Raw genomic sequence first — 55,550 nt, 5'->3', positions numbered from 1 at the left:
ACTTTCGCTCGCCTTCCTTGTATCTGAATTATATTGTACCGGCTATATATTCATAAAGGTTCAAAAAACATTACACTCGTTTCCGTAGGCGCATAAGGTTTATGGTTACTGTTCTTAGGAATAACGACAACTTCACCAGCGTTCACCTCTACGGTTTTGTCTTCTAATATAATAAATAGCTGTCCTGACAATACGTGAAATAACTTATCTTCATATTCGTGATTATGCCATTCATATTCACCTTTCAATTTAGCCAGTTTTACGGTTAATTGATTAAACTGAGCAATATCAGTAGGCTTCCAAAACTGTTCAATATCATCAAGCTCTTTTTTTATATTCACTATCAGCAGACTCATGCTTACTCCTTTTTGGTATGCGAATACCATTGAATTATATTTAATTGATAATCATTAACATTAAGATGATTGTTTATTACTAATAATGCTATTATTGCTTCGAGACTGGAGAACTGGCTATTTATACGTGTAAAGCTATTTTTAGCTGGATATAACATAAACACACATACCAAAACATCTTGATTGTATTTATATGGCAAACTTACATGCATTTTACGACCACTATCAGACCGAATACTGGTCTTTCGATCATCCTGATTCTGACTATTTGATTAAACGTCCAACTTATGATGGCAGCTCTGGTTATGGTGACTTACTGAGCTTGCATAATGGTATCGTGCTCGGTCGAAACAGCATTGCTAGCAGCCAATCTTTGGTGGAACCCGCCGCACCATTTTCTTGTGATGTAGGGATGCATTTAATTGTAGATGCGAACTATACCTTACATGCTAGTAATTTACGGACTGATACAAGTATTCATTCGCAGCAAATTTGGCGACGATCAGGAGATTTTGGTGATATCAACTCTATAGTTGATACTGAATATTTGCAGAATTCCCCTATAAATAGCCATATCGTAACAATCGATTTTAATCAAACATTGTTGTCGCGCTGGGCAGAAAGCTTCGCTGTTCCAACATGGCTATTACCTTCTAATAATCAAGATCCTGAAATGGTTCAAGTCAGCTTATCCAACCAGCCGCGTCTACTTGCTCGTGCAGCTTATATCCTCTCTTTACCTTGCTGTACTTTGAGTGATCGATTAGCTTTGGAGAGTCAAGCATTGCTGCTTTGCCAAGATATTTTAGGCATTCAAGATATATCAGGCCGATTAGCAAACCAAAAAAGCCAAATTGATCAGGCCGTTGATATTATTCGCCAAGAGTACAGTAATAAATTAACAATTTCCTTGTTGGCTCAACGAGTGGGTATAAACGAATGCTATCTCAAGCAAAAGTTCAAACAACAAACGGGTAAAACAATCGGCAGCTTTATCCGTGAACTGCGTATGCAGGAAGCAATGCGTTTGTTGCTAGATGAATATAAAAGCGTCCAAGAGACTGCATGGTATGTTGGCTATCGTGATCCTAGCAATTTCAGTAAAGCTTTTGCCAAATTTTATGGCGTTACACCCACACAACTTATCTAGCCAACCAATAGATGTCAAGCTGCCACAATCTTCTGAAATCAGCTAAATAAGCATTGCTGATATACGACTTATTTATGCCAAACCTATGTTGCGCCTGAGTTAATTCAATCTTTAAACCTTGGTAAATGCTGAGGTATCGTTCCGAATAAGTTCCCTTATTCACGGTATAACTTCCCAATTTCACCTTATATTCAACTTACCTATTCAAACAAGCATAGTATGATTGATTCTCATTTATGCTTTAATGAAAAATCCTAGCAATGAGTTTTATAGACTGTTGGTGGTATGTTTCAGCGTAGTAAAAAGTCATTCGTAATAAGTAAGAAGAACTTCAATAATGCGCTCACTATCTTTGTTACTCATTTTACTCTGTGCCGTTTCTCTTATGCTGGGCTCAAAACAGACCTCACTTATAGCTCTCTTTAATTTCTCCAACGATGCATGGTTGACCTTAACGGCGAGCCGTATACCACGGCTGATTGCGCTGGTACTGACAGGAGTGGGTTTGTCTGTTAGCGGCGTGATTTTACAGCACATCGTCCGTAACAAGTTTGTTGAGCCCGCAACTTCAGGGGGTTTGGATGCTGCCAAACTTGGCATTTTGGTCTCGCTCACCATGCTTCCTAATGCCAGTACGAGTAGTAAAATGATCTTTGCGCTGGTTTTTTGCTTTGCCGCAAGCTTACTTTTTATTCTCATTATCAGTCGTATTAAGTTTAAGAGCGCTGTGCTTATTCCTGTTCTTGGGTTGATGTATGGCAGTGTGCTGAGATCAATTGCGGAGTTTTATGCGTATCGCCATAATATTTTACAAAGTATGCAAGGGTGGTTATTGGGAGATTTTTCAAGGGTTATACAAGGTCATTACGAGCTGATTTATATTATTTTGCCCATCATTGTATTAGCCTATATTTATGCCCATCGCTTTACGGTACTGGGTATGGGCGAGGACATGGCCGCCAGTCTAGGACTCGGCTATGCGGCGACAGCTGCCTTAGGGCTTATGCTAGTCTCAGTAACGGTGGCCGCTTCAGTCATCACCATCGGCGCCATACCTTTTGTGGGGCTGGTTATTCCAAATCTAGTCGCTCTAAAGTACGGGGAAAACCTGTCGCGGACACTGCCAGTAGTCGCCTTAGGCGGTGCTTGTTTGCTGCTGATTTGTGATATTTTTGGGCGGCTCGTCATTTATCCTTTTGAGGTTCCCATTGGCCTTACCGCAGGCGGGGTAGGCGGTGTAATATTCCTTGTGTTAATCATGAAGGGGGTGAGATGAGTGCTGCGGCAAAGGTTTGGGCGACCGTGATACTGATTATATTGCTGGCGCTTATCTTCTTATTGATAGGCTCTGATTTAGATTTTGATTACTTAATTCCTAAGCGTTTGATGCGTCTAGCGACTATTGTTCTCGGTAGTATATGCTTAGCTTTTTCATCTATAATCTTTCAAACTATTGTTGGCAATCGTATTTTGGCGCCTTCTATCATGGGCTATGAGGCTGTTTATTTATTGTGGCAAGTGCTGCTGCTCTTTGTGATGGGTACAAATGGACTGATGCTGCTAGGTGTCAGTGGTAATTTTATCGTATCAATCGTATTGATGCTGGCATATTCTTGGGCACTTCATCACTGGCTTTTCCCTCGATGTAAAAATGATGTCTATACCTTGTTGTTATTTGGCTTGGTGTTGACGATGGTCATCGGTACGGTTACGCAGTTTATTCAGCTGCGTATTAGCCCTGGCGAGTTTTCGGTTTTTCAGGGGTTAAGCTACACCTCGTTTAATCGATCTCAGCCAGAGACTCTGTTTTATGGAGCGCTTGCGGTAGCCACCGTACTATGGGTTAGTCGTAAGACACTGCCTGTCTTAGATGTGATGGCGCTTGGCCGTGAGCAGTCGCTGTCTCTTGGTGTAAACCATCCTAGATATGTTAAGTTATATCTGGCTTTAATTGCCATTTTGGTGGCTGTGTCAACGAGCTTGATTGGTCCTACGGTATTTATGGGTGTGTTCATTGCCAACATCGCTTATGCGCTTGCAGGGAGTAACCAACACAAAGTCACCTTACCCATCGCTTGTGCCATTACTATCGCCATATTTTTAGTCGCTCAAATATTTGTTGAGCATGTCTTTAATTATAAAACCAGTGTCAGTATTCTCGTCAACCTTGTGGGTGGCATCTATTTTCTTGCGCTGACCGTCCGTACTAGAGGGTTCACATGATTACCATCAACCATGTCCATAAAAACTATGGCAAAAAATCTGTGCTATCAGATATCAGCCTAGAATTTCAGGCTGGCAGTGTTACCTCTTTAATTGGTCCTAATGGTGCTGGAAAATCCACCTTGTTGATGATGATGGCAAGGCTATTGGAAACAAGTAGCGGTGAGATATCATTCAATGATCGCAACATCCGTGAGATTGGTACTTCTGAATACGCGCATCATGTTGCGACACTGCGGCAGTCTCCAGGGTTTAATCTACGATTAACCGTGGAGGAGCTGATCTCCTTTGGACGCTTTCCGTATAGCCGTGGTGCGCTAACCACAGAAGATCGACGCATCATTGATGAGGCCATTGATTTTTTGGCATTAGAGCCTCTACGTCATTCTTATCTGGATGAATTAAGTGGTGGACAGCGGCAAATGGCTTTTTTGGCGATGACCATCGCGCAACAGACAGATGTGTTGTTATTGGATGAGCCACTAAACAATCTTGACATGAAGCATGCAGTGCAAATCATGCAAGCCTTACGCCGTCTATGTGATGAGCGGGGGCGCACGGTGATTTTGGTGATTCATGATATCAATTTTGCAGCCAACTATTCTGACCATATTGTGGCTTTAAAAAATGGCACGCTTAGCTTTAGCGGACTGTCCGAGCAGGTCGTGACAGAAACCAATTTAAGTGAGTTATACGATCTTGATTTTGAGATCATTCGTAGTGAACGTGGTTGCCTGTGCAACTACTTCAATTTATCAGGGGATGCAGTATGAATTTGAGTAAGAGAGATTGGGTTTGGATACTGGTCATGTCGGCCGCCGTATCATTACAAGGATGCGAAAAAAAATCTACTGAGCTGACAAATGAGCCAGCACACGCGTCACAAAAACTTGAGACGCCCATCACGATCAAGCATGAGCTTGGTACTACTGTCATCAATACTCGACCGCAACGCGTCGCGGTACTGGATATGAATGAAGCTGATTTTTTGGATCAGCTCGATGTTCCGATTGCAGGAATGGTCAAAGACTATATTCCGCACTTTCTTTCGCAGTACAAAGCGGATGCCGCAGTAGAGGACTTGGGCGCTATTGTTCAGCCAAATATGGAACGTATCCATGCGCTACATCCTGATCTGATTTTAATGACCCCGCTTCACGCCGCTAACTATCAAGAGCTGTCAGAGATTGCACCGACTCTGCATTTCGATGTGAATTTTAATAACAGTCAGCAGCATATAGCCAGTGTTAAAAGCCACTTATTAACTCTAGGTCGTATTTTTGATAAAGAGGCATTGGCAGAACAAAAAGCCACGCAGTTAGATGCAAGAGTCAAAGAGGTTCAGGACTTCACAAAAAACCGCTCAGAAAAAGCACTGGTTGTCTTACACAATAATGGGGCTTTTAGCAATTTTGGGCTGCAATCACGCTATGGTTTTATCTTTAATGACTTGGGTGTCAAGCCTGCGAGTACGATTGTAGAGACCAGCCTACATGGACAGCCGATTTCTAGTGAGTTTATACAGCAGGCAGATCCAGACATTCTTTATATTGTAGACCGTACCGCTGTCATGGAGCATCGCGCTATTATCAATCCTGATGATGTGAGCAACCCTTTACTTCGTCAAACAACAGCATGGAAAAATGGTCGTGTTGTTTTTGTTGATGCAGATGCGTGGTATATAGCAGCCGCTAGCCCAACCTCATTAAACATCATAATGGACGATGTCCTCAAAGGCTATCAGCCAACGTCCTAGAGACACTCTAGGAACCTTCTAAGACGAACGATGTTTTTTAACGTAGGACTAGGACACGCTCTAGTGAATAATTAAGTGAGAAAGAGAGGGCTCTTTTTATCCTAAATTGTTAATGATTATCATTTGTGTTTTTATTCGCATTATTATTTTCCATCAAAACAAGAGGACGTTTCCATGCACCAACTTCAACACTTAGATCATAAAAATAGGGTCAAACAGCGGGCGACACTGACCAAACCTTCTTTCGCGCTCAATTATATCGTATCAGCAAGACTTGCCATGTCTTTGAGCCTAGTCGCTGGGACGGTATTCATCTGTATGCCATCAGCGTATGCACAGACAAATAGTAATGTGACACATAGTGAGCAAACCACTGAGTCTGGCAATGGAGCGCAAAACCCACCGTTAGAGGAGGATAACAACGTTCCTACAGTGACCTTGCCTGCGATAACAGTAGTGGCAGAACGCAACGACAATCCTATCTACTCAGGTGGGCAGGTGACCTATACCAATCACGCTGGATTCTTGGGAAATAAGGATTTTTTAGAGACGCCGTTTAGTGCCATCAGCTATACCGATAAATTTATTGAAGATCAGCAAGCCACCGATATTACGGCTGTCATCGCTGCTACTGATCCTGCCGTCTTTAGCAGTGGGGTTGGTGGCCAGAATCTTGAAAGTTATTCTATCCGTGGATTCTCTTCAGACGTTGGTGATGTTACGGTAGACGGGCTATTCGGTATGGCACCTTATTATCGTAGCTCACCTGAGATGTTTGAGCGTATCGAAGTACTCAAAGGGCCCTCAGCTTTATTGAATGGTATGCCGCCCAAAGGCTCAGTAGGCGGTGCAGTCAACCTAGTGCCTAAACGAGCAGGCGATGAGCCGTTGACGCGAGTGACGGCAAGATATTTATCAGACTCACAACTTGGTGGGCATGTGGATGTAGGACGTCGTTTTGGTGAAGACAAGCAGTTTGGTGTTCGGATTAATGGTGCTTATAGAGAGGGTGATAGTGCAGTAAATGATCAAAAAAAACAAGCGCAACTGGCTTCTGTTGCACTGGACTGGAAAGGAGAGCGTGCTCGATTATCGACAGATCTTTATCATAGTAAAGATCGTGTCGATGGACCGACTCGCGGTCTCACCCTAGCACCAGGATTGTCGATTCCTAAGCCGCCCAAACCAGAGACGCTACTGAACCCAAGCTGGGCATTTAATGATAGTGAAGATAAGGGGCTAATGATACGTGGTGAATATGATGTGACTGACGATTTAATGATTTATGGTGCGGGCGGAAATAGTAAAACAAAATTTAAGTCGCAGAGTGCCTCTGTCGCGCAGATTATCAATGCCGCAGGAGATTATCGGACTAACCTTGGAGAAGTTGATGATGAAGTCGAAAGACAGTCTGCTGAGATAGGGTTAAAAAGTAAATTCCAAACAGGACGAGTTAATCATCAATTGGCATTTAACATCGTTGACTATCAGGAAGATTATGATTTAAGTGCTAGAAGGGGTTTATTAGCTGAAGACTGGGTCACGAACATATATAAACCAGTATGGGAGTCGCGTAATATTCCCTTCAATTCTCCTGCGCTACTGAACACAAAAACGAATTTGACCAGCTATGGTCTTGCAGACACACTGTCTTTTGCTGAGGATAAATATCAGCTGACTTTAGGACTGCGACATCAACAGGTAGAAAGTAAACAAGCAGGTATGCTGGCATCAGCAAAGGATTACAACGAAAGTGCGACTACGCCATCAATAGCGCTACTAAGTAAAGTAAACGATCAAGTTTCTTTGTATGCTAACTATATAGAAGGTTTGAGCCAAGGTTCTACTGCACCGATAGATGCAGAAAATGCTGGTGAAATGTTTGCCCCTTATAAGACGCAACAAAAAGAAGTTGGCGTAAAGCTTGATCTTGGTGAGTTCTCACATACCCTAAGTGTTTATGAAATAGAGAAACCTAATAGCTATTTAGACCCTGTTAGTAATATCTTTTCTTATGCTGGCGAACAGCGTAACCGAGGTGTTGAATGGGGGTTTTTTGGCTCACCCATTGAAGATATACGCCTAATGGGTGGGGTTTCATATATTGATGCGAAGCTAACCAAGACGCTTGGTGGCGTTAATGAGGGTAATAGAGCTACAGGTGTCCCACAATGGCAGTCTAAGCTTGGTGTTGAATGGGATCTACCTTTTATTCAAGACTTGACATTGACAGCTAATGCAAACTCGATATCTAAGCAATATCTTGACGCAGGCAACTCACTGTCATTACCAGGTCGCACTGTATATGATTTAGGTGCACGTTATGCCACCTCTATTGATAAAAAGCCGCTGACATTAAGAACGAGTGTTGCTAACGTAACTAATAAAGCTTATTGGGCAAAGCCGCATTATACCAGTCTTGGCTTGGGTGAGCCGCGTACATTTATGCTGTCAGCCACAATGGATTTTTGATTTGAGTTAAGGCGTGTTTGTAATATCATTATAGATTAGTGAATTATAGTGCTAAAGATTTGCCGCACCCAAATAGGAAATTTATTAGCATATAATTCACTCTTCTGTGAGTTCAAGGCTCAAAAAGTAGATGAGACGTAGACTTAGCGATATCAATAATTACTCGTTATTCTACTGGCAAGTTGTTACCTAAAGCATAAATAGAATGGTGCTCATTGAAAGCTTGTTATAGGCTTACTGAATTATATTTAAACACATCATATTAACGCACCCGATTAATTCTTAAGATGAAAAGTAGATTTAGCGGTGCCTATTGGAGTGCTTTTTATGGCACTTAAAATGAAGGAGTGAGCCACAGCTCCATGATCATGCCTAGCAGAACGAAAGTGACACCTACTGAACACCCAGTATTTATCTCTCTTGCCGGCAAATTCATAAGACCGTATTGGTCTAATATTAATGAAATGAGCAGTAGCGTACTACCACGGCGAGCCACTTCTGGTAATTGTTGTTCTAAATCCATAGTACATCGACGTCGCCAGCAGCTTCCACCGCTCGTCCCAAGATCACAATCACCTTAGCTTGAGCATCCAGCTCATGACTACTACGCCAATCGTTGTCGAAATTAAGCAAACTAACAAAGCCACTGAAATAAAAATAGCAATGAGTTTGCCTTTTGAGAGGACGGCAATATAGTCAGTTCAATCTCATTTGGCGTTCTGGTACGTTTGGCATCTTCTATCGTACCAAGGCCATCATATGCTCTAAGAAGCCTTGTTCAGGCGCTTGGGTGATATGAATAATATATCAGTGTTGAGCCATATAGAGAGCTATTAATTGAATTATGGATACCGCTTAGATATCGAATCTTGAGTGACGCTGGAGCAGTATTTTTTGGGAGCAATAAGGGTTTTCGATATTGTAAATAATTATAGAAACAACAATGATTATCATTTACAATATTGTTCACAAAGTTAGTACACACAGCATTATTAGCTAAATATAACTTTTACCACTCTTTGATCCTCCAATTAAGTGAAGTGAATATGAAACGCCACCATCAAGTTGCTCTATCCTTTCTTACCTTTTGTATCAGCCAGCAACTATATGCACAAAACAATGTCAGTGCTATGGACATCGCTTCAAATACGATGCTTTCAGAAGACTTAGCTGTCAACGCCGCCTCAAGTGAGTTACCAAACGTGACTTTAGATACCATTACGGTCACTGCTAAAGCAAGGACAGGAACGGCTTTGGCACAAAAAATTAGTGAGATGCCTGCCGTCACGCAGGTAATTACCGAAAATGAGCTGCAGATGCAGGCGACAGGCAATCGTACTACTGGAGATATATTGGCTCAGCTGATTCCAAGTTTGGGGGCAAGTAGTGGCTCAACCAGTAACTACGGCACGACCATGCATGGCCGTCCCGTGCAGTTTTTGCTGAATGGTGTGCCATTGAGTGGCTCACGCAGCCTGTCACGCGAGCTAAACAGTATCGACCCTTCGCAGCTTGAGCGGGTAGAGGTGCTCTCTGGTGCGACCAGTATTTATGGGGCTGGCGCGGCTGGTGGTCTGATTAATCTCGTCACAAAATCTATGGTGGGGTATGGCTCTATCAGGCAAACCAGAGTCGGCGTCAGTAGCAGTCGTAATTTTGACTCAGATTCAGTGGGTTATCATGTGGGGCAGACATTAGGCTATGGCGGTGAGCGAGTTTATGGTCGCCTAGATGTGGATTATAAAACGAAAGGCGGCAAGTTCGATAGTCATGATAATCGCATCAGCCCAGACGTTAACCAAACTGACCAACAAGATACTGAGTCGCTAAGTATTAACGGTAGCTTGGGTATAGAGCTCACTGACAGTCAGCGTCTCGATTTGGCAGTGACTTACTACAAAGATGAGCAGGATACGGACTACGGTCCAGATTATGGTAAAAATTTACAAGTATTATTAAAACCGAAAAAATTACCACCATCTTTAAAAGCGATTGATGGTGCTGACGTAGCAAACGAGCCTTATACCACCAAAACATCAGTGAACCTTAACTATAATAATGATGATATTGCGGGCTCAAATTTGAGCGTCACAGGGTACTATCGAGACGAAAAAGGCCGTTTTTATCCTTCTGGTAAAGTTTTCCCTGCACAAGCGGGCGAAGTCTGGGTGGCTAATGGCCTTACCGATGAGAGTACGCTAAAAGAATTACTGGGCGGGGCAGTCGTCGTCACTCAATCAGAAGCTGACATTGAGGTGATGGGTCTACGCGCCGCCATGCAAACAGATAGTGAAATTGGTGGTAAAAAAACGCTGTTTAGCTATGGGGCTGATTTTGAACGCGAAAAAAGCGAGCAAACTTATGAAGGTCAAGACTTAGATAAATTTAAAACCAGTAACGGTCTAAGTGCTCAGCCAAATGGTCTTAGCTATAATGGTGGACCAGATACCACCATTGATAAATGGGGCGCTTTTGTCAATGCGGATATAGATATCACTGATAAATGGCATACCAGTGCTGGCGTGCGCTATCAAAAACTCAAAGCAGAAACGGCTACTTTCACGCCCATTTATGAGCAATTGCTCGAAGAGTATTTTAATGATCCTCTCATCAACGGTGTCAGTGATGCTTATGGCATTGACTATCAGGCTGGTCAAGTGGAAAAGGGCCATACAGACCACGATAAAACCCTATTTAATATCGGTACCAGCTATCAATTAACCCCAAATGACCAAGTATTTGCCAATTTTTCACAAGGCTTTACCACTGCTGACATTCAGCGTGCGCTACGTGATGTACGAGCAGGCTTTGTCGTCAACTCAGACAACGTACAGCCTATTGCGATCGACAATTACGAGTTGGGCTGGCAAGGTAAGCATGGCAGTACTGCTGCACGATTGAGCGGTTTTTACAATGAATCAGATAAAACGGTACGCTTTACCAATGACTATACGGTAGAAGTCGTCGATACCGATGAGCGCGTCTACGGCGTAGAAGGCTCGCTCAGCCATGATATTGATGATCAATGGCAAGTGGGTGGCAGTGTCGCCTATACTCGTGGCCAGTATGATAAAGATGGTGATTGGTTGGAGCTGGATGCCGTACGCTTGACACCACTTAAAGGCACCGCATTTGCACAATACAACTTCGATGAAGGCAGTAATATACGTCTACAAGCATTGGCAATTGGCGGTGATGATAAAGCCTTTAAGGATCAACAAAAAGACCCTGATTCTAGCGCATTGCCAGTCACAGGTTATATGACACTTGATGTATTAGGACAAGTCAAAATGCCGGTAGGTCGAGTAGACTATGGGATTTATAACTTACTCAATAAGGACTATCTAACGGTCTATCATCAAACAACCTATGGCGATTTGAATCGTTTGCCTGCCTCGGGTACAACTTACGGCTTGAGCTACACTGTGGATTATTAAAAATAATATCAGAAAACCTTTTACGCTAATTATTGGATAGCGTAAAAGGTTTTTACATTTTTCAAAATCAATGCCATTTCTTATAATAGTAAGCCTATAGCATTATCATATAGACTGTATTTAAACAGGCATTCAGTGACTAAGTTCATGAACTTCGAATATGATTAAAAATCTAATTTATCTATAAAAAATTCTTCACCATTTCTTTAATTTTAAGACCGCTTTATTAGTTTTTTTATACACATCAAAAACAGGCTTATGACTTAGCAGTAGTAAGCCTGTTTTTGATGTAATGAGTCTCGTAAATGTGCAACGAGCAGTTTTAACTTTTGATCCGGTTGTCTGGCCTTAGGATAAACCGCATATAGCCCCAGCTTCTTGCTGGTAAAACATTGTAAAATCTGCGTGAGTGTATTTTTCTGTATCTCCTCATAGATCAACACTTGTGGTAAAAAAGCGATACCTAAATCACTAAGCGCGGCTTGTTTAATTGCACTCAGATGATTGCTATGAAACCGACCATGGACAGACATTAATTGCTCTTTGCCGTCTATATATAGCGGCCATGTACTGTTAGCCGTATTATCAAACTTATAAACCAAGCACTCATGATTCTGTAACTGTTCAGGAGTTTGAGGCGTACCATGTTGCTTTAAATAGGCTGGAGTCGCGCATATAATCCACTGGCTATCTATAAGGCGCCTTGCAATGAGTGAAGAATCTTCAAGCACAGCGGTCCTTAGTGCCAAATCAAATCCTTCCTCTATCAAGTCAACCAATCGATTGGTAATTTGTAACTCTACTGATACTTCAGGGTGTTGTTTACAGAATTCGGCAATAGATTCGCTAAATATGAAATTCGCAGAGACCACAGGCATGGTTATACGTATATGGCCTTTCATATCTTCGCCGTAACCCGTGACAGCATTTTCAGCTTCTTGAAAGGCGGATTTAGCAATTTTAGCTTTGTTATAAAGCGCCCTGCCTGCATCGGTTAAGCTCAACTTTCTAGTGGTTCTATAAAGCAGTTGTGTATTTAAGTTCTCTTCTAATCTCGCAATGCGCTTGCTCACTACCGAGTTCGTCAATGATAATTTTTCAGCGACTCTAGAAAATGACCCTTCTTCGACAACTTGGACGAATAAAATCATGTCGTCAGCTTTGGTCACACTTGTTCTCCAATTGTAGTAATGCGGATTAGATTATAGCAAAAAAGGAAAATAACATTGTCCATTGATGCAATATATCAATGAATTAACAAGGCGTAGACTATTCCAGGGCGTTTTTGACATTGGGACATAAACTGTCGCAAGTCGTGCTCGGCTTTGTCTACAAGACAGCTTTAGTAAATAAGCAGTCCCTATTTGTGAATATTTAATACAACTTAGTCATCATGGGTTCGTCAAAATAAAGGCTTCGATGACTTGGTTCAGGGAAGATCACACAATCAAAAGGATGTAATTTTGAATCAAACAATATATGGGCTTTTGGCATTACTGCCAATCGTTCTCTGTGGTATTTTTCTGATAGGTTTGCAATGGTCAGCTAAAAAAACAATGCCTATCATTTTAGTGGTTACCGCAGCGCTTGCCATTTTTATATGGGATATGACGCTTAACCGAGTGTCATCATCTATTATTCAGGGTTTGGTCATTACGGTTTCGGTATTGTGGATAGTCTTTGGTGCTATTTTTTTGTTGAATACATTGAAACACACTGGTGCAATCGCCGTTATCCGTGCTGGGTTTACCAATGTGTCGCCAGATAGGCGTGTGCAAGCCATTATTATTGCATGGTGCTTTGGCTGCTTTCTTGAGGGTGCCTCTGGTTTTGGTACAGCTGCCGCTATTGCAGCGCCTTTGCTGGTGGCAGTAGGATTTCCGGCGCTGGGTGCGGTGTTGATGGGAATGATGATACAAAGTACACCTGTATCATTTGGTGCGGTCGGTACGCCTATTGTGATAGGGGTAAATGATGGGTTAGATAAAGCTGCCATTAGTGCTCAACTGGCACAAGAAGGAGTACAGTGGGGCGAATTTTTACAACTGATTACCAGTCAAGTCGCCATCATTCACGGTGTCATTGGTACGTTTATGCCACTTTTTATGGTGATGATGCTCACTCGCTTCTTTGGTAAAAACAAAAGCTGGCGGGAAGGCTTTGCGATTTGGCCGTTTGCAATTTTTGCAGGCTTGGCATTTACAATCCCTTATATGATAACTGGTGTTTTGTTAGGGCCAGAGTTTCCGTCACTGGTCGGTGGCTTGGTCAGTATTACTATTGTTGTTAATGCTGCTAAAAGAGGGTTTTTGGTGCCAAAAACCACATGGGATTTTGAACCGCAAAAAAACTGGCCGAGTGAATGGCTTGGTAAGTTAGTGGTCAGTAAAGAAGATATTACGCTGACCTTGAGTGATAAGAAAATGTCCACCCTTATGGCGTGGTTTCCTTATTTACTGGTGGCCCTTTTACTGGTGTTTTCAAGAGTATTTACAGGCTTTCAGTCTTTACTTAACAGTGTGGCAGTAGACCTAACCTCGATTTTAGGTGAGACAGATATCAGTGCCAGTTTTAGTCCTTTATACTTACCAGGTGGCTTGTTACTAATTAGTGCTTTGGTTGCCGCCGCTTGTCAAACTAGAAAGCCCGTCAGCGCCCTAAACAGTGCCTTTAAAGAATCAGGTAAGACTGTGTTAGGGGCAGGTTTTGTACTTATATTTACGATTCCAATGGTTAGAATTTTTATTAATTCAGGCATAAACTTATCAGATGTGGCAAGTATGCCAGTCGCCAGTGCAGAGTTGTTTTCAGGTACTTTTGGTAATGTTTTTCCATTGATTAGTGCAACCATTGGTGCTTTAGGTGCATTTATCGCCGGCTCTAATACCGTATCTAATATGATGTTCAGTCAATTTCAATATGAAGCCGCCATGAGCTTACATATTTCACCTTCTCTAATCATCGCGGCGCAAGCGGTTGGTGCCGCAGCCGGTAATATGGTTGCCATACATAACGTGGTGGCTGCATCAGCAACGGTGGGTTTACTTGGTATGGAGGGCGCCACACTTAGGCGTACTATTTTACCCACCATATACTATGTGTTGTTCTGTGGCATCATCGTCATGGCCGCCATTTACATTTTTGGTTTTCAAGGTCCCTTGGCATGATGAATGACACACCATTACAAGATAAGGAGCGTCATATGTCTTCGTCAAATCACGATTCTCAAGGCATGCTTAGTCCTGATCAGGTGTTAGATAAACTAACCAACTTGCTAGGCGCGAGTAATGTACAGGCTGATCCAGAGAAAAATGAGCACTATAGAATGGGGTGGCGCTCTGGTGGCGGCAGTGCCTTAGCGGTTTTGTTTCCGCAAACATTGCTGGACATTTGGCGTAGCTTAGAAGTGTGCGTTGAAGGCGACTGTATTATCATTATGCAAGCGGCAAAAACAGGCCTGACTGAAGGCTCAACACCAAGCGGTAATGACTACGATAGACCCGTTGTGGTGATTAATACGCTTGCCATAAACCAGTTGTATTTGGTGAATGATGGCGAGCAAGTGATTAGCTTGTCTGGGGCGACATTGCATCAGTTGCAAAGTCAGCTTAATGCTGTCAATAGAGCGCCTCACTCTGTCATCGGTTCCTCGACGTTAGGTGCGTCTATTATTGGTGGTATATCTAATAACTCTGGTGGAGCTCTGGTTAAAAGAGGGCCTGCTTACACCGAGCTTGCATTGTTTGCCCAAATAAATGAACACGGTCAACTGGTGCTAGTCAATCATCTAGACGTCAAGTTGGGTGATACTCCTGAAGAAATATTAACGAATTTGCAAAACGGTCATTTTGATAGAAGAGAATTACCTGACACTGGTAAGCTCGCATCTGACAGAGAGTACATCGCCCGAGTAAAAGATGTTGATGCAAGCACGCCCAGTCGCTTTAATGCGGACAAGCGCAGACTGTATGAAGCAAGCGGCTGTGCTGGCAAGCTTGCCGTATTTGCAGTACGTCTTGACACTTATCCAATAGCGGCAAAAGAGCAAACTTTCTACATAGGCACCAACAGTGTGAGTGAGCTTGCACAGCTCAGAAGACAGATACTATCCCGCTTCGACAATATCCCTGAAGTGGGCGAGTATATGCATCGTGATATATTTGATGTCTCCGCTAAATACGGTAAAGACACGTTCTTGAGTATCAAGCATCTCGGTACAAATGCTTTACCTAGACTGTTCTCTATCAAAGGCGCTATGGATGCAAAATTTCATAAGTGGTCATGGATGCCAAAGCATTTCACTGACAAAGTCATGCAGTTTATCGCTACTCTATTTCCAAAGCATTTGCCCAAGCGCATGATGGAGTACCGTAATCAATACGAGCATCACCTCATCATAAAAATGAGTGATGAAGGTATAGCAGAGGCTCAAGATTTTCTGAAGACGTTTTTTGATGCGTCGGACACGGGTAACTATTTTGAATGTAGTCAGGAAGAATCAGAAAGCGCGCTTTTAAATCGTTTTGCCGCAGCCGGTGCCGCATTACGCTATGAAGTTATACATGAAAAAGAGGTCGGTGAGATATTAGCGCTGGATATTGCCATACCACGTAACGAGCTAGAGTGGCTTGAAAGCTTGCCTGAAGACATTGAAAAACACTTAGAAAAGAAGCTGTATTACGGACATTTCTTTTGTTATGTGTTTCATCAAGACTATATATTAAAGAAGGGCAGTGATGCCAAGCTTGTTAAAAAGATGATGTTAGAGCTATTGAGCGCACGCGGAGCCAAATATCCTGCTGAGCATAATGTCGGTCATCTATACGAAGCAGAGCCTGATTTGCAGAATTTCTATAAAAGTCTAGACCCAACCAATAGCTTTAATCCCGGCATCGGTAAAATGTCAAAAACCAAACGTAACTGCTCGTGCTGTTTGTAATAGGCAGTTTGGGCTAAGCTTGCTGCTTCAAAAACAAGCCAATTGCATCCATCGTTTAGCACTAATCAATAAATAATTAGAGATTCAAAAATATTACATAGATATCTAACAGAATAAGGGCAAGCGTATGATTATTTCATCTCCAAACGACTACAGGGCTGCTGCCAAGCGCCGACTGCCACCATTTCTATTTCATTATATAGATGGCGGTGCTTATGAGGAATATACCTTAAAACATAATGTTGAAGATTTATCAAAAATTGCCCTTAGACAACGTGTACTGAATGATATGTCACAGCTTAGTCTCGAGACGCAGTTATTTAATGAAACTCTGTCTATGCCTGTCGCGTTGTCACCCGTAGGTCTGACAGGTATGTATGCCCGCCGCGGAGAAGTGCAGGCCGCTATGGCAGCCGATCAAAAAGGCATTCCGTTTACCATGTCGACAGTTTCGGTTTGTCCGATTGAGGAAGTAGTGCCTAAAATTAACCGTCCAATGTGGTTTCAGCTTTACGTATTAAAGGACCGAGGTTTTATGAAAAATGCCTTGGAGCGTGCCAAAGCGGCGGGGTGTTCGACCTTGGTTTTCACGGTGGATATGCCGGTACCAGGGGCACGCTACCGAGATATGCACTCTGGTATGAGCGGTAAAAATGCCGCTATGCGCCGTTACTTCCAGTCTGTGATGCATCCGCAATGGGCATGGGATGTAGGACTGAATGGCCGTCCGCACGATCTGGGTAATATCTCTACTTATTTAGGCAAGACAACAGGATTGGAAGACTATATAGGCTGGCTAGGTAATAACTTTGACCCCTCTATTTCTTGGAAAGATTTAGATTGGATTCGCGAGTACTGGGATGGGCCTATGGTCATCAAAGGTATTTTGGACCCAGAAGATGCCAAAGATGCGGTGCGTTTTGGGGCAGACGGCATAGTCGTATCCAATCATGGTGGGCGACAACTGGACGGTGTTTTATCCAGTGCACGGGCGCTGCCTCCTATTGCCGATGCGGTTAAAGGAGAGATTAAAATTTTAGCCGACTCTGGCATACGTAATGGCTTAGATATTGTGCGTATGTTGGCTTTGGGCGCTGATATTTGCATGCTAGGGCGCGCTTTTATTTATGCTTTAGCAGCGGATGGCGGTGCAGGGGTAAGCAATTTGTTAGAACTGCTAGATAAAGAAATACGCGTCGCAATGACCTTGACTGGTGCCAAAACGATTGCTGATATTAATTCTGACTGTTTGGTAAAACTGGATAATTAAACTGAGGCTATAGAGTTTGTCAGTACATGAAGTGAGCTCATGCAGATAAGATACCGGAGATTAGAAGCCGTCAGATTGGTCGTTGATCACAAGCGCGAGGTTGCAGAAATTCCAATATCTAGGCTACCAACAATAGAATGTTAGGGTGTTTTGGTTGTTATGTGATGACTGGGAATGAGATGCTATGCAAAGGGCTTATTGTGCATTGTGAATGCTAATAGGTATATTATTAACGTAAAGTAAGTATTACGTTGAACCCCGGAGCTTATCTATATAATCAGCCCAATCTTGCATCATCAGTATTCGAGTATCAATTTCATCTAATCGGTTATAAGCGCCGCCATGCGTATCCTTTATTCGATGTCCTAATTGCAGCTCGGTCACGATATCTGAATAACGCAACTCAGGTTGCTCCATAAGTAAGGTTTTAGCTGATGCTCGAAATCCATGAGCGCATTGCACATCTTTGTAGCCAAGCCTATGAAATATTTGTACTAGTGTTGCTTTGCTAATATAAGGATTGCTTGAGACACGTATCGATGCAAATACATGTTCTTTGTGACCTGTGATTGCTTGTATTTTTCGTAAGCGCTCAATTACTTGAGTGGCTAGTGGTACAACTAAATGAGATACCATGTCATCACGACCTTCGCCTTTAGTAGGAGAAAACTCCCATAGCTTATTATCCCAATCTATATCTTGCCAACGCATAGACCGCAAATCGATACTACGCACAAAGACATACGGTAGTAAATTCATCGCTTCTAATGTGGTTTTACTTGCACCTTTGAAATGGGACATATCGTTCAGGAGGGTAGCAAACTGATCAGGCTTGGTAATGGCTGGTAAGTGGTTGCCTGAACTGGCAGGTGCGAGCTCGCCACGTGTATCAATAGCTACATTTCTATCGCATAATCCTCTTGCAACAGCAAATGAGAAGACTTTTTCGGTATAAAGCCTAGTGCTTGCACCAACGAAGGTTGCTTGATTTTCATTGTTTTGAATCGCCTCACATACACTCAATATCATCTCGCTTGTGATATCGTTCATTCTTAAGTCGCCAATCTCACGACACATATATCCTAGACATAAATCCCAAAATTTAAGGGTTGAGTCACTAAACGCGCGCTTTCTAGATTTACTATGGTGACGACTTGACGTTTTGTGATCTCGCCACGCTTGTGTGATTTCAGAAAATGTGGCGTTCTTTAGATGAGCATACTTATTGACTTGTTCTTTTTTATGAATGGCTTTAGGGTCGGAGCCTTGTGCGACCGTGCTAAGTATAGTTTCTGCTTTATACTTAGCTTCATATAGACTGACATCTTCGACCTTACCTAACATCATTCTAGGGCGCTTACCATCGATATGCGGATGAGCGTACCGTAAGTAGTATTCCTTTTTACCATTTGGATAAGTACGAATACTTAAACCCGCGATACCTGAGACACTGACCGAGTAATCTTTATCTCGGCATTCAAGTTTATTGATATCATTTAAATTATCGACAGTCATGATGTACATCCGTCAGTTTTATAAGCTAGGTAAATTGTGAATGTTAATCTATTAACTCTATACTTAGATTTAGAGCAATCTTTGCGCACGTTTTATAAATCTTGAAAAGCGTCTTCTGAGAAATACAGATAGCTATTGGACACTAACATGGACACTGTTATTCATTAGTTATTTTGCAAAACCCTTTAAATGAAAGGTTTTAAAGTATAATCATCCCCAAACTTCACTTGGGGATGATTATAGTATAACTACTGAAGGAGGAGTAGGCTATGCGTTTATTGAGCTGTAGGTTATTATTACTGGTTATTTTGGTCAAATAATTGGAGTTAATATAAGATGGATGCTTTGCCTAGCATTTGATTGAGCATATTTTTGAAAAAACCCATGCTCCTGTACGTGCACAGAATATAAAAATTATGGGCATAGTACTGTTCTGTGCAAATTTGGCGGTTGTCAAATTAGTGCTTTAGATGAAATTATATTACGAATAGTGAGGGGTTTTTGATAACTTAAAACAAAAAGTATTACAGCTTAGTTGGTCATGATATTCGCCACTATAAGGTAGTTCCAAACCAGACTTGCAGACAGGCTAAGTAGGAGCATTGTAAGATCATACCTGCGCTATTAGAATTGATATGAAGTAACAGATATCAAAAAGATTTATGATTTTTGAGCTAAGCTAATAATCTATAGGTAGTGATATCTTTATATGCCTAACGTATTGCAAGAGCATTCATACCAAAGAGCCAGATGATTAGAACACTAACAATTGAATGATAGTGAATTTTTCTGTTGGGTGATGATTAGGAATGAGGAATTGGATAAAGTGCTGATTGGCTATTCTTGCAAATGTAGCCAGTATGATGGTGACACATAGAACGAACTCATCAAACAGTTTAGCTTTAAAGCTTCGATGAGCGATAAAGAAGATTTAGTTAAGGTTTATCATAGTGATGATTGCAATACATTTGAAACGGTTATTAACTAAACTAACTAGTTGTTTATGATACATAACATAACCCCATGAATTTGCTATCAGGCACTACTTATTTAACATAATATACATTATGCGAAAACAAACCAATCGCTTTAGAAGTTAGGCTCATAGTCTTATACAGTGCCATTTATAAGCTCTCATGATTGGCACTGTGATTTTTATTCAGGGTTTATAGCTTTTTATATTTAGGTATTAATGAAAATAATGCTCAACATTTACTAGCGACAGGTTTCTAGTAAATGCTTGCGTAAAGACTTTCCATCTTCATCTAAAATCACATCGGCCACTCGGCAATCAGCATCGTCATCGGTACCATTACATGACAACTCATAATAAACATTGCTGCCATGTGCCAAACTCACTTGCACCAATCCTTGGTCAGTCATTGAAAACTGTTTGTCTTGGGCATAATCAGGATCTTGCGAATCCCACAATACATCATAATCAACATGACAAGATATTTTCTCTCTATCAAAATAGTCTTGCTCAATCTGCATCGCGGCTTGTAGATCTGGGTCGGCATACTGTTGCAATACGACCGGATTATCCATGCCTTGATTGCTGACGTCTTGCTGATACATGTTGCTAATGGTCGCTATTTTTATGGCTGCATAAGTCTGAGTTGACTCTGCTATATCAGCTATAGCAGAATTAGTTGCTATCAGTCCCATAGCTAGCAGCGTCAGTGAATAATGTGTTGGCATGGCGTTCTCTACGAGCTTCAATGATATAAGTATTATAAACCATTACATCATAACCATATTATGACTCTGCTGTATTATCGTATCATTCCGGTTTATCTACTAAAAACAATCTATTACTTAGGGTGCGTCCTCAATTCAATCGATTATTAACTAAATGGACTAAAAATGGCTAAATTTTGCCAAATATCTTTAAATAGCTTATGAATATCTTGATATTATTTGCGCTACTTTCCTTGTTTGACAGCAATTTATCTCATTTTCATCACCGTTTTTAGAATAAGGACACACCCTAGTAACTTTTAAATAACAACTTTTTGCTCAGTAATCTTGTGAAATTTGCCCAATTATATTCACAGTAACGTATATTTCGATAACCACTGCGATAAGGATGCCTTATGACCCTATTATCTACTTTTAAAGACCATTCATCTAAATTAACCGTTGGCGGCGCATTGGCTTTGGCGCTAGCAGCAACTGGCTGTCAATCTTCTGCTGAATCCAATATAGCCACTCCAAATCAATCTAACGGCCATTCATCAACGCCTGTTGTCTCCGATATCAGTCAGCAAACCCTTAAGCAGCAAGCCTTACGTATTCAGCGCGCGCTTGCAAATAAAGACTTCGCTCGCATCACCAATGATATTCATCCAACCCGTGGCGTCCGTTTTTCGATGTATGCCTATGTGCGTCCTGAGACAGACAAAGTCTTTAGCCGTGAACAATTCGCCCAATATTTGCAACAGTCCAAAATTCGTTTCACTTGGGGTGAAAAAGACGGTACGGGCGATCTACTCGTCACGCCACTACCTACATATTTAGACACGTGGATTGATGCTAGCAAATTTAACAATGCCAGTATCAGTATTAATGAGTTCCAACACAGTGGGAATATGATTAATAACCTGAAGAAAATTTATCCCAATTCAGAGGTTGTCGAGTTTTATCATAAAGGCTCGGAGGAATACGCTGGTATGGATTGGCGCATCATGCGTTTAGTGTTTGAAGAGTATCAAGGTAAACGCTATTTGGTCGCTATTGTGAATGAGCAATGGACAACTTAAATAGTTTTTATCTATAAAAATATAGACTTAAAGAAAAAATAAGCCAAAAAAAAGGCAGTGTCATGAAACCCATGCACTGCCCTTTTTTATTGCTTCTTCATGTCTATATATTCATTATCGAACATTAATAGTGACTATTAATGATTTTGATTAAAGTGGTGTTTGGTGAAAAAACTTCACCATTATGTCGTAAATATCAGGGTAAGCATCGACCAGCTTTTGCGGCGTCTCAAAAAATACCTCACTGAGCACTGCAAAAAACTCCGCTGGATTGGTCGCGCCATAACGATCAAGACCTGATTTATGATGGCTTTGAAAATCCTCAAAATCTCGTGTCATAATTTCAGTCCAGCGCGCAGGATCCATATCCGCTTGCAGTGGTGGAAAGCCGTTGGCACGACCATTTAACATATCAAGCTTATGCACAAACTCATGAATGACCACGTTATGACCATCGCGCTCCCCTGAATGTTTGGCATCCTTCCACGACAGAATAACGGGGCCACGCAGCCATGCTTCGCCGCTACGGTGCTGACTACCCTCATGGACAATGCCCAGCTCATCGACAGTGGTAGTTTCACTCTTATAGGAACCAGGATAAATGATAATGGCTGACCAGCCAGCATACCATTCAAGGCTAAGGTTTAAGATAGGCAAGCAAGCTTGCAAGGCGATGGATTGCTTAACCGCATTGGTAATCTCGAAACCCTGCGCGCCAGTAATCGACTTATCCGCCAAAAACAGCGTCGCCAGCTCAAACAAGCGTGTTAGCTCGTCCTCATTTAACCGATCAAGTATCACAATACGCTGAGCCGCTTGCAGCCAGTCAGCATGAGTAAATTCGCTATTGTCCAGTATGCGCTGCTCGCGCCAGTCTTTTATCATGCTAAACATATTGAATTTCCTTTAATTTTGTTGTTAGACTGTGCTTTTTATTATTAGCGTTATGAGTATTACGTGCCACGGATGATAAACCTATTTATTAACTCTCTAAAGACAGCATATTCATAATCAACTTAATCAAGGTTTCTTTTTGGTTGGGGTCAGATTCAGCGACCAACAAGGTTAATGCGGCAAGCCCCGTGTTATTGATAACCATGTCACCTTTATCATTAAGCAGTCGATTATTACGATGCAAAAAATCCACGAACAAAAAAGCGCCGCTGCGTTTATTACCATCGGTAAAAGGATGATTTTTGACCATGAAATATAGCAGATGCGCCGCTTTACTCTCGATGGTCGGATATGCAGGCTCACCAAACACCGTTTGCTGTAAATTACCCAGTACGCTGTCCAACCCATCACCGCGAGGCTTAGCAAATAGCTCAGTCGCCTCGCCTCTATTTGTCAGCTGCGCTTTTAAATCCGTCAGCGCTGCCATCGCCTGAGTCGGACTGGGTAAGATACCGCCATCCTCCCCTGAAGGATTATCAAGCAAGCCTTCATCATAACGCTGTAACCATAAGAATGTCTGTGTATAACGGCTGATAATTTCAACCAAGCCGCGACCTTCATCGGTGTTCAGCTCAGGACTTTGCGCGGTTTTTCTGATCAAATTTAATGCTTGTTGTAGCTCGCTTGAGTTTTTATCAAAGCGCTCTTGATTGAGCGTATAGCCTTGGACCAAGTATTCACGTAAGCGCTGCGTTGCCCAGCGTCTAAACTGCACACCTTGAGGGGACTTGATGCGATAGCCCACTGAGATAACCACATCTAAGTCATAAAACGTCACAGGGCGATCAGAATTTGCAATATGCATTTTTTGCATATTGCTTTTCTCAGCGATCTCTTCATCGTTTATAGCATTGGCAATATGACGCGAAATTACTGACTGATCACGACCAAACAACTCAGTCATTTGTGATTGTGACAGCCAGACCGTATCCTGTCCAAAACGTACGTCTACCTGCGCTTTTCCATCAGCGCTTTCATATATCTCTACTTTTGCTGTTTTATCATTCGTAGCACCAGTCATCTTGGTTCTTCCTTAAATATAAATATACGCGCTAATGTTCAATGTATAAATCATACAGCGACTGCATAACAGAGTACATAATAATGACTACCCTGTGCTTGGTGTATCTCGCGGCGAATAACCGAAATGTTGCTTATAAATGCGTGAAAAATAACCTTGGTCGCCATAACCGACTCTATGCGCCACTTCATCTATAGTCACGTAGCTTTTGGTTTTTAAAATGTGATTGGCCTGCTTTAAACGCAATTTCTTGACCCATTCCGAAAAACTATAGGGCAACTCAGCAAACAGTTTATGCAAGTATCTGACAGATATATAACAAGCAGCAGCGACGGTCTTAGGATTAAGGTCAGAACTTGCTAAGTTTAGACTTACATGGTGTTCTATCCGTTTTAAGTGTACCGATTGTATGGACGAGCTGGTACTCATCATCACCTCTTTCGGGGTGATCAATGTCAATACAATAAGGTTAAGCAGCTGCTGCTCTAATATTTTTATCTCTAAATCACCCAGATGATTGTTATGAATAAGCGCCAGTATTTGACCAATTTGAAATACCAGCAACCTGCCTGCCCCTTCATCAATAGACAGACTGCGGGCAAACTGCCGCTCTATGGTGCCCATTTGCGTAGTGAGTAATGCGAGCGGCACTTTGATCACATACAGTGATGCTTCGTGCAGATGATAGAACTCATAAGGTAAGCTGGACAGTTCAATAAAGAATTGACCGGGTTTAGAGGTCAGCTGCCGTCCTTTTTGAGTAAAACGAACGTCGCCTGTCATAGGAAAGGTAATTAAAATACTGTCATCAATATAGCCAGAGCTCTGTCTGCCGCGATTATAGTGCACAGTATTAGCATGATAGTGCGAAACACCTATCTCTAGAAGCTTAGCATGTTGCAAAAAACCAGAAAACTTATTCGGTTGCCGAAAACTAACATCAAGATCAAAGTAAGTCTCATTGATGGTATGTTTCCAATCGAAGGCACCTAAGGTTTGCATGCGATCCGTTGCTGGCATCTCTAACCCTGAGGGGCTTAGAAGATTTTTATTCATTGATAAATCATGTGCAGAGGTATCGTTTGTCTGACCTGCCTGCAACTGTAAGGTTTGATGAGAGGTATTTTGATAACGATTTGGCTTTTGATTTGCATTCATCCTTGAACACTCAATATATGGTATACATCAGCTCTTCAATCGCCGCACGGACGGTCTCTACGCCATACTTGTCTAGCAGCGCAATCATGTTACGCTCACCGACGGCACAAGCACCATACTGAGCATTAAGATCGCCTTCTTGGTTACGACGAGAGCGCATATTACTATGAATTAAATTAATGACATCACGACGCCTAACGCCTTTTTCCCATATTTTGATAGGCGGAATGCGGAATGCGCAATCCTTCGGCATATATCTCTTTAGCATCTGGATTATATCCTGCTGGTACTGGACCACCGATATCAGTGACGTGACCTTTACATACTGTCCAAAATACCAACTTACCCTTATAAAACACTGGCTTATACATACAGCAATCTAGAATATGACTGCCCATCATCACGGGATCGTTATGATAAATAACGTCTCCTTCATGAATGTCATCACCATAATATTCGGCAACAGCTTTCATGGCTGGCATGAGCGAGCCTAGATGAATAGGAATATCCTGCCCCTGTAAAATCATCTCAGGCAAATGATCAAACAAAGCATTGCTATAATCGTGAGCTAAGTTGAAGACGCTAGAGCGTGCGGTTTTTTCTAAGGTTGTCGTCATCTCGCGCTGCGCCGTTTCTAAGGCACCACGTACGACGGACAAAGTAATAGGATCAATTGAAGTGTGAGCTTTGCTCATGTGAGACTCCCTGTCTAGAAATTTATATCAGAAGATATGAGTGGCTCTGTAAAATATAGCGCCCAATGTGGCCGTCAATACTTAACAATTACACTCATTCTTTGTCTGGTCGTCATCTATCCTAATGACGAAGCTTTTTTACTATAGCGAGGTTGTTAGCAAATAGATTGACTGACAGTGCAGAGTTTTTGACTGTGAGTGCACACCTGTATGAATAAGTCTTGTGATTTCAGCTTTTGGAGAGAATGTTAACAATAAAGAGCGTTTGCAATAAAAAAGACAATGCATCGGTTATGATGCACTGCCCTATGAATTTACGTCTTTGACTATTTATTAGTTTAGTTTTGAGTTTACAGCCACACTTAAGCGTATTAAATGTCTGACATCAAGAAAAAATGCCGTCGTCAATAATACAGTCTTAAGCATAATCGTGTGTACCACGAATAGGATAGTTGTTTTCTGGATTTCTGATAAAGGCCAGACCATTTGCCAAGGCTTCCAGCTCAGGTCTAGTAAAAGGAGCATTGGAGATATCTACAATCTGAATCTTCCCTTCTGTATTGATAACAAACAAGCCGGGCTCTGCAAATGGATGATCGGTTTCTTTCTCTGAACGTGGGTTGGAGATATAAAGACCCAGCATTTTCATTTGTTCAACGGTCAGATCATAGGCGATAGGAAAGCTCACATTTATTTTTTCCAAATGACTTGCTACCTGCTCTTTGCTGTCACCTGAAACAGCGATGACGTCGACACCCGTTTCATTAAATGCTGATTTTAATGTTTCTAACTGATTGAGGTATTTGGTGCAAATGGGACAGTGTTGACCTCGGTAAACAACCACCATTTTCCAGTCATGACCATTTTCGGGCTTGCCTAATAGCGTCATGTCGCCATTATAAGTGGGTACTTCGATAGTAGGAAATGTTGCACCAGCAATGATTTTTGGGTTGTAGTTTGCTTGCATTGTTTTATCCTTATAGTTTTGGGTTAAAAATATTTAATATCAAATTTGAGTGTTTGCTCAATTTGGTATGTATTGATACTACAAGCAAAAAGCCGACGGTGAAGTCGGCTTTTTGTTATTAACTTAGTATAAATTGAAAGTTTTTCTCTCTGTAGAGATATGACTGGTCAATGCTGAGCATTATATTCGCGCTCACCCTACTACCAAGCGCATCAATTGGGTACTAATATAGCCACCGAAAGTGCCTACCGCATAACCGAGAATACCCAAAAACACACCTACAGGTGCAAGCGATGGATGAAAAGCCGTTGCGACAATGGGTGCTGATGATGCACCGCCAGTATTGGCATTAGAGCCGACTGCCAAAAAGAAAAATGGTGCTCGAATTATTCTAGCCACAGCAAAGATGATGACAACGTGAATGCTCATCCATAATAAACCAATAAGGAGCAGTCGCCACTGCGAGACGATACCCGCAAGATTGATTTGCATACCAATAGCAGCAATTAAGATAAAGATAAATACCGTACCAATTTTGGAAGCGCCCACATGATCAAGGCGACGTATCTTGGTAAAGGAAAAAATTACCCCTATCAAGGTTATAATCACAACCATCCAAAAGAACGAGCTGGCAAAGCTGTATTGCACTGCCCAGCTATAGGGCGCAAAAAACCCTGCAATTTGACCACCAATAAAGTGTGCGACACCCACCATAGCAAAGCATAAGCCAAACATCACCATCAAGTCATTTAAAGTTGCTGGACGAGCATTGTCACGCTCATAATTCTCAACCGCCTTAATCACTTTATCAATACTACTGGTATCTGCCCTCAATAGCCGATCTATCTTATTGCTATGCTTCGCCAATACCAAGATAGCCAATAACCATAATGAAGCATTGGTGGTATCGACCAGAATCATCATCCCAAATAAATCATCACTGACGCCAAATAGCTCCTTCATCGCTGCTTGATTTGCCGCGCCGCCGATCCAACTACCCGCCACCGCCGAAAACCCACGCCATAGCGTGTCATCGGTAAACATCTCAGGCGATACCCATTTAGCGACACCCAAGCTGATTGGTCCACTAATAATAATCGCGATACTGGCGGCGAAAAACATGGCGATGGCTTTCCAGCCTAGCCCCAATATCTTTGGCACATCCATCGACAAGGTCATTAATAGCAAACTTGCTGGCAACAGATACGTGGCAGTAAAGCCATAAATCTGTGAGCCGATACCGTCAGCGAAGACGCCTAAACTATTAAGCGTTGCAGGTATAAAGCAGCACAGCACGATACCGGGCAATACCGCATAAAAGCGCTGCCAGAATTTACCGGGTAATCCTTGGGTATAAAAAACCAAACCGATAATAGCCATAATGATGCCAAAGGCCAATGGCAGGCTATCAATAGTTAAATGAGAAATATCGGGCATCAAATAGCTCCGCAGCACACGATGAATAAAAGCTTGTTAGTATAGACAAGGTGAAAAAAACGCGCAAGCAGCGATCGAATAAACACAAAAAAGCCAGATAACAAGTATCTGGCTTTTTTAGTGCTATCTTTAGGCGATCAAGCAATTAATAACTTTAATGACCGAATATAACAGTATTACGAGTTGTTACCACGGTTGCCGCCGTTTGGACGACCTTGACCACGGCTGTCAGAACGACCTGCTGGGCGACCTTGGCTGCCACTTGGACGACCACGACCTGTTGCAGCACGCTCACCACGTGGAACGCCAGTGCTATCGCCGCGGCTAGGAGCACCAGTGCGCTTGCCTTGATACGGCTTGCCACCTGAACGCTCGTTTGGTTTGCCTGACGCGTCACGTGGCTTACCTTGATAACCGCTGTCATTGCTAGCGCGTTGACCAGTTGATGCGCTGTCGCTTGAGCGACCACGAGCATTAGCAGGATTGCCTTGATAACCACCACCCGCGCGACCACGGCCTTGACCATTACCACCGCCGCCGTTTGAACGACCACGACCGCGACCACGACCATTACCTTTATTTTCGCTAGGTACATAAGTCTTCTTAGGCTCCATGCCTTCGATGATACATACTTCCATTTTGCGATCTAAGTAACGATTGATAGCGTTTAGCTGTGGACGATCATCCATGCTACATAAGCTGATAGCGATACCAGTACGACCAGCACGACCACAACGACCGATACGATGGACGTAATCTTCAGTTTGGCGTGGCAAGTCATAGTTAATAACGTGCGAGATAGCTGGGATATCTAGACCACGAGCAGCAACGTCAGTCGCTACTAGGATTTTGACTTTACCATTACGCAAGTCTTGAACGATACGGTTACGCTTGCTTTGTGGCAAATCACCATGTAGGAAGCTGGCTTTATGACCCGCTTCTTGTAGCTGTTTGGCCAGTTTTTCAGTGCTACGTTTGGTAGCAGCAAAGATAATGATCTGTTCCATATCTTGCTGGCAAACGATTTTGTCAAGTAAGCGGTTTTTGTGATCGAAATCATCACAGTAGTACACTTTTTCTTCGATGTGTGCAGATTCTACTTTGATTGATACACGCTCAGGGTTCTTAGTGAAGCTGGCAGCGATTTTACCTACTGGGCCGTCCCAAGTTGCAGAACACATAATAGTTTGACGATCAATTGGTGCAGCACGAAGGATGTCACTGATGTCATCAGCAAAGCCCATGTCTAGCATACGGTCAGCTTCATCAAGTACCAAAATTTCTAGGCTTGATAAGTCAACACGACCGGCATTGATATGGTCAAGTAAACGACCTGGGGTCGCAACGATAACTTGAACGCCTTTTTTCAACGCAGTGATCTGACCATTGTATGGTGCGCCGCCAACCAAAGGTACGCAGAATAGACCACGCATATCTTTAGAATAAGTACGTACGCTATCATGTACTTGCTGAGCAAGTTCACGCGTTGGCGTTAGGATAAGTGCTTTGGTTAGTTTGTCAAAGCTAGTAGCACGGCTTAAACGGTCAAGTACAGGGATAACGAATGCGGCTGTTTTACCACTACCGGTTTGCGCAGACAATAGTAAGTCGCGACCCGCTAGTGCAAAAGGAATGGCTTGTGCTTGAATAGGTGTTGGATTGGTATAACCACTGCGATCAAGCGCGGTCAAAATCGGCTTGGCAATGTCTAGTTCAGCAAAGGTAATTTGATCTTCATCAGTCGCGTCAGTAGTAGCCGCTTGATTATTAGTATCAGTATTTGGAGTGTCAGTGTTTTCGATGATGCCGTTTTCAGCGGCGATTGCAGATAAAATATCAGTCATGAGAATCCTTGGTAAGTATAAGTTGCTGTAAATTCAGCAAGCTTGATGCATACCACTGATAACCGTTCACCACGCTGCCTTTATTAAAGAATTACCGGACCACATGTAAGTGTCGATAATCAGAAGCCAAGCCAATAAAGCTTAGAGCCTCTACAATAAATGCGTTCGTGCTGTCTGACGTATTTTGGTGGTAGTGCCGAGTGTCTCATCCTTGTTTGATATCAGCGTATTATTAATGCTTTGTCCAAAGCAAATAATCGCGAATAACAACCAATTTAAACCACATTTATGGTTCGGTAGATAAGATATGAGTCAAAAATAACTGCTATTTTCATGACAGGTTATTTAAGTACACAAAATCATCGGCAACAATTACTTATGGTCATCCTAGACCCAAAATCGCAGGCGATGTTATCAATCTCATAATTCACGAAAGCCTAAGCTAACGTGGCGACGCAGTATAGCACAATAAAATATTATATGTAGCTATTTATTAAATTTCTCGGTAAATAAAGCAAATTTGCTTATAGATGTACGCATTCAATATGCTGAGTAATAAGACAATCAGCAGTATTATTGGCGGCTATCGCACCATTTTAACTTCGGTGACATACGTCGGCAATTGCCAAGCACCGCCCGCTTCAATCATACGGCAAAGCCCTGTGGTGCTTTCATGGCTTTTTTCAAATGCCTTGCCTGTCCATACCCAATCAGTCTTGGTTAAACAATCACCGATGCCGCGACCTTTTTGTACGGAAGTGATTTTACCCTTATCATAGCCAGTGGCGTTGGTGGTTACCAATGTTGGTTTATAAGGTTTACTGTCATTGATGACCCAGATGCCTGCACCAGTATTATAAGCACCTGTCCAGCAGTCATGTTGTGCCGACAGCTGTGAGCCATTCAGTCGGCTCACACGCCATGGTGATTTATCTGATAGATTGGGACAGTCACTATCCGCATCTTTCATCGTACTTTTCATCAGCGCCGCTAGCTGCGACGATTTCATCACAAACTTTCTATTGTCACTAGCGACGGCTTTCGGATTGGGCGCCACAAAGTGCAGTTTTGGTGCGGACTTGGGTGACAATACAGTGCTATTTGATTTGGCGGCACCATCAGTATTGATAAAGGCAGATGATGTCCCTACTCGACCTTGGGCTTCATCTGCTTTGAGCATGACGGCGCTAGCCCCTTTATCAGAGAGTTGCCAGCGTGAGTTACGTAGCACTAGCTCAATTTTGCTTGACTTAGTCAGTGCTTCTAGTAGCGCTGTGACTTGTGTTGGGGTCAGATCAGCATTACCTGCTGCAGTTGAAAACGGCTTGGTTTCGCCATAGTCTCTACCATTGATGAACAATGATATACGATGACGATTGCCAAGTTGCATCAAGGCTTTAGATGAGCTTTCTTTAGCACCGCCCAGCTTTACCTTGCCATCCACACCAGCATTTGCGCCTGCACGGCGTATGAGCAATACCGATATAGGAAATTCACTATTGTTTTCTGCTTGATAGCCTGCCAGCCGGCACGTACGGGTATTGTCGCAGACTACTTGCCAGTCTTGATTGGTAAATTCAACGCCATTGCTGGCCATCGTCGCTGTACTAAATAAAGCTGCGCTGATAGCAGCAAACATAGGTAATCGTATTTTATTTTTTATCATCAATAAGAGTATCTTTTTTATTTTTTTAGGATGGGTGGTTAAGTTGGCTTTGTATTGCAATATTGAGTATCGATCAGCATCTATCTGTTGATCGTTATAAATGGCGCTGAGTTTGGTATTGATAACTTTTAATTCGCTAGCTATCGCCTGTCGTGAGAAGTTGATCCGTTTACGGTTATCATCCTTCATAATCGTTATCCATCAATATAGTCAATCTTATTTCAATCAGATATGTTGTCTGATTTACTCAGTCTATTATAAGTGGCTCTATTTGCCTTGCTGGTATCCCAATAATATTAAACCAATCAAAGAAGCAGTATAAATACCCGCTTATTAAGGTGTTATCTGCTTGAGGTACTCAAGCTATCTTAACGTACTAAGGTTTCTATCTGTTGTACTAATGTATCATTGTGTAAACAGGTAAGTATATCTCTATTTTAATATAACCATATATGAATATAGAATAGCAAGATGTCGGATAAAATCAAGGCTGATAAGCAAATAGCCTATCAGCCTTGATTTTATTAATGCGTCTGTTATCGATAGGTTTAGTCAATAGGCTTTAATGACAGGTCTACGGCACGCTTAACGGCTGGACGTTCAGCAATTGCCTGTGCCCAGCGCTTCACATGCTTGTAGTCATCAACTTGCAGGAACTCGGCGGCATCATAGAGCTTTCCAAGCACCAATTGTCCATACCATGCCCAAATAATCATATCCGCAATATTATAATCGGCTTCGTTGTCGCCACACATATATGTGCTGTCTTTTAGATGGGTATCCAGCACATCGAGCTGGCGTTTGGTTTCCATGGTATAGCGGTTGATCGGGTACTCTAGCGGTTCAGGCGCATAAGCATAAAAATGTCCGAAACCGCCACCTAAGAACGGCGCACTGCCCATCTGCCACATGACCCAAGACAAACACTCTGCCCGTGCTTTGCCAAGTGACAAAGGCATAAATTGGTCAAATTTTTCTGCCAGATACATCAAGATAGCACCAGACTCAAAGAGCGCTATCGGCTCGCCAGCTATATCAGCAGAATGATCAACCAAGGCTGGAATTTTTGAGTTAGGGTTTATGGCTACAAAGCCAGAACCAAACTGCTCTCCTTGAGAGATATCAATTTTATAGGCATCATATTCAGCACCTTTAACACCAATCTCGGCAAGCTCTTCTAACAGGATATTGACCTTGACGCCATTTGGCGTATTCAACGAGTACAGCTGTAATGGCGCATCGCCTACTGGCAGCGCTTTCTCATAGCGAGCACCCGCTGTTGGGCGATTGATACTGGCAAACTTACCACCGTTTTCTTTGTCCTGCGTCCAAACCTTTGGCGGGATATATTTATCGTTTTGCCCATCGGTATGATTGCAAGCTTTGTTATTTTCCTGACTCATAATATATCCTCAGTTTATCTTTATCGTATTGTTGATGCTTCTAGTTGTATCGTCGGTAGTCAATCCAATCTCATATGATTGAGATGAAATTGACTATACTGCATATCTGTTGGCTTAAGTCGTTAGCGAGGGTTTACTATAACGATAACCAACCCTGATATTAAAGCCCTCTCTTGTAAGCAGTGTTAATATTATTATCTCTAAACACAGAATTTTATAACCTCAACCGCCAGCCGTTACTTTGATTCCCTTTTATTATGATTGAGTCTTTCTTATACTACTCGGTTGGTATAGCGAATTAGTCGTCAATAGACTATTTTGTTCATTCTATGATGGGATATCTAATGAGATTTACATGGTAACGCTAACCCCGACACAAGATAAATACTTGCCCTATGTGCTAGCGGTGGCGCTATTTATGCAAATTTTAGATGCCACTATTTTGAACACCTCATTGCCACAGATGGCACAGGCGCTGGGTGAGTCTCCACTAAAAATGCAGTGGGCGGTGATCAGTTATGCGCTAACTTTGGCCATATTTATTCCCATCAGTGGTTTTTTGGCGGATAAATACGGCACGCGCCGAGTATTTTTGGCAGCGATTATTATCTTTTGTATTGGCTCACTGCTATGTGCTGCGTCACCAACGTTGGATTTTTTGATTGGCTCACGGGTTATACAAGGTATTGGCGGGGCAATGATGACGCCTGTGGCTCGCTTAATATTGGTCAAATCCTACCCACGCAATAAGCTGCTGACCGTTATGAACTTTGCGGTAATTCCTGCTTTGGTAGCACCGCTAGTAGGACCGGTCTTAGGTGGCTATATCGTACAATATACCAGTTGGCATTGGATATTTTTGATCAATATACCGATGGGTATTTTTGGCTTTATCATGGGAAAAAAACTGGTTCCGGCACTATTTGAGGATACCAAGCGGCTTGATTGGACAGGATTTTTATTGTTTGCGGCAGCGGCTTGTGGGTTTACGCTTGCTGTAGAGTTCGGCTCACAGACTGGTCGCGGATTTTATGGGTTGCTGCTGAGTTTGGTGGCCAGTTTATTGATCAGTGCTTATATCTGGCACGCCAAGCGTCGTCAAGCACCGTTGTTCCCCTTGAGTTTGTTTGATATTCGAACCTTTCGTATTGGCATCACTGGTAACTTATTCACGCGCTTAGGTATTAGCGCTGTACCGTTTTTGCTGCCGTTGTTGCTGCAAGTGGTATTTGAATACTCACCGTCGCAGGCAGGTTGGCTCCTCGCACCCATCGCGGTCGGTGCTATCGGGATTAAACCCTGGGTCAGTAAAATTATTCAGCGTTATACTTATCGCAAAGTGCTGGTCTTCAACACGTTTTTGATGGGCACGCTCATCATTGTGTTGGCACAGTTTACCGATGCCTCACAGTGGCTGTGGTTTATCCCTATTTTGACCATAATGGGCGCTTGTAATTCTATGCAATTCAGCGCGATGAATACGATTACTATCGGTGATTTAGAAGGCGCTCAAACCAGTAGCGGCAATAGCTTGATGGCGGTCAATCAGCAGTTAGCGATTAGTTTCGGTATTGCTTTTGGGGCAGCGGTACTGACGCTGTTACGTGAACGCCTACAAATGGATACGCTGACAGCGTTTCAAACCACCTATTGGATACTTGGGATCTTAACCATTCTCTCGGGGCTGTACTTCTTACGACTTAAGCCCGAAGATGGGCGCGGCTTATACTGAGCCGCTGATATTTGGATTTTGGATAAAGAGTTTGAAAAAATATTGATTAAGCGTTGGTTTTGTCAGCAGTGCAGATAGTACGTATTGTCAAATATGAGACACAAAAATGCCAGCATATGAGTGATTATAAACCACACGACACGCTGGCATTTTTAGAGCATAGTACGATTCATTGTATCAACAATGAACCATTAAGGCGCGTCATCATCCATTTGTGATTGGATATAGCGCTCAACCCCAATGCTTTCGATCAAGTCTTCTTGAGTCTCTAACCAGTCTTGATACTCTTCATTACCATCTTTTAGCGTCACCAATAGCTGGCGCGACACATAGTCAGACTTTGTTTCACATAGAGTAATAGCATCGGTAATGATATCGAATTTTTGTTTTTCTAGGCGCAAATTGCATTCGATAATCTCTGGCACATCTTCACCGATGAACATCTTGCCGTAATCTTGCAAGTTTGGTAAACCGCCTAGCAATAAAATCCGGGCAATCAGCTCATCAGACCATTTCATCTCAGCGATGGATTGTTTATAGAAACTTTCATTGAGGGCTTCTAATCCCCAATGGCGCGCAATGCGCGCATGTAAAAAGTACTGGTTGATGGCAATCAATGACTGTCCGAGCACTTTATTTAAAGCGCGAATAACCTCTTTATCCCCTTTCATTATCTCTCTCCCTTTCATGTCGTTATTTATACTAAATACTATGGTTATTGTTCATATCTTCGTGACATTAAACAAGATTGGGAGTGACTTCAGCCATTTGGCTTTGCAGATAATTGGGCAGACTGATCATATCAATTAAGCGCAACTGTTGCTCAAGCCAATGCGCATGATCTTCTTCAGTGTCTTTTAGCTGTTCTACCAACATCTCACGCGTGACATAATCGCGCTCTGCTTCACAGAGAGCAATACCGTCTTTTAAGTGCTGTTGTACTTGATACTCTAGCTCAAGGTCAAGTTGCAGCATTTCAGGAACTGTCGCGCCGATATTGATAGCATTGACCGTCATTTTCGGCGTGCCGCTCAGCATTAGGATACGGCGAATAATAGATTGGGCATGTAGCGTCTCATCTGCCATCTCATGATGGATACGATCGTACAATTTGCCATAATGCCACTCAGCATACATTTCTGAGTGAATAAAATACTGGTCACGGGCAGCAAGCTCACCGCCTAACAAAAAATTCAAATAATCAATGACTTTTGGGCTACCTATCATAACCTATACTCCCCTATTTATATTTTACAGATCACCATACATTCATAATTACCCATATAAGGATAGTACTATTGGTAAACTGATCAGTAAAGATCAAAATCAACAAAACGTCTTACAACGTGAGACAGATATAGTAGCATATAGGCTCTATACAGCTTGTAATGTTATGAACTAAGAATAAGATGCTAATTGAGAATCATAATTAGCTAGCTTTAGTAACCACTGGTTTATCGCAACGATGGCTGCTAATGATGCTCAATATCATTGAAGTAGGTGTATGAGTAAAGTTATACGGACGCTCGCAACTTACCCTTTATGTATAATGGCCAAAGGATAAGTGCAGAATATTGAATGTATGTGGTATCGAGGCGTACTAGTGATATTGGTGTAGTGAGGTGATGAATAGCTGGGTAGTAAATCTCTGGTTTGATAATGCTTAAACAGCGTAAGCTAAGACATCGAGTCTAGCATGATGCTCATCTAAGTAATCGTTAACCATCGGTTCGCAGCAGCCACAGCAAGTCGCAACATCGAGGGTATCTTTTAGACCGTCAAGGGTATCGATACCTGAAGCAATGGCTGCTTTGATTTGCTTTTCTTTTACGTCATTACAGATGCATACGTACATGGTCTGGCTCCTCTGAATACCGCTATTCGGTAACTGCTTTTATTGCTCATAAATTTAGTGCATTGATGATAAAAATGGTGAGTAGAGTGTTTGTCTTGATATTCACGGTCATTTTTATGGCTTGATGTATAATAACGATAACTATTATCATTTGCAATAGCATTTGATATATTATTGGTATAAAAGTACAGTCATCAAAGTAGAGTTATATTGCACACAGTTAATTGATGTAAGTGAATATAAGCGTGCGTGTAACCGAATATGATGAAAGGTAGTAAATTAACGACGAACTGTAATTTAGCCCATTTTTTAATCGATTTTGTAGATAACTGCTGTTATATTGAACCCCTATTAACAAAGCCCAATTGGAATTGTTCTATGTCTGATAATAATTTTACGATACGACCTATCGAGTTATTTAAAGTCTTATCTGACCCGACGCGCTTAAAAATATTTCAAATTCTATTTAACAAAGAATCGCGCTGTGTTGGTGAGTTGGTAGAAATACTAGATCAACCACAGCCAACGATATCGCGTCATTTGAACCATTTAAAGAAACTCGGTATTTTAAGCTGTGTTCGCGACGGTACGTGGATGTGGTATGAAGTCGCTGACGACTTGCCAGAATGGTGCCAAGAGATTTTGGATATTACTTATAAGCAAATATCTAGCAAAGACATCGACATGTCCAAGCCTGCTGAGATATGATGACTATCTAGCATTATTGCTATCAACATTTGATCTTAATAACGCTAGATACCAAATGAAATTGAGACCTGCTATCACCCATAAAAAAAGACCTACAATAAATAGGTCTTTTTTTATGGGTGATAATAGAAGAACTGCACCAAATTTCACTATGCTAAGTCTAAAAAATCACTGATAAACGCATTGGCTGGCTGGTGTATCAGCTCCTCCGATGTGCCTACCTGCTCTACCCGCCCTTGATTCATGACCACGATCTCATCTGAGACGGCGCGGGCTTCTTCTTGATCGTGAGTGACCATAATACTGGTAATACCAAGCTCATGGTGGATGTTCTTTAACCACGTGCGCAGCTCTTTACGTACCTTGGCATCGAGGGCACCAAAAGGCTCATCGAGCAACAATAACTTCGGCTTCACTGCTAAGGCACGAGCCAGCGCAATCCGTTGACGCTGACCACCAGAGAGTTGATGCGGATAAGCATTGGCCACTTGTGGCAGCTGCACCAAGTCTAATAGCTCGGCAACGCGCTTATTGATATCTGCCTTACTTGGTCGCTCATTCTTTGGTAACAAGGTCAGTCCAAAGGCAACATTATCGGCGATATTTTTATGACGAAACAATGCGTAATGCTGAAACATAAAGCCAATATGGCGCTTTTGCACTGGCGTATTGGTCACATCCATCTCATCAAACAATATCTGCCCTGAATCAGCATATTCTAAGCCGGCGATAATGCGTAACAACGTCGTTTTGCCACAGCCTGATGGTCCCAGCAAAGTGGTCAGCTTGCCAGTCGGCACGGTGATATTGATATTATCTAAGGCGGTAAACTGACCGAATTTTTTATTAACGTTGCGAATCTCGATGCTCATAATGGGTTCTCTTATTATATCTTTGGTATCGTGGCAGATTTTTTGGTTACCGCATTTACATTATTAAATTAAATCTAATGCCAGCCCTTTCAGACCAAGTGTAGATAGTATTACTTATCCGAAATTTCAGCAGTTGTTGCAGCAGTAGTATTAGTAGCCTTCTTAGCGTTGGCATTTACAAGTAGCTCAGGCACACTTGCCAGCCGTTCGGACTTGGCAAATTTGCGCTCTTGTAGCTTAGTCATGACTTGTTGAATAAGCAACGTCACGAGCGCCAGCGCAGCAAGTAGACTTGATAAGGCAAAAGCGGCGGTAAAGTTATAATCATTGTAAGCAATCTCAACCAGTAGTGGCATGGTGTTGGTCTCGCCGCGAATATGACCAGATACCACACTCACCGCCCCAAACTCACCCATGGCCCGCGCATTGGTCAAAATCAAACCATAGAGTAGTGCCCATTTGATATTGGGTAGTGTCACATGCCAAAACGTCTGCCAACCAGTTGCGCCCAAGGTCAATGCTGCTTGCTCTTCAGAGTCGCCTTGCGTCTGCATCAGCGGTATCAGCTCACGTGCTACAAAAGGAAAAGTGACAAATAAAGTAGCGAGCACGATCCCTGGAACCGCATAAATAACTTGGAATCCCATGCTCTCAAGCCAGCCGCCAATGGTGGAATTGAGTCCGAATAGCAAAACAAACATCAGACCTGCAACGACGGGTGATACTGAAAATGGCAGATCAAGCAAAGTGGTGACCAGCTGCTTACCTTTAAACTGATAGCGCGTCACTAACCATGCGATGGCGATACCCATCACCATATTGATGGGTAAGACGATAGCCGCGGTAATCAATGTCAGCTTAATGGCTTGCAAGGCTTCTGGGTCGACCAGCGAGGCAATATACAACTGCCAGCCACCTTTAAAGGCCTCATAGAACACAGCCAGCAACGGAATGACCAACATGATGACCATAAATAACACTGCGATGACGATAAAGGTAAGACGTATCCATGGCGTATCTTTAGTCGCTGCGTTGCTTTGGTAGTCGTAGCTATTAGATATTTGCATTAGCGAGCTCCTACACGGCGCGACAGTTTCCACTGCATGATGTTAATAGTTAATAAGATCACAAATGAGATTAGTAGCATAAATAATGCAACCGCAGAAGCCCCTTGAACATCAAACTGCTCTAGTTTACTAATGATAATGAGCGGTAAAATCTCTGATTGCATGGGGATATTGCCAGCGATAAAGATAACCGAACCGTACTCGCCAGTGGCACGGGCAAACATCATGCCTGCACCCATGAGTAAAGCGGGCAACAGCTCTGGCAAAATTACTTTGCGAAACGTCGTCAAGCGATTGGCACCCAATACCGCGGCTGCCTCTTCAAATTCAACCGATAGCTCAGCGAGTACAGGCTGTACCGCACGGACAATAAAAGGAAAACTGACTACAACCAAGGCGAGCCAAATACCTATAGGTGTAAAGGCGACCTGAATGCCAAATTTATCAAACCACTGACCAATCAAACCATTAGGCGCATAAAGGGTCGCAAGCGAAATGCCCGTGACCGCCGTTGGTAATGCAAATGGTAAATCAACTAGCGCATTAATCAACGACTTACCCCAGAACTCGTAGCGTACGAGTACCCAAGCAACCAATGTGCCAAACACCATGTTAGTCAGCATCGCCAAAAACGACATCCATAAGCTTAGCTTGATAGCAGCAGTAACTTGCGGCTGACTAATCGTCTCCCAGAATCCAGTCCAACCCATCTGAGTCGTGGTGTAGGCCATCATGGCAAATGGTAATACCACCAGTAGCGACAAGCTAAAGACCGTGATACCCATGCTCAGGCCGAACCCTGGCAGCACATTGCGTTGGCGCAAACGTGTTAACCACCCTTTTTTTGCAGGGGCTTTGCTGGCAGGAGATGTTTTTGCACTCATAATGATGTCCTATTGCCTAACCAATCGTACTTAGCGATGATTACTATTTATTGTTATTGCTTAACGTGGGTTTTCACTATTGATACTTAAAAAGAGCACTTAACAGAAAGCATTTAACGATGATGTCGTCTATAAAAACACGCTATCAGGTAGTTATTAATATGCTTATGGTATAAAGGACATAGCGTATATGACCATGTCCTTTATAAGGTTCTGCATGACTAACGGTGTGACTGACTGCATTTGCTAGCGCAGTAGCTTCTCTTATGCACTTAGCAAGTGATTACTGCGGTGCGTTAATGGCTAGCTGGTCGAATACACCGCCATCGCTGAAGTACGTACCCATGATTTCATCCCACGTGCCAAAGGCATCATTTGGACGGAAGGTTTCGATTGGTGGTAATTTATCACCATTTTTATCAAGGACGCTTTTGACGCTAGGACGCAAGTATAGATTGGCTGCTAGCTGCTGGGCAGGCTCGCTCCATAAGTAGTCAAGATAAGCTTTTGCGGCATCCGTTGTGCCTTTTTTATCTGTCACTGACTTGACAATCGCAACAGGGCTTTCTGATTTAATAGAGTATTTAGGATAAACGATGTCTACTTTACCCGCACCGAAATCAGTCGCTGCCAAGTTGGCTTCATTTTCAAAAGTTACTAGGACATCACCGATACCACGCTGAACGAAAGTGGTGGTCGCAGCGCGCCCGCCATTCTCATAAACTTTGACGTTTTTAAGCATGTCTTTCACGTAGTTTTTGGCATTGGTCTCGTTTTTATCAAAAGCGTGTAAGCCATAACCATAAGCGCCCAAGAACGCATAACGACCATTACCCGTCACTTTTGGATTGGCCATGACGATCTCAACGCCTTCTTTGGTCAAATCTTCCCAGTCATTGATGCCTTTTGGGTTGTCTTTACGGACTAAGAATACGATGGTGCTGGTAAAAGGAACGGCATTGTCTGGGAATTTGCTTTCCCAATCTGACTCAACCAAACCTTTTTTCTCAAGCAACTCAATATCAGAGCCTTGGTTCATAGTAGCGACATCTGCTTGCAGACCATTGGCAACCGACAGCGCTTGTTTACTTGAGCCACCATGTGACTGCTTGATTAGAATATTACTGTTTGGATTTTCCGCTTTATAGTGCTCAACGAATAATGGGTTGTAGTCTTTATAAAAGTCACGTGCCACATCATAAGAGACGTTCAGCAGCTCAATATTTTGACCTTCTGTGGCAATTGTGCCATCTGCATTAGCAGTCGTCTCTGTCTCGCTATTGCTACAGCCAGCCAGCCCCAAGGTTAATGCAACGCCTGCAATGCTCAAGACGTGACGTTTTTTACTTTTTTGTTGATAGTGCAAAGCGTATGTCATAAATCCCTCAAAGGTATCTGTTAAGTAATGCAAGTATGCTAACAGTGCCATCTTATTATGTTTAATGATGAATATGCGTATGTTATTGCCAAAATGGAATAACAAAGGGGTAAATACAAGGTTATCAATCACTTAAATAGTATCGTTAATACATAAGGCTGATACCCTACTAACTACCCGCTCTGGCTCATACAAATTGAGTACTTTGAGCATGTATCAGGCCATTGACGATCTCTTGATAAACGACTCCCTACTTCACTCTTGCCAGCTGATCAAAACGCCCACCATCGACAAAGAAAGTGTCCATAATCTGCTCCCAAGAACCAAATACTGCTACCGGCTCAAAAGTCTCAATATCAGGCAAGGTTGCTTTGTGAGCTGCCAGCACTTGTGGGTTGCTGGGACGCATATACATCTGTGCCATGAGCTCTTGTGCTGGGGTGTCCCATAAGCCTTTTAGGTAAGCATTTGCCGCTGCCGTCTTGCCGCCCTTGTCAGTAACGGCTGTTACGACCGCCACTGGGTTCGCAATCACAATAGAATAACTGGGATAAACGATATTGACCTGTCCTTTGGCAAATTGCTTGGCGGCTAAATGCGCTTCATTTTCGGTCGTGATGAGCACATCGCCCAGTCCGCGCTGAGTAAAGCTGGTTGTTGCGGCGCGTGCGCCATTGTCATAAGTGACCACGTTTGCCAGTAGCTTTTTGATAAAATCATCCGTTTTGGCAGGACTTTGCACCGTTTCTTTAAATTGATGTAATCCATAACCATAGGCACCCAAAAACGCATAACGCGCGGTGCCACTGGTTTTCGGGTTTGGTATCACGACATCGATATCGTTACGCGCCAAGTCCGACCAGTCTTTGATGTTTTTGGGGTTACCATCGCGCACCAATAACACCATGGTACTGGTATAAGGCACCGCATTGTTCGGGAACGCTTGCTGCCAATCAGAGGCAACCAAGCCTTTTTTAACCAACAGATTCATATCACTTTCTTGGTTTAAGGTGACTACATCTGCTTGCAGACCATTGGCAACCGACAGCGCTTGTTTGCTTGAGCCACCATGTGATTGGTTGATATTTACCTGACTGTCTGAATGCTTTTGCTGATAATCTGCGCTAAATAAAGCGTTATAATCTTTATAAAAATCGCGTGATACATCATAAGAGACATTTAATAAACTGATATTGTTTGCATCACCCGTCGCATTCAAGCCGTCTTGCTGAGTGGCTTCGGTAGGATTACAGCCTGTCATTAACATGGCAAACGCCAGTACGCTACCAACTTTAACACTGACATTGGCTAGCGGCGTCGGCGTCTTTTTATCCTTAATAAGTGTATGGAGGTTAGCAAAACGAAGATTTTGAGATATTTGCTGAATACTTTTGTTATCTGGTTGCATGGGTGCTCTCGATAATGTTGATAGAAGCGTTTTCCACAGCATTAACAATCTTATTAATGCACATAATTCTTTGGATGCGGTTCTATAGATAATGAGAAATATGCTAACAGCATGTGAGTCAAATGCTTAGTGATAAATGCGCTTATCGAGTGATTAACTTGGCATAAGTCATTTTATTAATTATTTTACAAGGCTTAGGCTAGCCTCGCTGATTCTGAATATATTGCTTAATAATATCTAATGGCGCACCACCACAAGAGCTTGCAAAATAAGATCGGGACCAAAGCACCGGCTTGGCATAAGCTGCTCTTAACTCAATGAAATCGCCTCTCATTCGTCTACTTGTGACTGACTTTAGATTATTAACCAACTTGCTTAACTGCACCGTTGGCGGATACTGAATAAGCATGTGAATGTGATCTGCCTCACCGTTACACTCCTTTAGCTCAGCGTCAAAACTTTTACAGACCTCAGCAACACATTCACTAAAATAATCATGATGCAACTCAACTAAAACTTTTTTTCGGTACTTGGTAAAAAAAACCAAATGAACGTGCAGGTTAAAGGCGGCATAGCGATTTTTATATATCTCACTCATTGTAATAAATACCCTTAAGTGCTAGAATTATAAGCATAATATCAAATACACACTCATTAATAAAGAAAGTGTTTATGAAGATCAACAAAGCGTATAAATTTAGGCTTGAGCCTAATACGGAGCAAACGGTTATTTTAAATAATCTTGTCGGCTCTGCGCGTTTTGTTTGGAATCAAATGCTGGTAATCTCATTTGAGATGTTTGCTAACAACGAGTTTATTAATGCCACCAATCTGGTTAATAAAATTATAGATTTAAAAAGTAATCCTGATTTTAATTTCCTAAAAGCCAGTTCAAATGCGGTGGCTTTACAACAAAAAGTACGTGATCTCGCCTCTGCTTGGTCACGTTTTTTTGACCCCAAAGTCCATGCCAAGTTAAAAGAAAATAAAAAGAAACTCCGTAAACCCAAGTTCTTTAAATTGGCTGATGGATCGGAGATCCAACTACGCCCACTGATGCCAAGATTTAAGCACAAGTCCGATGGCTGCGACTCAATTCGCTTGGTTCAGTTTGATAAATATTGCCGTGTTGAGGACAATCGAGTCAAACTACCCAACGGTATTGGCTTGGTGAAGTTTAGAAAATCCCAAAACATTATCGGCACCATCAAAAACGTCACCATCAGCAAGAAATCAGGGCGCTGGTACGTGTCGTTTGGGTGTGAACGTGAACTGGCTGAGAACCCTCGGCATCCTGCCATAAGCGCTATTGGGTTAGACATGGGTATCAGCAAACTACTCACCACCTCAAATGGTGAATACATCAAACCTAAAAACAGCTTTAAAGCCAATCAACTCAAGCTTGCTAGATTACAGCGTCAATTAATCAAGAAAGTAAAATTCAGTGAAAACTGGAAAAAGCAAAACCGTAAGATACAGAAATTGCACCATCATATCGCCAATATTCGTCATGACTACTTGCATAAAATCACCACCAGCATCAGCAAAAACCACGCTATGATTGCTTGTGAGGACTTAAAAGTAGCCAATATGTCGAAGTCTGCAAGCGGGTCGATGGAGAAAAAAGGTTATAATGTCAAAGCCAAATCAGGATTGAATAAATCAATTTTGGATCAAGGCTGGGCCATGATGGTCAATATGCTTGAGTACAAGCAGCAATGGCAAGGTGGGCTGCTAGTGAAAATCAATCCACGTTACACCAGCCAAACCTGCTTTAACTGCAAGCATGTCGCCAAAGAAAATAGACAAACTCAATCAAAATTTGAGTGCGTCCAATGTGGTTATGTTGCGAACGCAGATGTTAACGCGGCTCGCAACATATTAGCGGCAGGGCATGCCGTGTTGTCTGCGGAGGGAAGATGCGGTAAAGGGTCGCCCGTTGAAACAGAAAACTTGTGATATTCGTGAGAATGTTGCCTAAGAGCGTTTGCTTTTAGAATCCCCCACTTGAGCTTGGCGAAAGTGGTGGGAGTATGTCAAATAGACGAGCCTTTATGTAAACGATACTATCTCTAATATCCTTACAGCCATGCTGTTAGGCGTTTCGTTTAGATAACGACCATTCCTCTTAATCACTCCTTTATCAAAGGTACTTAAATGATCATGTCTCCACCTCGTGCCGCTCGTCACTCACGCTTTTTTTCGGTATTTTTCACCACATCGGCGGCTCTGTTTGCCTTAAGTGGCTGTAATAACATGACACCTAGCGTGAATCACCAAGCCATAAAACAACCTATAGCCGATGTCATGCCAGCTGTGCAAGCAGTCGTTGGAGATTATACTGATGAAGGTTATGAAAAGCGCGCGCAAGGCTATGATTGGGTTGGCGTCATGGTACGGGCAGAGAATGATCAGCAAATCAACATAAAGGTTCGCGCCCGTAGCGATATTAAAAAGCCCAGTTGCCAGTTTGATGGCAAGGCGACATTAATGGGTCAAGACGACGCGCACGGCATTATTTTCCAAAGCAAAGTCAATGACAGCACGGCATTCTTTCAATTTAAGGATGATAAACTGACTATTGATAGTCAAGATAAATACGCGCTTAACTACTTCTGCTCTGGCGGTGGCACATTGGTTGGTGAGTATCAAAAGCTGACAACAGATTTAGAGGTTTAATAGATAACAAACGCCAGCTTAAGTAACAAGCGTTGATACTGGTTTGATTGCTGATTATCTTGGTTTACACCGCAGAGGCACCAACCAATTTTACTTCAGCACGTTCCTCTCTTTCGATACCAGCATAATAATCACGCAAAATTTGTAGTACTTCTGGACGGCTAAAGTTCTCTGGCACCACTTCATCTTCTGATAGCGCTTTACGCAGCTTGGTACCTGATACTTTAACGTGTTCAGACGCTTCATGCGGGCAAGTTTTGTCGGAAGCCATAGCATTACAAGCATTGCACCAGAACGTCCAGCCAATTTTGAGTGGTTGAGTGATAAGATCATCTTTACCAACCTGTTCAAATATCGTTTGTGCATCAAATGCCCCATAATAATCGCCGACACCAGCATGGTCACGACCAACAATCAAGTGGCTACAGCCATAGTTTTGACGGAATACCGCATGCAGTAATGCCTCGCGTGGACCGGCATAGCGCATATCTAGCGGATAACCGGCTTGAATAACCGTATCTTGTCTAAAGTAATTATCAATCAAGGTTTTGATGGCTTCTTGACGGACGTCGGCTGGGATATCACCAGGTTTCAATGCCCCTAGCAATGAATGAATCAATACGCCGTCACAGATCTCAATTGCAATTTTTGCCAAATACTCATGTGAGCGGTGCATTGGATTACGCGTTTGGAAGGCAGCCACTGTTTTCCAACCTTTAGTATCCAAAATAGCGCGGGTTTCTGCTGGTGTTTTGTAGATTTCTGGATATAAGGTTGGGAACTCGCCTTCGCTCAATACCTCGACACTACCTGCAATATTGACTTCGCCTTGCTCTAATACTTGTTGAACACCCGGATGTTCTGGGTCTGTTGTCGTAAATACTTGCTGACACTCATGCTCTTTATCGATGGTATAGGTTTCTTCTACGGTCAAGATACCCATGATTTCGCCATCTTTTGCGACCAAGGCTACTTTATCGCCTTGGTTTAAATTATCGGCAGTCGCTTTTGGTGCAGACAAGGTGATCGGAATTGGCCAAAACAGACCCGCATTGTCACCACTTTGCAAACGCATATCATCAACCACACCCTGCCAGTCTGCTTGATTCATAAAGCCATTCAACGGCGTAAAGCCACCAATACCGAACATGATTAAATCACCACGCTCACGTGAGCTTAAAGTGATGGTCGGCAATGTGCTGGCAAGTTTCAATGCTTGAGCGCGTGCCTCACCTTGTAATAGTAATGGCTTAAGCTCAGTGCTGCCATGCGGCGGAACGAGTTTTGATGGTTGCTTAGAGGTGATAGATGTCATATTGATTTATAACCTTTATGGGTAGTGATAAATTTGATAAGCATAGGCTACCTAACTTTCGTTATGAAAATTTATGCTGTGTTTGGATATACATATGTCTTAAAGGAATTTATGTTTATAGACGCAAGCTTATATGATGTGACTCTGAATGGTTTACCTTGCGACTGGCAATAAGACCGATTACACACGCAAATCATTTTCGTCACTGCTTTTAAGACTAAAAACAAAATTGAGATTACGTCATGTATCAATATAATTACGCTGACCAAACCTTGGTAGAAGAACGAGTCGCTCAGTTTCGCGACCAAACCGAACGGTTTTTGGCAGGTGAGCTGCCAGAAGAGCAATTTTTGCCGCTGCGCTTGCAAAACGGCCTTTATATTCAGCGTTATGCACCGATGTTGCGTATCGCCATTCCTTACGGGCTACTTGCCAGCTACCAATTGCGAAAATTGGCTAAGATTACTCGTAAATATGACAAAGGTTATGGGCACTTCACTACCCGTACCAATATCCAGCTGAATTGGCCAAAGCTAGAAGACGTGCCAGATATTTTGGCAGAGCTGGCATCAGTACAGATGCACTCGATCCAAACCTCGGGCAACTGTATTCGTAACACAACCACCGATCCATATGCCGGTATCCACCAAGAAGAAATCGCTGACCCACGTCCCTATTGTGAGATTATTCGTCAGTGGTCAACCTTCCATCCTGAGTTTGCTTTTTTACCACGTAAATTTAAGATTGCCGTCATCGGTACCAATGATGACCGCGCGGCAACCCAAGTACATGATGTCGGTCTTCATATCAAAACCAACGATGAAGGTGAGATTGGCTTTGAAGTATTGGTCGGTGGTGGTCTAGGACGTATTCCTGTCCTTGGTAAAGTGATTAATAAATTTTTGCCACGCGAGCATCTCTTGAGTTATTTGGACGCCATCTTGCGTGTCTATAACTTGCATGGTCGCCGTGATAAAGGCAGCAAATACAGATCACGCATTAAGATATTGGTTGAGAGCATGGGCGGCCCTGCATTTGCCAAATTGGTCAATGCTGAGTGGGAAGCTCATACCAAAGATGGTTCGCTTACCTTAACTGATGAGAACTTTACTACTGCCAGCAGCTTTTTTACCGAGCCTGACTATGTGTCGTTTGATGCGCTACAAGTACAGTCTGAGCTACAACAGCAATTAAATGCTGATAAAGACTTTGCTAACTGGTACAACCAAAATACGGTGGCGCATAAAGTCGCTGGTTATCGTGCGGTCGTTATTTCGCTCAAAGCAGGCTTGGTCGATGGCAAATATGTGCCCTCTGGTGATGTCAGCGAGTCGCAGATGGATGCACTGGCTGATCTGTCTGACAAATACAGTTTTGGTGAGCTGCGTGGTACTTATCAGCAGAATCTGGTATTCGCTGATGTGCAAACCAATAACCTTTATGAGTTGTGGCAGCAACTAGCAGAGTTGCATTTAGCACGCGCTAATATCAATACCCTAACAGATATGATTGTCTGCCCAGGTTGGGACTACTGCTCGCTTGCTAATGCGACGACACACAACATCGCTGAACAAATCGAAAAACAGTTCGATGATCTAGACTATCTGTACGATTTGGGTGAGATTCGCTTAAACATGTCTGGTTGTATCAATGCTTGTGCGCACCATCATACAGGTGACATTGGTATCTTGGGTGTCGATAAAAAAGGTGAGCATTGGTATCAGATCAGCATTGGTGGCAATTCCAGTGACGATGCCAAACTTGGCAAAATCTTAGGTAAATCTGTCCCTGCTCTTGAGGTTGCCAATACCATACAGCAAATCGTTGACGTCTATGTAGACTTGCGCGCCAGCACCGACAATGATGTCGAAAGCTTTGGTCAATTGGTTGAGCGCGTTGGTATTGATCCATTTAAGGAGAAGGTCTATGGCTAATCATCATATTTTGGACAGTCATGGCACAGATATTGGCAGTCAAGATACATGGCATGTGCTCACTACTGATGCGTTACCAGAGAGTATTGTATCGACAAACATCACGTTGCTTGAGCTGCTACAAAGACAAGAAAAGCCCGATGTGATTGTACCGCTCGCTGACCTATTAGACGAATCAGGCGCGCAGGTCGGTGGTCTGGTTAAAGAGGTTTATGAGCTGATTGTACAGCACAGTAGCCGCCTTGGATTGTGGGTGACGGCTGACACCGATGCAGATGCATTAGAAGGTATCAGTAAGTTCTTAGCAAAGCAGGCGCTTATCGTGATTGATGTGCCTAAGTTTGCTGATGGCCGTCACTTTAGCTTTGCACGTACCCTACGCCAAATTGGCTACCAAGGTGAGATTCGGGTGGCTGGCGCGTTTGGCCGTGATCAAATCGCATATCTACTGCGCATGGGTGTTGATAGCTTTGTATTGAGCGAGCATGACATGCAGCCAGACTCTAAATTCGGTATTGAGCAAGCATTTACCGCTCTTGCCAGTAGTTATGATGGACAAAGTGCTTCGGATTTACCGATGTTTGCTAAACCGTCAGAACCCTTAATCGCCTAGCTTTAACACTGATCATAAATTTTTTAATCAACGATTTTATATTAACTTTATATTAACAACCATTAAGGAAGGTATTATGAGCCAATTACATCCGAACCTAGATCTTGACCAAGCCAACCAAGCATTGCAAGGCAAGTCGCCTGAGCAAATCGTTGAGTGGGCATTAAGTCAAGCGAAAAACCCAATCATCACGACTAACTTCCGCCCATACGAGTCAGCGATTCTGCATTTGGTTGCCAAACAGCGCCCTGACATCACCGTATTGTGGGTAGACTCAGGCTACAATACTGATGCCACTTATCAATTTGCCAATAAAGTTATCCGTGATTTAAATTTAAACGTCATCACCTATATTCCTAAGCAAACGGCAGCGTATCGTGACGCGACCATGAACGGTATCCCAGGTATCGACAACCCACAGCATGATGAATTCACTGACCAAGTAAAATTAGAGCCATTCCGCCGTGCGCTAGATGAGTTAAAGCCAGATGTTTGGTTTAATGCCATTCGTAAAGATCAAACAGAATTCCGCCAAGGGTTGGATGTACTTAGCCTATCAAAAGATGGCGTGTTAAAAGTAGCGCCATTGTTTGAAAACACTGACGCCGATTTAGATGTTTATCTCGAAGAGCATCACTTACCGAATGAATTTGATTACTTTGATCCAACGAAAGTAGAAGAAAGCCGTGAGTGTGGCTTGCACACGCAACTTTAGGTATTTCGTAGTTTTACGATAAAAACACTTCTTAGATATAAGAGGTGTTTTTTTATTGTCATAGTAGATTCAATATTTAGTTCCACAAAATTTGAATATATAATTCAAGCGCTACCGCCAAAACAATGAGGACACACGCAAGTATCAAAATTATCGAGCTAACTGCCAACCGCCTTTCTCATCCCTTTTACCCATGACTGCCAAAACCAACACTAGACTTAACATCAGTAATAAGTACCAAGAGCCCAGCTTACCCCAACCTACCATATGCCATACATTTGCTTGTGACGGATAACGCCAAATATTGGTAAAAGTAGCAATATTTTCTGCCAACCAAACCAAAAAAGCGAGGAACAACAGTAATGGTAAAAATGGACATTGATATTGCTTGGTATCATGCAGTTGAAGATTATTTTTGTGATGGATTTGAAACAACACTCTGGTTTTCCAAAATAAAATTATCGAAGCGATGAACAATATATTGCGAATATCAGGGACAAAAAACTTAGTGAAGAAATTGGCATAAGAAAAAATAACCAATAAACTCACCCATAGTAAACGTGGCAAGTCGGTAAAAGAGGCATTAAACAATCTTAAGCCACGCGCTAAAAAACTACCTACGGCCGAGTACATAAATCCGGCGAAGAGTGGCACAGTGGCAATTCTAAAAATGGATGGTTCAGGATAGTACCAAGAACCAATTTTGGGATGGGTTAAAAACAATTCCATTGCCATGGCCATGATATGAAAAATAGCAATGACCCATACCTCACGCGACGTTTCTAATTTGAAATAAACCAAAAAAACCTGAATAATCAAAGCATAAGCCAATAACAGATCATAGCGATAGATACCAGAAATTGACCAACTTATTTGATGAGTCAGTACAAAAGCCAATAATAAAAGTATGCCAAACAAAGCAGACGCTAAACTCAGCGCGGCGCCACGCGGAATAATGTTCAACACCTTAGTTTAGCACTACAATCATATTGACTACCGTTTATTGCTTTAACAGCTCGCTTCATACGCTATGGTGAACCATGACATACATCCTCCTCTTCCTCACAATAGCTTATTATATAAAGTATTCATTAGAGGCCGCCAAACTATAGCAAATAGTCCGCTTAATAGACAATTTTCTATAGTTTTTGAATATCTCTATCTGTATAAAGAAGTCAGCATTTGAATAATTAACGTTTCTTGAACGTTTTATTGTCTAACATTGCGGTATTCTATGGCTTGCCTCAGTGGCTGCTCGGCATTAAACCGATGCTATAAAGCCACATCATGAACAAAGTTACTCATCCTTTTTTATTTCCTTATAGGCACTCGCGCTCATCAATATGGATATTTATTATGTCTTTTATAAAAAAAATCGATTCACTTTATGAAAAACTGCACGATAAGCTACCAGCGGTAGGCAAGGCAGCCTCTTTTTTAACTGGTACGAGTGTTCTTACTGCCAATAGTGCGATGGTGGGTCTGCCCATCTGGACTTTGGGAGCGGCAAAAGTATTGACAGGAGCGAAAGCTGCGGATGATGCGCTGATTGCGATTACCAAATACTGGATTAATAGTAACAACGCCGTCATTGATCATGCCCTACCTCACAAAGACTGGCGCATTAACCTGCCTGACGATCTGAGCGAAGACAAGCAGTATCTATTGGTAAGCAACCATCAATCGTGGGTTGATACCAGCATTGTGCAATATATCAGCCAAGACACCCTGCCTCTGACACGGTTTTTTACCAAGTTTAATCTGATTTATATTCCTGTTATCGGTCAAGCCTTTTATTTCTTAGACTTTCCGATGATGAAGCGCTTTTCTGCAAAAGCGATGGCCAAGAATCCAGAGCTTAAAAAACAAAACCTGCTTGAGGCCAAGCGTGCTTGTCGTCAATTAAAAAACAAACCCTTTGCGCTATTAAACTATTTGGAAGGCACGCGCTTTACTAAAGAAAAACATGACCAACAAAAATCTCCTTATCAGCATTTGTTAAAACCACGGGCTGGCGGTTTGTCATTAGCCATTAATGCGTTAGGCAATGAGTTGGATTCTATCTTGGACGTGACCATTGTCTACCCAGACGGCGCGCCTGACTATGATGATTTATGGAAAGGCAATATTCGCCGTTTGGGCGTCGATGTGACTCGCTTAAAGATACCAGACGAATTATTTGCTGCCATCATGGACGGCGGCTATGACCGTGATGAAACCACCAAAAAAATGATGTTTGATTGGTTAGAGGATATCTGGCAAAAAAAAGATGCCCGTATGACTAAGATGCTGAGTGAGTTTGAGTAGACTTTGTACGTTGTCAAATCTCGTTATTGCTAATATCTAATGCAAAAATCTAATCTACATGACAGCCACAAGCTTTGACGTAAGCCTGTGGCTTTTTTAATTCTGTATTTCATCTCTCCTCACCTATTCCACATCCCACCAAAAACCCTCACCAACATGAAAAAAACGAATATGCTAATGCCGATTCTCTACGTGAGCCGCCGTACCTAATAAACCATAATAGTGGCATACACTAAATTGAATAACTGGTAACGCTATGAACACCTTTCCATTATTTTTTAAATTAGAAGACCGTAAAGTACTCATTATTGGCGGCGGTGATGTGGCGCTACGTAAAGCGGATTTGCTCAGCCGTGCTGGCGCGTGTATTGCTGTCCTTGCACCAAGCATTAGCCACGAGATACAAGCCTTGTTAAGTGATAGCAAGCACGAATTGATTTATAAAAACTATAATAAAACCTATATAACAGACTCGCGCGTCATTATTGCTGCCACTGACGATGAGACACTTAACCATCAAATATATGCTGATGCCACTGAGCTAAACATTCCAGTTAATGTAGTCGATACACCCCATTTGTGCGATTTTATCTTCCCCGCGATTGTTGATCGCAATCCAATCGTGATTGGCATATCGTCAAACGGCAAAGCGCCAGTGCTGGCACGTCTATTACGCGCTCGCCTTGAAACCTTGATTCCACAAGGCTATGGTAAATTGGCAAAGCTTGCTGGCGATTTTCGTAGCGAAGTGAAAACTAAAATACCTACGCTGACAGGACGCAGGCAGTTTTGGGAAAAGGCATTTGAAGGTCCAGTCAGTCAGCTGATGTTTGCAGGTAATGAAACTGAAGCGGCGGCACAATTACAAGCTGATTTAGATAAAACAGCATCACTTATCAGTGAAAAACATACAGAGAATGATATATCCACAGAACCTCAAACCCTACAGAATAACGTAGGCGAAGTCTATATCGTTGGTGCAGGCCCTGGTGACCCAGAGCTACTCACCTTTAAAGCGCTGCGTCTCATGCAGCAGGCTGACATTGTCTATTATGATGCGCTCGTCTCACCGCAAGTATTGGATTTATGCCGCCGTGATGCCGATAAAGTGTTTGTTGGCAAAAAACGCAGCAATCATGCTGTGGCGCAATTGGGCATTAATGAATTGTTGGTCAATAGCGCTAAAGAAGGTCGCCGTGTGGTGCGTTTAAAGGGCGGTGATCCCTTCATCTTTGGCCGTGGCGGCGAAGAAATTGAGAGTTTGCGTGCGCACAGTATCCCGTATCAAGTCGTACCTGGTATTACCGCTGCCAATGCCGCCGCAAGCTATGCTGGCATTCCGCTGACCCATCGTGATCATTCGCAGTCAGTACGTTTTGTCACTGGATTTTTAAAGGCTGGCGCACCCAATAATAACTTTAAGAGCTTTTTGAATACGGATGAGACAGTCGTCTTTTATATGGGGTTGCATTCGCTGGCGCGTTTGACGACAGGCTTGATTGATGCAGGGCGCAGTAGCGACACCCCGATTGCTATAGTCTCCAATGCCAGTATGCCCAATCAGCAGGTATTAACGGGAACGCTTGCCGACATCGTTGAGTTGCAAGAAAAAAATCAGCTACGCACGCCAGCCTTGCTCATTATGGGAGACGTGGTCGCACTCCATCATGATTTGGCTTGGTATAATTTGCAAAATCAGCAGAAAAACAACAACAGTGACACCACAGCTAGTAACTGGCTACGTGGTGGAACAGCGGCTACACCAAAGGCAGATCATACCAGCCAGCAAGCCCATGCGTTATCAATGGTAGCCAATTTAGCAACGGCTGATGATGGTTTGGAGCAGTTGGTGATTGGTTGAATCAAGGCTTTTAACTAGCACAAAAAAACCTACCATTAATTAATGGTAGGTTTTTTTATTTGGCGGGTAACTTTTGATAACTTACACCATATGATAAGCACCTTTCTATACTAGAAGCAATCTATAGCTCGATAAAATCCACAATATGCTGTAGCCATTGATCGTAGTTATAGTTTTCTAATACATGGGCACTCGCATAACGCATCATCTCTATCTGCTGCTTGGTATAGCCTTTAGATAGTTGCGCAAATAACTCATCCGCCTGTTCGCGACTTTCTATCACTTCACACATCCCCTCAAAGCGTGTACTTACTGATACGCTAGGATTGCTCACCGCCAACCGACCACATGCCATAATCTCAATTAATCGACGAGAAAACATACTCGGTGAATCAGTCACAGTATTGACATTAAGTGCATGCGAGTACTGACGATACATATCACCAGTCTTATTGTGAGCGACCGCAGGATATACGTTAGTATTAGGTAAGTCTGGATAGCGATAGACATCAGACTTACGGTCCGAGTTACGATCTATGATATCTAATCCAAAAGGCGACGCTGCGCTAAATGCCATATCTTGCCACTTTTGCCGAGCATTATGGACATGCTTACTATAACTGCCGATAAATAGACTTTTGCGATAGGGCGGCGGTGATGTAGCGGGATAATGAAACTTAGGCTGCACAGCAAAGGGTAGCACCCCTACTTTTACTTTATTACCTAATATCGCTTGGTAGCGCTCAACACAGTTTGAATCAACGGTCAGTACATATTTGAATAAACTGGCAGAGTCGATAAAACGATTAAAGTGAGCTCCATCTTCCTTATTCCAAAATAATGCTGGAATATTATATTTATCTGCCATTTCTAAAAGCTTGCGTAGCTCAACGTTATTACGTTCAGGATAGTCAGGATAGTTGGCAATCTTGTAGCGCCATCTGTCTTTAAATCCGCGCCAACAAGATTCGACTAATATAAAATTAGGCCTAAATACTTTAAATATCCAAGTCCAATGATTATTGGTTATATATTTTACTTTAATAACTTTTTCATTATCTAAAGATATAGCAGTAAGCTCATCACTAACCAAAGCTATTCTAATATTTTTAGGAGGCATAAATAATTCTTTAACATATAGTATAAGTTGCAAAAAAATAATGTATCACTTTCATTAGGGCGTGTTGAACATTCATA

Annotated in this window: 44 protein-coding genes and 2 pseudogenes; 20 read left to right on the top strand and 26 right to left on the bottom strand. The window is 42.5% G+C overall.

Annotation, left to right across the window (positions count from 1 at the left end; translation table 11 throughout):
* Positions 1-50: 50 nt before the first annotated feature.
* Positions 51-356 carry a cupin domain-containing protein gene (locus tag B2575_RS01595; RefSeq protein ID WP_201540808.1) on the bottom strand — a complete coding sequence of 102 codons (306 nt, stop codon included), beginning with the start codon at positions 354-356 and terminating at the stop codon, positions 51-53.
* A gap of 193 nt (positions 357-549) precedes the next feature.
* Between B2575_RS01595 and B2575_RS01590 the strand changes: the two genes are divergently transcribed.
* The 7 genes from B2575_RS01590 (at position 550) to B2575_RS01560 (ending at position 11,394) form a co-directional block, all read left to right on the top strand.
* A complete protein-coding gene (locus tag B2575_RS01590; protein WP_060491129.1) occupies positions 550-1,506 on the top strand; it encodes a helix-turn-helix domain-containing protein in 957 nt (318 codons plus the stop codon).
* A 337-nt stretch (positions 1,507-1,843) separates the two neighbouring features.
* Positions 1,844-2,782 (top strand): ABC transporter permease, encoded by a 939-nt coding sequence (locus B2575_RS01585; RefSeq protein ID WP_198329937.1) that lies wholly within the window; start codon positions 1,844-1,846, stop codon positions 2,780-2,782.
* Positions 2,779-3,729, top strand: coding sequence for an iron chelate uptake ABC transporter family permease subunit (locus B2575_RS01580; protein ID WP_198329936.1), 951 nt, complete (start codon positions 2,779-2,781; stop codon positions 3,727-3,729). Before B2575_RS01585 ends, B2575_RS01580 begins: the two co-directional genes overlap by 4 nt.
* Entirely contained in the window at positions 3,726-4,502 is a 777-nt protein-coding gene (locus B2575_RS01575) for an ABC transporter ATP-binding protein (RefSeq protein ID WP_198329935.1), read from the top strand. The genes B2575_RS01580 and B2575_RS01575 overlap by 4 nt, the downstream gene beginning before the upstream one ends.
* Positions 4,499-5,485, top strand: a complete 987-nt coding sequence (locus tag B2575_RS01570) for a siderophore ABC transporter substrate-binding protein (RefSeq protein WP_198329934.1) — start codon at positions 4,499-4,501, stop codon at positions 5,483-5,485. The genes B2575_RS01575 and B2575_RS01570 overlap by 4 nt, the downstream gene beginning before the upstream one ends.
* 174 nt (positions 5,486-5,659) lie before the next feature.
* Entirely contained in the window at positions 5,660-7,957 is a 2,298-nt protein-coding gene (locus B2575_RS01565) for a TonB-dependent receptor (protein ID WP_198329933.1), read from the top strand.
* 1,046 nt (positions 7,958-9,003) lie between these two features.
* Positions 9,004-11,394 carry a TonB-dependent receptor gene (locus B2575_RS01560; RefSeq protein WP_296239928.1) on the top strand — a complete coding sequence of 797 codons (2,391 nt, stop codon included), beginning with the start codon at positions 9,004-9,006 and terminating at the stop codon, positions 11,392-11,394.
* 263 nt (positions 11,395-11,657) lie between these two features.
* Here the strand turns inward: B2575_RS01560 and B2575_RS01555 are convergent, their stop codons facing one another.
* A complete protein-coding gene (locus B2575_RS01555) occupies positions 11,658-12,563 on the bottom strand; it encodes a LysR family transcriptional regulator (RefSeq protein WP_290190067.1) in 906 nt (301 codons plus the stop codon).
* Between the two features lie 294 nt (positions 12,564-12,857).
* Here B2575_RS01555 and B2575_RS01550 point away from each other — a divergent pair, with 294 nt between their 5' ends.
* The 3 genes from B2575_RS01550 (at position 12,858) to lldD (ending at position 17,603) form a co-directional block, all read left to right on the top strand.
* Positions 12,858-14,561: an L-lactate permease gene (locus B2575_RS01550; RefSeq protein ID WP_296239927.1), complete on the top strand. Its 1,704-nt coding sequence runs from the start codon at positions 12,858-12,860 to the stop codon at positions 14,559-14,561.
* A 35-nt stretch (positions 14,562-14,596) separates the two neighbouring features.
* Positions 14,597-16,333 (top strand): D-lactate dehydrogenase, encoded by a 1,737-nt coding sequence (gene dld, locus B2575_RS01545; RefSeq protein ID WP_296239926.1) that lies wholly within the window; start codon positions 14,597-14,599, stop codon positions 16,331-16,333.
* Positions 16,334-16,460: 127 nt separating this feature from the next.
* On the top strand, positions 16,461-17,603 hold the full coding sequence (gene lldD, locus B2575_RS01540) for an FMN-dependent L-lactate dehydrogenase LldD (protein ID WP_193836978.1): 1,143 nt from the start codon (positions 16,461-16,463) through the stop codon (positions 17,601-17,603).
* Between the two features lie 246 nt (positions 17,604-17,849).
* Here the strand turns inward: lldD and B2575_RS01535 are convergent, their stop codons facing one another.
* Together B2575_RS01535 and B2575_RS01530 are read right to left on the bottom strand one after the other, a co-directional pair.
* The gene (locus tag B2575_RS01535; RefSeq protein ID WP_198329930.1) at positions 17,850-19,118 is read right to left on the bottom strand and encodes a tyrosine-type recombinase/integrase; all 1,269 of its coding nucleotides are present in this window, start codon (positions 19,116-19,118) and stop codon (positions 17,850-17,852) included.
* A 1,215-nt stretch (positions 19,119-20,333) separates the two neighbouring features.
* Positions 20,334-20,819, bottom strand: a complete 486-nt coding sequence (locus B2575_RS01530; protein WP_296239925.1) for a hypothetical protein — start codon at positions 20,817-20,819, stop codon at positions 20,334-20,336.
* Between the two features lie 395 nt (positions 20,820-21,214).
* Here B2575_RS01530 and B2575_RS01525 point away from each other — a divergent pair, with 395 nt between their 5' ends.
* Complete coding sequence (locus tag B2575_RS01525; protein ID WP_296239924.1) at positions 21,215-21,880, top strand: hypothetical protein; 666 nt, start codon at positions 21,215-21,217, stop codon at positions 21,878-21,880.
* A gap of 150 nt (positions 21,881-22,030) precedes the next feature.
* On the opposite strand, the gene B2575_RS01520 is transcribed toward B2575_RS01525, so the two are convergent.
* From B2575_RS01520 to yghU, 10 genes are all read right to left on the bottom strand, one after another.
* Positions 22,031-22,774 carry a zinc-dependent peptidase gene (locus B2575_RS01520; RefSeq protein ID WP_296239923.1) on the bottom strand — a complete coding sequence of 248 codons (744 nt, stop codon included), beginning with the start codon at positions 22,772-22,774 and terminating at the stop codon, positions 22,031-22,033.
* 88 nt (positions 22,775-22,862) lie between these two features.
* Positions 22,863-23,855: a virulence protein RhuM/Fic/DOC family protein gene (gene rhuM / locus B2575_RS01515; protein ID WP_296239922.1), complete on the bottom strand. Its 993-nt coding sequence runs from the start codon at positions 23,853-23,855 to the stop codon at positions 22,863-22,865.
* An 87-nt stretch (positions 23,856-23,942) separates the two neighbouring features.
* A complete protein-coding gene (locus B2575_RS01510; RefSeq protein WP_296239921.1) occupies positions 23,943-25,013 on the bottom strand; it encodes a helix-turn-helix domain-containing protein in 1,071 nt (356 codons plus the stop codon).
* A 10-nt stretch (positions 25,014-25,023) separates the two neighbouring features.
* Positions 25,024-25,266, bottom strand: a complete 243-nt coding sequence (locus tag B2575_RS01505) for a hydantoinase B/oxoprolinase family protein (protein WP_296239920.1) — start codon at positions 25,264-25,266, stop codon at positions 25,024-25,026.
* Positions 25,208-25,708, bottom strand: coding sequence for a hydantoinase B/oxoprolinase family protein (locus B2575_RS01500; RefSeq protein ID WP_296239919.1), 501 nt, complete (start codon positions 25,706-25,708; stop codon positions 25,208-25,210). The genes B2575_RS01505 and B2575_RS01500 overlap by 59 nt, the downstream gene beginning before the upstream one ends.
* Positions 25,709-26,126: 418 nt before the next feature.
* Positions 26,127-26,675, bottom strand: coding sequence for a peroxiredoxin-like family protein (locus tag B2575_RS01495; protein WP_296239918.1), 549 nt, complete (start codon positions 26,673-26,675; stop codon positions 26,127-26,129).
* Positions 26,676-26,867: 192 nt separating this feature from the next.
* Positions 26,868-28,112 (bottom strand): DUF819 domain-containing protein, encoded by a 1,245-nt coding sequence (locus B2575_RS01490; RefSeq protein WP_296239917.1) that lies wholly within the window; start codon positions 28,110-28,112, stop codon positions 26,868-26,870.
* Between the two features lie 176 nt (positions 28,113-28,288).
* Positions 28,289-29,956: a DEAD/DEAH box helicase gene (locus tag B2575_RS01485; protein ID WP_296239916.1), complete on the bottom strand. Its 1,668-nt coding sequence runs from the start codon at positions 29,954-29,956 to the stop codon at positions 28,289-28,291.
* A 583-nt stretch (positions 29,957-30,539) separates the two neighbouring features.
* A complete protein-coding gene (locus B2575_RS01480; RefSeq protein ID WP_296239915.1) occupies positions 30,540-31,811 on the bottom strand; it encodes a DUF1176 domain-containing protein in 1,272 nt (423 codons plus the stop codon).
* Positions 31,812-32,170: 359 nt separating this feature from the next.
* On the bottom strand, positions 32,171-33,025 hold the full coding sequence (gene yghU, locus B2575_RS01475; RefSeq protein ID WP_296239914.1) for a glutathione-dependent disulfide-bond oxidoreductase: 855 nt from the start codon (positions 33,023-33,025) through the stop codon (positions 32,171-32,173).
* A gap of 355 nt (positions 33,026-33,380) precedes the next feature.
* On the opposite strand from yghU, the gene B2575_RS01470 reads away from it, so the two are divergent.
* Positions 33,381-34,757, top strand: a complete 1,377-nt coding sequence (locus tag B2575_RS01470) for a DHA2 family efflux MFS transporter permease subunit (protein WP_296239913.1) — start codon at positions 33,381-33,383, stop codon at positions 34,755-34,757.
* Positions 34,758-34,948: 191 nt separating this feature from the next.
* On the opposite strand, the gene bfr (B2575_RS01465) is transcribed toward B2575_RS01470, so the two are convergent.
* From bfr (B2575_RS01465) to B2575_RS01455, 3 genes are all read right to left on the bottom strand, one after another.
* Positions 34,949-35,428 (bottom strand): bacterioferritin, encoded by a 480-nt coding sequence (gene bfr / locus B2575_RS01465; protein ID WP_296239912.1) that lies wholly within the window; start codon positions 35,426-35,428, stop codon positions 34,949-34,951.
* A gap of 67 nt (positions 35,429-35,495) precedes the next feature.
* Positions 35,496-35,984, bottom strand: a complete 489-nt coding sequence (bfr, locus tag B2575_RS01460) for a bacterioferritin (protein WP_045456174.1) — start codon at positions 35,982-35,984, stop codon at positions 35,496-35,498.
* A gap of 436 nt (positions 35,985-36,420) precedes the next feature.
* The gene (locus tag B2575_RS01455; RefSeq protein WP_045447323.1) at positions 36,421-36,612 is read right to left on the bottom strand and encodes a (2Fe-2S)-binding protein; all 192 of its coding nucleotides are present in this window, start codon (positions 36,610-36,612) and stop codon (positions 36,421-36,423) included.
* Between the two features lie 378 nt (positions 36,613-36,990).
* On the opposite strand from B2575_RS01455, the gene B2575_RS01450 reads away from it, so the two are divergent.
* Positions 36,991-37,320 (top strand): ArsR/SmtB family transcription factor, encoded by a 330-nt coding sequence (locus B2575_RS01450; RefSeq protein ID WP_045456178.1) that lies wholly within the window; start codon positions 36,991-36,993, stop codon positions 37,318-37,320.
* Between the two features lie 152 nt (positions 37,321-37,472).
* Here the strand turns inward: B2575_RS01450 and B2575_RS01445 are convergent.
* The 6 genes and pseudogenes from B2575_RS01445 to tnpA form a co-directional block, all read right to left on the bottom strand.
* Positions 37,473-38,192, bottom strand: a pseudogene (locus B2575_RS01445) (sulfate/molybdate ABC transporter ATP-binding protein); the annotation flags it as partial.
* A gap of 110 nt (positions 38,193-38,302) precedes the next feature.
* On the bottom strand, positions 38,303-39,259 hold the full coding sequence (gene cysW / locus B2575_RS01440; protein WP_296239911.1) for a sulfate ABC transporter permease subunit CysW: 957 nt from the start codon (positions 39,257-39,259) through the stop codon (positions 38,303-38,305).
* Positions 39,259-40,143 carry a sulfate ABC transporter permease subunit CysT gene (gene cysT / locus B2575_RS01435; protein ID WP_198329918.1) on the bottom strand — a complete coding sequence of 295 codons (885 nt, stop codon included), beginning with the start codon at positions 40,141-40,143 and terminating at the stop codon, positions 39,259-39,261. The genes cysW and cysT overlap by 1 nt, the downstream gene beginning before the upstream one ends.
* 283 nt (positions 40,144-40,426) lie before the next feature.
* The gene (locus tag B2575_RS01430) at positions 40,427-41,521 is read right to left on the bottom strand and encodes a sulfate ABC transporter substrate-binding protein (protein WP_296239910.1); all 1,095 of its coding nucleotides are present in this window, start codon (positions 41,519-41,521) and stop codon (positions 40,427-40,429) included.
* A gap of 250 nt (positions 41,522-41,771) precedes the next feature.
* Positions 41,772-42,929 (bottom strand): sulfate ABC transporter substrate-binding protein, encoded by a 1,158-nt coding sequence (locus B2575_RS01425; RefSeq protein WP_414707406.1) that lies wholly within the window; start codon positions 42,927-42,929, stop codon positions 41,772-41,774.
* Positions 42,930-43,128: 199 nt separating this feature from the next.
* Entirely contained in the window at positions 43,129-43,527 is a 399-nt protein-coding gene (tnpA, locus tag B2575_RS01420; protein WP_045456190.1) for an IS200/IS605 family transposase, read from the bottom strand.
* Between the two features lie 74 nt (positions 43,528-43,601).
* Here tnpA and B2575_RS01415 point away from each other — a divergent pair.
* A pseudogene (locus B2575_RS01415) lies at positions 43,602-44,910 on the top strand (RNA-guided endonuclease InsQ/TnpB family protein).
* A gap of 176 nt (positions 44,911-45,086) precedes the next feature.
* Positions 45,087-45,608 (top strand): hypothetical protein, encoded by a 522-nt coding sequence (locus B2575_RS01410; RefSeq protein ID WP_296239908.1) that lies wholly within the window; start codon positions 45,087-45,089, stop codon positions 45,606-45,608.
* A 64-nt stretch (positions 45,609-45,672) separates the two neighbouring features.
* On the opposite strand, the gene sat is transcribed toward B2575_RS01410, so the two are convergent.
* The gene (sat, locus tag B2575_RS01405; protein ID WP_296239907.1) at positions 45,673-46,923 is read right to left on the bottom strand and encodes a sulfate adenylyltransferase; all 1,251 of its coding nucleotides are present in this window, start codon (positions 46,921-46,923) and stop codon (positions 45,673-45,675) included.
* A gap of 242 nt (positions 46,924-47,165) precedes the next feature.
* Between sat and B2575_RS01400 the strand changes: the two genes are divergently transcribed.
* From B2575_RS01400 to B2575_RS01390, 3 genes are all read left to right on the top strand, one after another.
* The gene (locus B2575_RS01400) at positions 47,166-48,857 is read left to right on the top strand and encodes a nitrite/sulfite reductase (RefSeq protein ID WP_296239906.1); all 1,692 of its coding nucleotides are present in this window, start codon (positions 47,166-47,168) and stop codon (positions 48,855-48,857) included.
* Positions 48,850-49,470: a DUF934 domain-containing protein gene (locus B2575_RS01395; protein ID WP_296239905.1), complete on the top strand. Its 621-nt coding sequence runs from the start codon at positions 48,850-48,852 to the stop codon at positions 49,468-49,470. The genes B2575_RS01400 and B2575_RS01395 overlap by 8 nt, the downstream gene beginning before the upstream one ends.
* A gap of 76 nt (positions 49,471-49,546) precedes the next feature.
* Positions 49,547-50,185, top strand: a complete 639-nt coding sequence (locus B2575_RS01390; RefSeq protein ID WP_296239904.1) for a phosphoadenosine phosphosulfate reductase family protein — start codon at positions 49,547-49,549, stop codon at positions 50,183-50,185.
* Positions 50,186-50,335: 150 nt separating this feature from the next.
* Here B2575_RS01390 and B2575_RS01385 read toward each other — a convergent pair whose 3' ends face one another.
* Positions 50,336-51,148: a DUF817 family protein gene (locus tag B2575_RS01385; RefSeq protein WP_296239903.1), complete on the bottom strand. Its 813-nt coding sequence runs from the start codon at positions 51,146-51,148 to the stop codon at positions 50,336-50,338.
* Positions 51,149-51,541: 393 nt separating this feature from the next.
* Between B2575_RS01385 and B2575_RS01380 the strand changes: the two genes are divergently transcribed.
* Together B2575_RS01380 and cysG are read left to right on the top strand one after the other, a co-directional pair.
* Positions 51,542-52,492 (top strand): acetyltransferase, encoded by a 951-nt coding sequence (locus B2575_RS01380; protein ID WP_296239902.1) that lies wholly within the window; start codon positions 51,542-51,544, stop codon positions 52,490-52,492.
* 256 nt (positions 52,493-52,748) lie between these two features.
* Complete coding sequence (cysG, locus tag B2575_RS01375) at positions 52,749-54,353, top strand: siroheme synthase CysG (protein ID WP_296239901.1); 1,605 nt, start codon at positions 52,749-52,751, stop codon at positions 54,351-54,353.
* A 121-nt stretch (positions 54,354-54,474) separates the two neighbouring features.
* Here cysG and B2575_RS01370 read toward each other — a convergent pair whose 3' ends face one another.
* Complete coding sequence (locus B2575_RS01370) at positions 54,475-55,473, bottom strand: CgeB family protein (RefSeq protein WP_296239900.1); 999 nt, start codon at positions 55,471-55,473, stop codon at positions 54,475-54,477.
* Between the last annotated feature and the right edge of the window lie 77 nt (positions 55,474-55,550).

The organism is Psychrobacter sp. UBA6739 (assembly GCF_002453835.1).
GTDB classification, from domain to species: domain Bacteria; phylum Pseudomonadota; class Gammaproteobacteria; order Pseudomonadales; family Moraxellaceae; genus Psychrobacter; species Psychrobacter immobilis_A.
This window is presented reverse-complemented; position numbering and strand designations above follow the sequence as displayed.

Bases quoted from the DNA above. Each gene is read 5' to 3' on its own strand.
- B2575_RS01530 (WP_296239925.1), bottom strand. From the start codon at position 20,819: ATGCCAACACATTATTCACTGACGCTGCTAGCTATGGGACTGATAGCA.
- B2575_RS01395 (WP_296239905.1), top strand. From the start codon at position 48,850: ATGGCTAATCATCATATTTTGGACAGTCATGGCACAGATATTGGCAGT.
- tnpA (WP_045456190.1), bottom strand. From the start codon at position 43,527: ATGAGTGAGATATATAAAAATCGCTATGCCGCCTTTAACCTGCACGTT.
- B2575_RS01500 (WP_296239919.1), bottom strand. From the start codon at position 25,708: ATGAGCAAAGCTCACACTTCAATTGATCCTATTACTTTGTCCGTCGTA.
- dld (WP_296239926.1), top strand. From the start codon at position 14,597: ATGTCTTCGTCAAATCACGATTCTCAAGGCATGCTTAGTCCTGATCAG.
- B2575_RS01505 (WP_296239920.1), bottom strand. From the start codon at position 25,266: ATGCCGAAGGATTGCGCATTCCGCATTCCGCCTATCAAAATATGGGAA.
- B2575_RS01490 (WP_296239917.1), bottom strand. From the start codon at position 28,112: ATGCCCGATATTTCTCATTTAACTATTGATAGCCTGCCATTGGCCTTT.
- B2575_RS01535 (WP_198329930.1), bottom strand. From the start codon at position 19,118: ATGACTGTCGATAATTTAAATGATATCAATAAACTTGAATGCCGAGAT.
- B2575_RS01450 (WP_045456178.1), top strand. From the start codon at position 36,991: ATGTCTGATAATAATTTTACGATACGACCTATCGAGTTATTTAAAGTC.
- cysG (WP_296239901.1), top strand. From the start codon at position 52,749: ATGAACACCTTTCCATTATTTTTTAAATTAGAAGACCGTAAAGTACTC.
- B2575_RS01470 (WP_296239913.1), top strand. From the start codon at position 33,381: ATGGTAACGCTAACCCCGACACAAGATAAATACTTGCCCTATGTGCTA.
- cysT (WP_198329918.1), bottom strand. From the start codon at position 40,143: ATGAGTGCAAAAACATCTCCTGCCAGCAAAGCCCCTGCAAAAAAAGGG.
- bfr (WP_045456174.1), bottom strand. From the start codon at position 35,984: ATGATAGGTAGCCCAAAAGTCATTGATTATTTGAATTTTTTGTTAGGC.
- B2575_RS01585 (WP_198329937.1), top strand. From the start codon at position 1,844: ATGCGCTCACTATCTTTGTTACTCATTTTACTCTGTGCCGTTTCTCTT.
- B2575_RS01575 (WP_198329935.1), top strand. From the start codon at position 3,726: ATGATTACCATCAACCATGTCCATAAAAACTATGGCAAAAAATCTGTG.
- B2575_RS01510 (WP_296239921.1), bottom strand. From the start codon at position 25,013: ATGAATGCAAATCAAAAGCCAAATCGTTATCAAAATACCTCTCATCAA.
- B2575_RS01580 (WP_198329936.1), top strand. From the start codon at position 2,779: ATGAGTGCTGCGGCAAAGGTTTGGGCGACCGTGATACTGATTATATTG.
- B2575_RS01410 (WP_296239908.1), top strand. From the start codon at position 45,087: ATGATCATGTCTCCACCTCGTGCCGCTCGTCACTCACGCTTTTTTTCG.
- B2575_RS01370 (WP_296239900.1), bottom strand. From the start codon at position 55,473: ATGCCTCCTAAAAATATTAGAATAGCTTTGGTTAGTGATGAGCTTACT.
- cysW (WP_296239911.1), bottom strand. From the start codon at position 39,259: ATGCAAATATCTAATAGCTACGACTACCAAAGCAACGCAGCGACTAAA.
- B2575_RS01430 (WP_296239910.1), bottom strand. From the start codon at position 41,521: ATGACATACGCTTTGCACTATCAACAAAAAAGTAAAAAACGTCACGTC.
- B2575_RS01520 (WP_296239923.1), bottom strand. From the start codon at position 22,774: ATGTTTAGCATGATAAAAGACTGGCGCGAGCAGCGCATACTGGACAAT.
- B2575_RS01495 (WP_296239918.1), bottom strand. From the start codon at position 26,675: ATGCAAGCAAACTACAACCCAAAAATCATTGCTGGTGCAACATTTCCT.
- B2575_RS01565 (WP_198329933.1), top strand. From the start codon at position 5,660: ATGCACCAACTTCAACACTTAGATCATAAAAATAGGGTCAAACAGCGG.
- B2575_RS01425 (WP_414707406.1), bottom strand. From the start codon at position 42,929: ATGCAACCAGATAACAAAAGTATTCAGCAAATATCTCAAAATCTTCGT.
- B2575_RS01560 (WP_296239928.1), top strand. From the start codon at position 9,004: ATGAAACGCCACCATCAAGTTGCTCTATCCTTTCTTACCTTTTGTATC.
- B2575_RS01595 (WP_201540808.1), bottom strand. From the start codon at position 356: ATGAGTCTGCTGATAGTGAATATAAAAAAAGAGCTTGATGATATTGAA.
- B2575_RS01400 (WP_296239906.1), top strand. From the start codon at position 47,166: ATGTATCAATATAATTACGCTGACCAAACCTTGGTAGAAGAACGAGTC.
- B2575_RS01590 (WP_060491129.1), top strand. From the start codon at position 550: ATGGCAAACTTACATGCATTTTACGACCACTATCAGACCGAATACTGG.
- lldD (WP_193836978.1), top strand. From the start codon at position 16,461: ATGATTATTTCATCTCCAAACGACTACAGGGCTGCTGCCAAGCGCCGA.
- B2575_RS01455 (WP_045447323.1), bottom strand. From the start codon at position 36,612: ATGTACGTATGCATCTGTAATGACGTAAAAGAAAAGCAAATCAAAGCA.
- B2575_RS01480 (WP_296239915.1), bottom strand. From the start codon at position 31,811: ATGAAGGATGATAACCGTAAACGGATCAACTTCTCACGACAGGCGATA.
- B2575_RS01390 (WP_296239904.1), top strand. From the start codon at position 49,547: ATGAGCCAATTACATCCGAACCTAGATCTTGACCAAGCCAACCAAGCA.
- B2575_RS01525 (WP_296239924.1), top strand. From the start codon at position 21,215: ATGACCCTATTATCTACTTTTAAAGACCATTCATCTAAATTAACCGTT.
- rhuM (WP_296239922.1), bottom strand. From the start codon at position 23,855: ATGACTGGTGCTACGAATGATAAAACAGCAAAAGTAGAGATATATGAA.
- yghU (WP_296239914.1), bottom strand. From the start codon at position 33,025: ATGAGTCAGGAAAATAACAAAGCTTGCAATCATACCGATGGGCAAAAC.
- B2575_RS01380 (WP_296239902.1), top strand. From the start codon at position 51,542: ATGTCTTTTATAAAAAAAATCGATTCACTTTATGAAAAACTGCACGAT.
- sat (WP_296239907.1), bottom strand. From the start codon at position 46,923: ATGACATCTATCACCTCTAAGCAACCATCAAAACTCGTTCCGCCGCAT.
- B2575_RS01485 (WP_296239916.1), bottom strand. From the start codon at position 29,956: ATGACTGATATTTTATCTGCAATCGCCGCTGAAAACGGCATCATCGAA.
- B2575_RS01570 (WP_198329934.1), top strand. From the start codon at position 4,499: ATGAATTTGAGTAAGAGAGATTGGGTTTGGATACTGGTCATGTCGGCC.
- bfr (WP_296239912.1), bottom strand. From the start codon at position 35,428: ATGAAAGGGGATAAAGAGGTTATTCGCGCTTTAAATAAAGTGCTCGGA.